General features: G+C 40.1%; 63 protein-coding genes and 1 pseudogene (2 of these 64 cut by a window edge). 51 read left to right on the top strand and 13 right to left on the bottom strand.

Annotated elements, in window-relative coordinates:
* The 4 genes in view from queC to queF are tightly spaced (at most 17 nt apart) and all read left to right on the top strand, a layout consistent with a single transcriptional unit that may run on beyond the window.
* Positions 1–385 carry the 3' portion of a 7-cyano-7-deazaguanine synthase QueC gene (queC, locus tag ACTJJQ_RS05005; protein WP_008348090.1) on the top strand. The gene continues 272 nt to the left of window position 1, outside the view, so the window shows 385 of its 657 coding nt (coding positions 273–657); its start codon lies off the left edge, out of view; its stop codon occupies positions 383–385.
* A complete protein-coding gene (gene queD / locus ACTJJQ_RS05000) occupies positions 386–826 on the top strand; it encodes a 6-carboxytetrahydropterin synthase QueD (protein WP_046527711.1) in 441 nt (146 codons plus the stop codon).
* Entirely contained in the window at positions 819–1,550 is a 732-nt protein-coding gene (gene queE / locus ACTJJQ_RS04995; RefSeq protein WP_024719652.1) for a 7-carboxy-7-deazaguanine synthase QueE, read from the top strand. Before queD ends, queE begins: the two co-directional genes overlap by 8 nt.
* 17 nt (positions 1,551–1,567) lie before the next feature.
* Entirely contained in the window at positions 1,568–2,065 is a 498-nt protein-coding gene (gene queF, locus ACTJJQ_RS04990; protein ID WP_024426839.1) for a preQ(1) synthase, read from the top strand.
* A 397-nt stretch (positions 2,066–2,462) separates the two neighbouring features.
* Here the strand turns inward: queF and ACTJJQ_RS04985 are convergent, their stop codons facing one another.
* Positions 2,463–2,825 carry a winged helix-turn-helix transcriptional regulator gene (locus tag ACTJJQ_RS04985; protein ID WP_048001621.1) on the bottom strand — a complete coding sequence of 121 codons (363 nt, stop codon included), beginning with the start codon at positions 2,823–2,825 and terminating at the stop codon, positions 2,463–2,465.
* Positions 2,826–2,993: 168 nt separating this feature from the next.
* Here ACTJJQ_RS04985 and ACTJJQ_RS04980 point away from each other — a divergent pair, with 168 nt between their 5' ends.
* Positions 2,994–3,740: an SDR family NAD(P)-dependent oxidoreductase gene (locus ACTJJQ_RS04980; RefSeq protein WP_048001620.1), complete on the top strand. Its 747-nt coding sequence runs from the start codon at positions 2,994–2,996 to the stop codon at positions 3,738–3,740.
* A 387-nt stretch (positions 3,741–4,127) separates the two neighbouring features.
* Positions 4,128–4,346 (top strand): hypothetical protein, encoded by a 219-nt coding sequence (locus tag ACTJJQ_RS04975; RefSeq protein WP_025207245.1) that lies wholly within the window; start codon positions 4,128–4,130, stop codon positions 4,344–4,346.
* Between the two features lie 124 nt (positions 4,347–4,470).
* On the opposite strand, the gene ACTJJQ_RS04970 is transcribed toward ACTJJQ_RS04975, so the two are convergent.
* Positions 4,471–4,659: a YkvS family protein gene (locus ACTJJQ_RS04970; protein ID WP_003211747.1), complete on the bottom strand. Its 189-nt coding sequence runs from the start codon at positions 4,657–4,659 to the stop codon at positions 4,471–4,473.
* 167 nt (positions 4,660–4,826) lie between these two features.
* Here ACTJJQ_RS04970 and ACTJJQ_RS04965 point away from each other — a divergent pair, with 167 nt between their 5' ends.
* From ACTJJQ_RS04965 to ACTJJQ_RS04940, 6 genes are all read left to right on the top strand, one after another.
* The gene (locus ACTJJQ_RS04965) at positions 4,827–5,021 is read left to right on the top strand and encodes a hypothetical protein (RefSeq protein WP_008348081.1); all 195 of its coding nucleotides are present in this window, start codon (positions 4,827–4,829) and stop codon (positions 5,019–5,021) included.
* Between the two features lie 306 nt (positions 5,022–5,327).
* Complete coding sequence (locus ACTJJQ_RS04960) at positions 5,328–5,981, top strand: cell wall hydrolase (RefSeq protein WP_045035134.1); 654 nt, start codon at positions 5,328–5,330, stop codon at positions 5,979–5,981.
* A 113-nt stretch (positions 5,982–6,094) separates the two neighbouring features.
* The gene (locus ACTJJQ_RS04955; protein WP_073414311.1) at positions 6,095–7,411 is read left to right on the top strand and encodes a polysaccharide biosynthesis protein; all 1,317 of its coding nucleotides are present in this window, start codon (positions 6,095–6,097) and stop codon (positions 7,409–7,411) included.
* A gap of 54 nt (positions 7,412–7,465) precedes the next feature.
* Positions 7,466–7,954, top strand: a complete 489-nt coding sequence (gene stoA / locus ACTJJQ_RS04950) for an endospore biogenesis thiol-disulfide oxidoreductase StoA (RefSeq protein WP_047946017.1) — start codon at positions 7,466–7,468, stop codon at positions 7,952–7,954.
* A 295-nt stretch (positions 7,955–8,249) separates the two neighbouring features.
* The gene (locus ACTJJQ_RS04945) at positions 8,250–10,169 is read left to right on the top strand and encodes a heavy metal translocating P-type ATPase (RefSeq protein ID WP_440599991.1); all 1,920 of its coding nucleotides are present in this window, start codon (positions 8,250–8,252) and stop codon (positions 10,167–10,169) included.
* A gap of 104 nt (positions 10,170–10,273) precedes the next feature.
* Positions 10,274–11,368 (top strand): M24 family metallopeptidase, encoded by a 1,095-nt coding sequence (locus ACTJJQ_RS04940; RefSeq protein ID WP_007498720.1) that lies wholly within the window; start codon positions 10,274–10,276, stop codon positions 11,366–11,368.
* 55 nt (positions 11,369–11,423) lie between these two features.
* Here the strand turns inward: ACTJJQ_RS04940 and ACTJJQ_RS04935 are convergent, their stop codons facing one another.
* A complete protein-coding gene (locus ACTJJQ_RS04935) occupies positions 11,424–11,567 on the bottom strand; it encodes a hypothetical protein (protein ID WP_008348070.1) in 144 nt (47 codons plus the stop codon).
* A gap of 93 nt (positions 11,568–11,660) precedes the next feature.
* Between ACTJJQ_RS04935 and ACTJJQ_RS04930 the strand changes: the two genes are divergently transcribed.
* From ACTJJQ_RS04930 to ACTJJQ_RS04880, 11 genes and pseudogenes are all read left to right on the top strand, one after another.
* A complete protein-coding gene (locus ACTJJQ_RS04930) occupies positions 11,661–12,650 on the top strand; it encodes a LacI family DNA-binding transcriptional regulator (protein WP_039956480.1) in 990 nt (329 codons plus the stop codon).
* 55 nt (positions 12,651–12,705) lie between these two features.
* Positions 12,706–13,560, top strand: a complete 855-nt coding sequence (gene glcT / locus ACTJJQ_RS04925) for a glucose PTS transporter transcription antiterminator GlcT (RefSeq protein WP_017359435.1) — start codon at positions 12,706–12,708, stop codon at positions 13,558–13,560.
* A 202-nt stretch (positions 13,561–13,762) separates the two neighbouring features.
* A complete protein-coding gene (gene ptsG / locus ACTJJQ_RS04920; RefSeq protein ID WP_073414319.1) occupies positions 13,763–15,862 on the top strand; it encodes a glucose-specific PTS transporter subunit IIBC in 2,100 nt (699 codons plus the stop codon).
* 93 nt (positions 15,863–15,955) lie between these two features.
* Positions 15,956–16,222, top strand: a complete 267-nt coding sequence (locus ACTJJQ_RS04915; protein WP_003211078.1) for a phosphocarrier protein HPr — start codon at positions 15,956–15,958, stop codon at positions 16,220–16,222.
* The gene (gene ptsP, locus ACTJJQ_RS04910; protein ID WP_017367135.1) at positions 16,222–17,940 is read left to right on the top strand and encodes a phosphoenolpyruvate--protein phosphotransferase; all 1,719 of its coding nucleotides are present in this window, start codon (positions 16,222–16,224) and stop codon (positions 17,938–17,940) included. Before ACTJJQ_RS04915 ends, ptsP begins: the two co-directional genes overlap by 1 nt.
* Positions 17,941–18,053: 113 nt before the next feature.
* A complete protein-coding gene (locus ACTJJQ_RS04905; protein WP_008361179.1) occupies positions 18,054–18,281 on the top strand; it encodes a transcriptional regulator SplA domain-containing protein in 228 nt (75 codons plus the stop codon).
* An 80-nt stretch (positions 18,282–18,361) separates the two neighbouring features.
* Positions 18,362–19,390 (top strand): spore photoproduct lyase, encoded by a 1,029-nt coding sequence (gene splB, locus ACTJJQ_RS04900; protein ID WP_007498710.1) that lies wholly within the window; start codon positions 18,362–18,364, stop codon positions 19,388–19,390.
* A gap of 115 nt (positions 19,391–19,505) precedes the next feature.
* Positions 19,506–20,528 (top strand): annotated as a pseudogene (locus ACTJJQ_RS04895) (cache domain-containing protein); the annotation flags it as partial.
* Positions 20,520–21,467 (top strand): methyl-accepting chemotaxis protein, encoded by a 948-nt coding sequence (locus ACTJJQ_RS04890; protein ID WP_370529227.1) that lies wholly within the window; start codon positions 20,520–20,522, stop codon positions 21,465–21,467. The pseudogene ACTJJQ_RS04895 and the gene ACTJJQ_RS04890, both read left to right, overlap by 9 nt.
* Positions 21,468–21,543: 76 nt before the next feature.
* Positions 21,544–22,329, top strand: coding sequence for an SDR family oxidoreductase (locus ACTJJQ_RS04885; protein ID WP_007498705.1), 786 nt, complete (start codon positions 21,544–21,546; stop codon positions 22,327–22,329).
* Positions 22,330–22,342: 13 nt separating this feature from the next.
* On the top strand, positions 22,343–23,215 hold the full coding sequence (locus ACTJJQ_RS04880) for an NAD(P)-dependent oxidoreductase (RefSeq protein WP_008348050.1): 873 nt from the start codon (positions 22,343–22,345) through the stop codon (positions 23,213–23,215).
* 114 nt (positions 23,216–23,329) lie between these two features.
* Here ACTJJQ_RS04880 and ACTJJQ_RS04875 read toward each other — a convergent pair whose 3' ends face one another.
* Complete coding sequence (locus ACTJJQ_RS04875; protein ID WP_017359431.1) at positions 23,330–24,127, bottom strand: CAP domain-containing protein; 798 nt, start codon at positions 24,125–24,127, stop codon at positions 23,330–23,332.
* Positions 24,128–24,463: 336 nt separating this feature from the next.
* On the opposite strand from ACTJJQ_RS04875, the gene ACTJJQ_RS04870 reads away from it, so the two are divergent.
* Together ACTJJQ_RS04870 and ACTJJQ_RS04865 are read left to right on the top strand one after the other, a co-directional pair.
* Entirely contained in the window at positions 24,464–26,590 is a 2,127-nt protein-coding gene (locus ACTJJQ_RS04870; protein WP_076821792.1) for a peptidoglycan D,D-transpeptidase FtsI family protein, read from the top strand.
* Positions 26,591–26,746: 156 nt separating this feature from the next.
* Positions 26,747–28,573, top strand: a complete 1,827-nt coding sequence (locus tag ACTJJQ_RS04865; RefSeq protein ID WP_440599990.1) for a PAS domain S-box protein — start codon at positions 26,747–26,749, stop codon at positions 28,571–28,573.
* Between the two features lie 25 nt (positions 28,574–28,598).
* Here ACTJJQ_RS04865 and ACTJJQ_RS04860 read toward each other — a convergent pair whose 3' ends face one another.
* The gene (locus ACTJJQ_RS04860; RefSeq protein WP_019743910.1) at positions 28,599–29,771 is read right to left on the bottom strand and encodes an aminotransferase A; all 1,173 of its coding nucleotides are present in this window, start codon (positions 29,769–29,771) and stop codon (positions 28,599–28,601) included.
* Positions 29,772–30,065: 294 nt separating this feature from the next.
* Here ACTJJQ_RS04860 and ACTJJQ_RS04855 point away from each other — a divergent pair, with 294 nt between their 5' ends.
* Positions 30,066–30,950: a cation diffusion facilitator family transporter gene (locus ACTJJQ_RS04855; RefSeq protein ID WP_017359428.1), complete on the top strand. Its 885-nt coding sequence runs from the start codon at positions 30,066–30,068 to the stop codon at positions 30,948–30,950.
* A 64-nt stretch (positions 30,951–31,014) separates the two neighbouring features.
* On the opposite strand, the gene ACTJJQ_RS04850 is transcribed toward ACTJJQ_RS04855, so the two are convergent.
* On the bottom strand, positions 31,015–31,167 hold the full coding sequence (locus ACTJJQ_RS04850) for a hypothetical protein (protein ID WP_017367142.1): 153 nt from the start codon (positions 31,165–31,167) through the stop codon (positions 31,015–31,017).
* Positions 31,168–31,467: 300 nt separating this feature from the next.
* On the opposite strand from ACTJJQ_RS04850, the gene ACTJJQ_RS04845 reads away from it, so the two are divergent.
* The 3 genes from ACTJJQ_RS04845 (at position 31,468) to ACTJJQ_RS04835 (ending at position 34,425) form a co-directional block, all read left to right on the top strand.
* Complete coding sequence (locus ACTJJQ_RS04845) at positions 31,468–32,007, top strand: RDD family protein (protein WP_007498690.1); 540 nt, start codon at positions 31,468–31,470, stop codon at positions 32,005–32,007.
* A 125-nt stretch (positions 32,008–32,132) separates the two neighbouring features.
* A complete protein-coding gene (locus tag ACTJJQ_RS04840; protein ID WP_242731923.1) occupies positions 32,133–33,443 on the top strand; it encodes an MFS transporter in 1,311 nt (436 codons plus the stop codon).
* A gap of 73 nt (positions 33,444–33,516) precedes the next feature.
* Positions 33,517–34,425 (top strand): chemotaxis protein, encoded by a 909-nt coding sequence (locus ACTJJQ_RS04835; protein WP_008348035.1) that lies wholly within the window; start codon positions 33,517–33,519, stop codon positions 34,423–34,425.
* Positions 34,426–34,461: 36 nt separating this feature from the next.
* Here ACTJJQ_RS04835 and ACTJJQ_RS04830 read toward each other — a convergent pair whose 3' ends face one another.
* Positions 34,462–34,923, bottom strand: coding sequence for a YkyB family protein (locus ACTJJQ_RS04830; RefSeq protein WP_007498684.1), 462 nt, complete (start codon positions 34,921–34,923; stop codon positions 34,462–34,464).
* Positions 34,924–35,400: 477 nt separating this feature from the next.
* The gene (locus ACTJJQ_RS04825) at positions 35,401–35,616 is read right to left on the bottom strand and encodes a hypothetical protein (protein WP_008348016.1); all 216 of its coding nucleotides are present in this window, start codon (positions 35,614–35,616) and stop codon (positions 35,401–35,403) included.
* A gap of 167 nt (positions 35,617–35,783) precedes the next feature.
* Here ACTJJQ_RS04825 and ACTJJQ_RS04820 point away from each other — a divergent pair, with 167 nt between their 5' ends.
* Positions 35,784–35,960, top strand: a complete 177-nt coding sequence (locus ACTJJQ_RS04820; protein ID WP_284565062.1) for a hypothetical protein — start codon at positions 35,784–35,786, stop codon at positions 35,958–35,960.
* A gap of 64 nt (positions 35,961–36,024) precedes the next feature.
* Here ACTJJQ_RS04820 and ACTJJQ_RS04815 read toward each other — a convergent pair whose 3' ends face one another.
* The 3 genes from ACTJJQ_RS04815 to ACTJJQ_RS04805 form a co-directional block, all read right to left on the bottom strand.
* Complete coding sequence (locus tag ACTJJQ_RS04815) at positions 36,025–37,302, bottom strand: MFS transporter (RefSeq protein ID WP_008348012.1); 1,278 nt, start codon at positions 37,300–37,302, stop codon at positions 36,025–36,027.
* Positions 37,303–37,375: 73 nt separating this feature from the next.
* Positions 37,376–37,873 (bottom strand): L,D-transpeptidase family protein, encoded by a 498-nt coding sequence (locus ACTJJQ_RS04810; RefSeq protein ID WP_008348009.1) that lies wholly within the window; start codon positions 37,871–37,873, stop codon positions 37,376–37,378.
* 156 nt (positions 37,874–38,029) lie between these two features.
* A complete protein-coding gene (locus ACTJJQ_RS04805; RefSeq protein ID WP_039168707.1) occupies positions 38,030–38,887 on the bottom strand; it encodes a metallophosphoesterase in 858 nt (285 codons plus the stop codon).
* A gap of 139 nt (positions 38,888–39,026) precedes the next feature.
* On the opposite strand from ACTJJQ_RS04805, the gene fadH reads away from it, so the two are divergent.
* The 15 genes from fadH (at position 39,027) to ACTJJQ_RS04730 (ending at position 50,095) form a co-directional block, all read left to right on the top strand.
* Complete coding sequence (fadH, locus tag ACTJJQ_RS04800) at positions 39,027–39,791, top strand: 2,4-dienoyl-CoA reductase (RefSeq protein WP_138278462.1); 765 nt, start codon at positions 39,027–39,029, stop codon at positions 39,789–39,791.
* Positions 39,792–39,855: 64 nt separating this feature from the next.
* Positions 39,856–41,076, top strand: coding sequence for an EAL domain-containing protein (locus ACTJJQ_RS04795; RefSeq protein ID WP_284565334.1), 1,221 nt, complete (start codon positions 39,856–39,858; stop codon positions 41,074–41,076).
* A 260-nt stretch (positions 41,077–41,336) separates the two neighbouring features.
* Positions 41,337–42,233: a manganese catalase family protein gene (locus tag ACTJJQ_RS04790; RefSeq protein ID WP_007498675.1), complete on the top strand. Its 897-nt coding sequence runs from the start codon at positions 41,337–41,339 to the stop codon at positions 42,231–42,233.
* A gap of 184 nt (positions 42,234–42,417) precedes the next feature.
* A complete protein-coding gene (locus tag ACTJJQ_RS04785; protein WP_003212254.1) occupies positions 42,418–42,660 on the top strand; it encodes a YkuJ family protein in 243 nt (80 codons plus the stop codon).
* Between the two features lie 139 nt (positions 42,661–42,799).
* Positions 42,800–43,315, top strand: coding sequence for a ribonuclease H-like YkuK family protein (locus tag ACTJJQ_RS04780; RefSeq protein WP_008348001.1), 516 nt, complete (start codon positions 42,800–42,802; stop codon positions 43,313–43,315).
* A gap of 149 nt (positions 43,316–43,464) precedes the next feature.
* On the top strand, positions 43,465–43,656 hold the full coding sequence (gene abbA / locus ACTJJQ_RS04775; protein WP_008347999.1) for an antirepressor AbbA: 192 nt from the start codon (positions 43,465–43,467) through the stop codon (positions 43,654–43,656).
* Between the two features lie 146 nt (positions 43,657–43,802).
* A complete protein-coding gene (gene cbpB / locus ACTJJQ_RS04770) occupies positions 43,803–44,246 on the top strand; it encodes a cyclic-di-AMP-binding protein CbpB (protein WP_007498671.1) in 444 nt (147 codons plus the stop codon).
* Positions 44,247–44,342: 96 nt separating this feature from the next.
* On the top strand, positions 44,343–45,224 hold the full coding sequence (locus ACTJJQ_RS04765) for a LysR family transcriptional regulator (RefSeq protein ID WP_007498669.1): 882 nt from the start codon (positions 44,343–44,345) through the stop codon (positions 45,222–45,224).
* Between the two features lie 103 nt (positions 45,225–45,327).
* Complete coding sequence (locus ACTJJQ_RS04760; protein ID WP_017367152.1) at positions 45,328–45,735, top strand: DUF4275 family protein; 408 nt, start codon at positions 45,328–45,330, stop codon at positions 45,733–45,735.
* Between the two features lie 199 nt (positions 45,736–45,934).
* Entirely contained in the window at positions 45,935–46,411 is a 477-nt protein-coding gene (locus ACTJJQ_RS04755; protein ID WP_017359419.1) for a flavodoxin, read from the top strand.
* Positions 46,401–47,294 carry a WD40/YVTN/BNR-like repeat-containing protein gene (locus tag ACTJJQ_RS04750; RefSeq protein WP_242731929.1) on the top strand — a complete coding sequence of 298 codons (894 nt, stop codon included), beginning with the start codon at positions 46,401–46,403 and terminating at the stop codon, positions 47,292–47,294. The genes ACTJJQ_RS04755 and ACTJJQ_RS04750 overlap by 11 nt, the downstream gene beginning before the upstream one ends.
* 16 nt (positions 47,295–47,310) lie before the next feature.
* On the top strand, positions 47,311–47,769 hold the full coding sequence (locus ACTJJQ_RS04745; RefSeq protein ID WP_008347989.1) for a flavodoxin: 459 nt from the start codon (positions 47,311–47,313) through the stop codon (positions 47,767–47,769).
* 109 nt (positions 47,770–47,878) lie between these two features.
* Positions 47,879–48,589: a 2,3,4,5-tetrahydropyridine-2,6-dicarboxylate N-acetyltransferase gene (dapD, locus tag ACTJJQ_RS04740; RefSeq protein ID WP_008347987.1), complete on the top strand. Its 711-nt coding sequence runs from the start codon at positions 47,879–47,881 to the stop codon at positions 48,587–48,589.
* A gap of 34 nt (positions 48,590–48,623) precedes the next feature.
* Positions 48,624–49,802, top strand: a complete 1,179-nt coding sequence (locus ACTJJQ_RS04735; RefSeq protein WP_242731931.1) for an N-acetyldiaminopimelate deacetylase — start codon at positions 48,624–48,626, stop codon at positions 49,800–49,802.
* Between the two features lie 50 nt (positions 49,803–49,852).
* Entirely contained in the window at positions 49,853–50,095 is a 243-nt protein-coding gene (locus ACTJJQ_RS04730; protein WP_024424725.1) for a YkuS family protein, read from the top strand.
* A gap of 22 nt (positions 50,096–50,117) precedes the next feature.
* On the opposite strand, the gene ACTJJQ_RS04725 is transcribed toward ACTJJQ_RS04730, so the two are convergent.
* On the bottom strand, positions 50,118–50,927 hold the full coding sequence (locus ACTJJQ_RS04725; protein ID WP_242731933.1) for a mechanosensitive ion channel family protein: 810 nt from the start codon (positions 50,925–50,927) through the stop codon (positions 50,118–50,120).
* 271 nt (positions 50,928–51,198) lie between these two features.
* On the opposite strand from ACTJJQ_RS04725, the gene ahpA reads away from it, so the two are divergent.
* The 3 genes from ahpA (at position 51,199) to ACTJJQ_RS04710 (ending at position 53,538) form a co-directional block, all read left to right on the top strand.
* On the top strand, positions 51,199–51,741 hold the full coding sequence (ahpA, locus tag ACTJJQ_RS04720; RefSeq protein WP_007498654.1) for a biofilm-specific peroxidase AhpA: 543 nt from the start codon (positions 51,199–51,201) through the stop codon (positions 51,739–51,741).
* Positions 51,742–52,017: 276 nt separating this feature from the next.
* On the top strand, positions 52,018–52,476 hold the full coding sequence (locus tag ACTJJQ_RS04715) for a TlpA disulfide reductase family protein (protein WP_008345174.1): 459 nt from the start codon (positions 52,018–52,020) through the stop codon (positions 52,474–52,476).
* Positions 52,477–52,956: 480 nt separating this feature from the next.
* Positions 52,957–53,538 carry a Rok-like winged helix domain-containing protein gene (locus ACTJJQ_RS04710; RefSeq protein ID WP_007498648.1) on the top strand — a complete coding sequence of 194 codons (582 nt, stop codon included), beginning with the start codon at positions 52,957–52,959 and terminating at the stop codon, positions 53,536–53,538.
* A 62-nt stretch (positions 53,539–53,600) separates the two neighbouring features.
* On the opposite strand, the gene ACTJJQ_RS04705 is transcribed toward ACTJJQ_RS04710, so the two are convergent.
* Positions 53,601–54,518, bottom strand: a complete 918-nt coding sequence (locus tag ACTJJQ_RS04705; protein WP_079920060.1) for a sigmaE regulated sporulation protein — start codon at positions 54,516–54,518, stop codon at positions 53,601–53,603.
* Between the two features lie 82 nt (positions 54,519–54,600).
* On the opposite strand from ACTJJQ_RS04705, the gene ACTJJQ_RS04700 reads away from it, so the two are divergent.
* The 3 genes in view from ACTJJQ_RS04700 to ACTJJQ_RS04690 are tightly spaced (at most 29 nt apart) and all read left to right on the top strand, a layout consistent with a single transcriptional unit that may run on beyond the window.
* Complete coding sequence (locus ACTJJQ_RS04700) at positions 54,601–55,182, top strand: molybdenum cofactor guanylyltransferase (RefSeq protein WP_284565335.1); 582 nt, start codon at positions 54,601–54,603, stop codon at positions 55,180–55,182.
* A gap of 29 nt (positions 55,183–55,211) precedes the next feature.
* Positions 55,212–56,228, top strand: coding sequence for a MoeB/ThiF family adenylyltransferase (locus ACTJJQ_RS04695; protein ID WP_284565063.1), 1,017 nt, complete (start codon positions 55,212–55,214; stop codon positions 56,226–56,228).
* A gap of 9 nt (positions 56,229–56,237) precedes the next feature.
* Positions 56,238–57,197 carry the 5' portion of a molybdopterin molybdotransferase MoeA gene (locus ACTJJQ_RS04690; protein WP_284565064.1) on the top strand. 315 nt of this gene lie beyond the right edge of the window, so only the first 960 of its 1,275 coding nucleotides appear in the window; it begins with the start codon at positions 56,238–56,240; its stop codon lies off the right edge, out of view.

Raw genomic sequence — 57,197 nt, 5'->3', positions numbered from 1 at the left:
CACATTTGTTCCGGGGAGAAACTTAGTTTTCTTATCCTTTGCATCCATTCTTGCGTATCAAATTGGAGCACGTCATATTATCACGGGTGTGTGCGAGACAGACTTTAGCGGCTACCCAGATTGCCGAGATGAGTTTGTGAAATCTTGTAACGTCACGGTGAATTTGGCAATGGAAAAACCATTTGTCATCCATACGCCGCTCATGTGGCTGAATAAAGCTGAAACGTGGAAGCTGGCTGATGAACTGAATGCGCTAGATTTTGTGAAAAATGAAACGCTCACTTGCTATAATGGCATCATTTCTGATGGCTGCGGGGAATGTCCTGCATGTAAGCTTCGGAAAAATGGCTATGACACTTATATGGACATGAAGGAGGCGAACTAAATGCTTTCTCAAATCTATCCACAGACGAATCATCCATTTTCGTTTGAATTAAATAAAGATATGCATGTATCGGCAGCCCATTTTATCCCGAGAGAAGATGCTGGCGCTTGTAGCCGCGTACATGGTCATACGTATACAATTAACATTACAATTGCAGGAGATCATCTAGATGATTCAGGTTTCCTTGTGAATTTTAGCACGCTAAAAAAACTCATTCATGGACAGTACGACCATACACTGCTCAATGACCATGAAGAATTCTCATCGAATGATCCATATGCGATGCCAACCACTGAGGTTGTCGCAAAGACTGTGTATGATAAAGTGGCCGCATATTTAACGACTTTAGCGAACAATCCAGTATGTGTTCAAGTTTTTGTCAGAGAGACACCAACAAGCTACTGCATTTACCGTCCGAAACGAGTTGAGCTCAATGACTAAAGCGATTCCTGTCTTAGAAATCTTTGGTCCAACCATTCAAGGAGAAGGAATGGTTATTGGCCAAAAAACCATGTTTGTCAGAACGGCTGGCTGTGACTACTCTTGCAGCTGGTGTGATTCATCTTTTACATGGGATGGATCAGCTAAGCATGATATTCAGTGGCTTCAGGCAGAGGACATTGTAAAAGAGCTGAAGAGAATAGGTGGAAAGGCTTTTTCTCATGTCACCATTTCAGGTGGGAATCCTGCGCTTTTAAAACAAATGGAATCACTTATTGATTTATTGCATGAAGAAGGAATTGATACGGCGCTTGAAACGCAGGGAACGATGTATCAAGATTGGTTTTTGAAGATAGATGATTTAACCATTTCTCCAAAACCACCAAGTTCAAATATGAAAACCGATTTTACGAAACTTACACGTATCATAGATGAATTGAAAAATGGAAACAGATTGCAACATGCAAGCCTGAAGGTCGTGATCTTTGATGATCTTGATCTAGCCTATGCAAAGGATGTTCATGCGAAATACCCAGAACTCCCCTTTTATTTGCAAGTTGGAAATGATGATACGACGACAGCTGATGATGCGTACTTATTAACGCACTTATTAAAGAAATACGAAATGCTTGTAGATCAAGTAGCGCAAGACCCTGATTTGAATCGTGTGAGAGTCTTACCACAACTGCACACGCTATTGTGGGGAAATAAACGAGGCGTATAGAAAGGAAGAGAGACAAAATGACGACAAGAAAACCAGAAGAATTAGAAGGTGTCACTTTACTAGGAAACCAGGGGACCAATTACTTGTTTGACTATGCACCACAAGTGCTTGAAACGTTCCCGAATAAACATACGAATAGAGATTATTTTGTGAAATTCAACTGCCCAGAATTCACATCACTTTGCCCGCAAACAGGGCAGCCAGATTTTGCGACCGTGTATATCAGCTACATCCCAAATGAAATCATGGTCGAAAGTAAATCATTAAAATTATATTTGTTCAGCTTCCGTAACCACGGTGACTTCCATGAGGATTGTATGAATATTATCATGAACGACCTCATTGAATTAATGGACCCAAGATATATCGAAGTATGGGGCAAATTTACACCAAGAGGCGGTATTTCAATTGATCCGTATACGAACTATGGAAAACCTGGCACGAAATATGAGGAAATGGCAGAATACCGTATGATGAACCATGATATGTATCCGGAGACGATTGATAATCGGTGATTATTCAGCTCTGTGAGACGGAGTGTGAAACGAATTGGTGTCACATTAAAGTGGAAAAAGTCACACCTGAAAATACTCATGGGAATTGTATTAAAAAGTGTGACCTGAGGTGCAACTTGAACTGTGACTTTTATGCAGTGAACAATTGATCTTACAGAGGCAGATTAAGGCGTACAATTTGTACGTCTTTTCTTTTTTATCCGAAAGAAAAAATGCCTATTTAGAGAACATAGGCATTAAATATTATTATCATATCTTCATTTATTGTTTGGTTAAGTTACTGAACCTTCTCTTTAACATTTGAAACAGCTCATTTTTGAATTTCACTAAAGTTCTCCTGAATGTAGTCCATGCCACTTCTGATTTGAACTTTTAGCATCTACTTCAGCAGCTACATCTATCCTAACTTTAGTTGTTCTGATTGTACAATTTCATATTCACCTTCCGCATACTCTTGCTCCGCATAGTGGCTCCCCCATTGACAGAGCTCCTGCAAGATAGGTTTAAGAGATTTTCCAAGTTCAGTGGATGAATATTCAACCTTCGGCGGTACTTGATTATACATTTTTCTGGTCACAAGTCCACTGGCTTCAAGCTCTCTAAGAGTTTGAATCAGCATTTTCTGAGTTATATTTGGGATAATACGCTTTAATTCACTCGTTCTCCTTGGTCCATTCATTAAAAAGTATAATACAAGTCCTTTCCATTTTCCGCCAATCACTTCCTTTGTCACTTCAAACCCACAACTAAATTTTTTCATGTCTAAAGCTCTCCATTCCATATTTATTACTTTTTAGTTACTATATCACAAAAAAGTGGGTACTTCCGATAATGTGCTTACTGAAGGATACTATAACTTGTAAGTTGTTCTTCAAGTACTTAATGGTACTAGATATAAAATCATTTCAATTCTAAAGGAGTGTTAAGTATGGGTAAATTTAAAGGTAAAATAGCGCTTGTAACGGGTGGTACAAGTGGGATTGGTCTTGCTACAGCACAAAAATTTGTAAATGAAGGTGCATATGTTTATATCACGGGGCGTAGACAAAACAAACTTGATAAAGCTGTTCGCCAAATTGGCAAGAACGTAACCGGTGTTCAAGGTGATATTTCTAAGCTTGAAGACTTAGACAAACTATATGACATGATAAAGCAGGAAAAAGGGAAGTTGGACATTCTTTTTGCTAATGCAGGCATCGGCAACTTCCTTCCATTAGGTGAAATTACTGAAGAGCAGGTTGATAGAACGTTCGACATTAACGTGAAAGGAACCATTTTTACTGTTCAAAAAGCGCTATCACTATTCCCAGACAAAGTAGGTTCTATTATTGTAACGGGCTCAACTGCTGGATCAATTGGCAACCCAGCATTTAGTGTATATGGAGCATCTAAAGCAGCATTAAGAGCACTAGTTCGCAACTGGGTTCTTGACCTAAAAGGTACTGAAATTCGTGTAAATGTGGTAAGTCCAGGAGTTATTCTTACACCTGCATACGATGAGCTTTTTAATGATTCACTTGAAGGAGCGATGGAAAATGCCAGAAATATGGTTCCGGCTGGAAAAGTTGGGACACCTGAAGAAGTAGCAAACGCTGTATCTTTCCTCGCATCAGACGAAAGCAGTTACTTGACGGGAGTTGAATTGTTCGTAGATGGCGGGCTTGCACAGGTATAATGTCACTGCGAAGGGATTACAAATCGTCCCAAAAAAAGTTAATGGGGATTTACTTGAGTCGTATAAAAAAGTCGTTTTGCTTATGTCCTGAGTAACCACAAATGCTGCAAACTAAGTTTGATGATGGATATGTAAAATTAGAAAAAAGGAAAAGACATGCCGGATGCATGTCTTTTTTGAGAATCAACCATAAAAAAAGAGAAGAGTCATGTCACTCTTCTCATACCAATAGGAATAGAACTTGCTAGGACGGCTGGGGGCTACCAGCTCGTATGTATAGTATACACGACAGAACGTATGTTTGTAAAGGTGTATCATACTTTTATTCTTCATATATTTACTTTAAGATAAAATTGAAACGAGCGAATGAAAATGGAGGCGTTTGTGTTGGCAAACAAAGAAGACAAAACAGAGAAGCTGCTAATGGAATTAAGGGAAGAGCTTCAGGTGCTTGAACATCAAAACAAAGAACGATATAAATGGAGTGCCTCCACATTACTTGGAGTGATCGCCCTTTTAATTGATAAAGGCGTGATAACACCTGAAGAAGTTGATATGTACAAAACAAAAGCGGAAATGCAAACCTTTCACGCGCAAAAAGACTGACGCCACTTTATATGGTTGTCAGCCTTTTTCATATGTGATGGTCAAAAGAGAACAGAGCTGTCACACGAGTCAGCTTTGCTGTGTATATCTTTATGTAACGGTAGTCTGAATTGAGGATTGCAAATTAATGTACGGAGTCTTTGATGATTTTATAGTTTTTATGATTAACGACTGTTAGTGAATCCAGTTCTAAATCTCTATAGTTGTCCATAATGGTGACATCCACAATAACAGAGTTTTCATTCACTTTTTCAACTACACCTGTTAAACCATTTCTAAATTCGATCACATTCCCAATTTTTGCAATCTTCAACCGATCCCTCTCCTTTAAAAACAGATTTCATTCCCTATTAAAAAGTATTTTGCAATATTTTCATACCAATGTAAAGGATAAAGACGTTTTTCTTTCGTTTTCGTTGTACGCTTTGAAAACGAATGGTATATTTAATATTTGATCAAGGCTGAAAAGGAGCGATTTTTTTGACTGAAGAACACATCAACACAATACTAGAATCATTACGGAATGGTACTGAAAAACAAGTGACCATTCAAAAGGATGATTTTTTAACATTTCGTTCTGTATTGGTCAATCAAGATGATTTTAAACATTTTCGCGGAATCGCCAAGCATGGTGGAGATGTTATTTTTGAATATCTTAAAGAAGCAAGAAGCTAAAGCTTTTTCTCATTCATGAGAAAAAGCTTTTTATTTTGGTTCTTTTGTCACACTTCAAACCAGCTTGATACATATGAAAAGAAAATGTAATAACCCATAATCAGGAGCATAAGGATGATTATAGGCTAAAAAGAGACTATATTAAACGCTTACATTACCAGTTCATGCGTATTTCAACTAGGACATGCCATTTAATGACGGAATTTGGACAGGCATGCAAATCTTTGTGCGTGAAAATAGAAGAAGCTCTTGTTAGAGTGGACAAGTATCTTACGGCCTACATTAATTAAGGGAGGAATGAGGCGAATGATCAAAATTCATACAGCTCTTTTTGCCATCCTTATGCTCATCTCAGCGATCAAGATGGACAATATACAAGAGCAAGAGGGCACATTAAGTCAGAAACTTGAACAAGCACCTGAAAAGCATCAGCTTTCATATATAGATCAAGATAATAAGCATACCGTGATTCCTGCGTTTTCAGAGGAGAAACATCAGCCGAAAGTGAAAATGCTAAGCACGTCAACAGAGGAGAAGGCATCTAAACCGAAGCCGAAGAAAAAGGAAACGGCAAAGCCAGCAAGCTCAAGAAATCAATCACACTATTCTAATGAAGAAATGGACTTGCTTTCTCGGTTGGTACATGCCGAAGCAAAAGGTGAATCTTACGCCGGGAAAAAAGCTGTAGCAAGCGTCGTCTTAAACCGCGTGGAACACCGCTCTTTTCCTGACAGTGTCAGAGGCGTGATTTATCAGCGAAATGCCTTCCAGCCCGTATCAAATGGAAGTATCAATGATAAGGCAGACCAGGATTCCGTAAAAGCTGTGAAGCAGGTTGTCAAAGAAGATGACAGAACAACAAAGGCGATTTATTTTTATAATCCAAAAACGGCGACAGATAACTGGATTCGTTCTCGTAAAATTGTAGAACGCATTGGCCGTCACGTGTTTGCAGTGTAAAGAAAAGCAGCGATCAATCAGTCGCTGTTTTTTTGTCTTCAATTATTAAAATATTTTCAGGACTTGTCTCATAGAATGTGAAAAGAATTTGCTTTTAGACAAGGGGAGGCTACATGAATCGATTTGTAAAAGGGGTCATTCTGCTATCTGTCGCAGCTTTCATTGCTGAGTGTATCGAGTTTTTAGTCAATATGATTTTAGCGAGAGAGCTTGGAGAACATGGAATGGGTTTATATATGAGCATCCTTCCCATCATCATGCTTGTGCTTGTGATCGCCAGCTTAGAGCTGCCAGTCTCCATTTCTAAATTCATTGCAGAATCGCATGAGCGGCTTCATAAAAGTATGCTTCGCCATGCATTTAAAATGACGCTTGTGGTGACATGCACAACAACGACAATAGCAGCCATTGTACTGCCTTTCATTCCTGTATTTCAATCGTATCATCCGCTGATGAAGGGCTTGGTTCTGTCACTCATTCCAATCATCGCATTTACGTCCATTGCACGCGGCTATTTTATGGGCAAGCAGCAAATGGGCAGAATTGCTCTAGCCAATATGCTGAAAAAAACGATCCAGCTTATCTGTTTGTTTTTGTTTTTTCATTGGTATTCGTTTGATATTGAAACAGCGGTGCTTATCGCGATTGGTGTGATTGTTGCAAGTGATCTCGTCGTCTTTATCTATTTATATTCCCAATACGTCATGGCGAAAAATGCTGTGAATGTCAGATCGGTTGAGTTAAGAGGAATTGACGTCAGAAAACGTTTGTTAGCAGTCTCCATTCCGACAACAGGTATGCGTATCTTTCATGCCATTGCCAATGCGATTGAACCGTTTTTAATCAAAGGAGCCCTCGTTGCAGCGGGCATTTCTGGTACGCTTGCTGTTGATCATTACGGAATGCTTGCTGGCGTAGCGATGTCGATTGGTTTTTTTCCGGCGTTTATCGCTCATTCCATTATGATTGTGATGATTCCGAATGTATCAGAAGCCTATGCCTTGGGGCAGTATGATCTCGTAAAAAAACGTGTCAGACAAGCGATTCTCATTACGTTTGGATATGGGGTGCCAGCCGTGATGATCATGTATTATTTCGCTTATCCGCTCACGCAGCTCTTTTTTGACTCACCTCAAGCAGCCGTCTACTTGCAGCTCCTCTGGCCTTATTTCTTATGCCACCTGTTCGTGATGCCGTTTCAAGCGTGCTTAATTGGTATGGGTCTCATTAAAGATGTGTTCCTACATAATATATGGGTGCACGTGGTGTCGTTCTCTATGGTGTATTTCCTAGGGTCCATTGAATCCTTAAATATGATGGGCGTTATCTTAGGAATGAACACGGGGATGCTGCTATTAACGGCTTTGCATTATGCGACGATTTGCAAGGAACTCGGCGTCTCCATGTTTCTTACATTGAAAAAAGCTTGAATGTCATGTGCAGCTAGCGGGCAAGCTATAGGAAAATCAGGAAGGAAGATGCTGATGAATCGTAAATATCTACCCGCCAGTCTTCTCATGATGACCCTTCTTTTATTTCTGATGAGCATAGAGGCTGAAGCAAAAGAGCCTGTAATGGCGCCGAGGATAGAAGCTCCTACATTAACAGGTGAAACGCAGGTGATCCCGGTGAAAGGGAAGCGGACTATTCTGCATTTTTGGACAACGTGGTGCCCGTCCTGCAAAATGGAGCTGCCAGCCTTTGAACAGATCGTGAAAGAAAATCAAAGTGATGTAGACATACTGACTGTGAATTTACTTGGTGCTGAGCAAAGCAAGCATGCAGTTGCCCAATTTGTGAAAGACAGAAAGTTCACATTTCCGATCGTTCTCGATGAACACGGAGAAATGATGAAGAAATACCAAATCATTACGATCCCGACGACCTTTTTCATCAATGAAAAGGGTGAAGTGGTCAAAAACCATGTAGGTCCGCTGACGAAAAAACAAATCAAAGAGTGGACAAATTCGTAGAACACAAGCTTTCTGTAAAGAACCAATGGTCGATCCGTTGGTTCTTTTTTGTGTTCAATTACCTTTTAGATGAATAAAATGTGCTCAGAAAGAGGAAGAAATGTTGGATACTAATAATGATAATTATTATCAAAAAGAAATTATAATAATTATTAATTGAAAATTGATCAGAACCTGTTATAATGAGTTACAGACCTATAAAAAGCTTGAAATAGCAGAAAATATAGATGATAAACGGAACGGGCAACGATTGATAATGTGAAAATCATTATCAATTAGAGAGGAGAAAGTAATCATGAATGAGAATACAGTACTTTATCAAACGACAGATCAAAAGGGATCCAACTCGCTCTTTCAAAAATGGGCACAGCACGGAGAATTAATCGCAGCAGGCATTTCGGGGATTCTCATCTTGATTGGATGGTTTCTAAAGGATGAAACGATGTGGAGTATTCCTCTTTTCATTCTTGCTTTTGTTATTGGTGGTTTTGCAAAGGCAAAGGAAGGAATTGAAGAAACCATTTCATCCAAGACATTAAATGTAGAACTTTTAATGATATTTGCTGCGATAGGCTCAGCGATCATTGGCTACTGGGCAGAGGGAGCCATTTTAATTTTTATTTTTTCGCTTAGCGGTGCGCTAGAAACGTATACGTCAAATAAAAGTAAAAAAGACTTAACGGCCTTAATGAGTATCGCTCCAGATGAAGCCACTTTAATTGAAGAAGATGGCACCACCATCCAAATCGCTGCTTCTTCACTTACGCCAGGCGACCGTATTTTAATCAAAGCGGGCGAACGAATTGCAGCAGATGGTGTGATCATGAGCGGAAGAACAAGTGTAGACGAATCTGCCTTAACGGGTGAATCGGTGCCTCAGGAAAAAGGGCAAGGGGAAGATGTGTTTGCAGGAACAGTGAATTTAAATGGTTCATTAACAGTAGAAGTAACAAAACATAATGAAGAAACACTTTTTCATAAAATCATTAAGCTGGTGGAATCTGCACAAGAAAGTGTATCGCCAAGCCAAGCATTTATTGAAAAATTTGAAGGTGCATATGTAAAAGGTGTGCTCATCACTGTAGCGATTTTAATGTTTCTGCCTCATTTTGTACTTGGCTGGAGCATGAGTGAAACGTTCTACCGTGCGATGGTGTTTATGGTAGTTGCCTCGCCTTGTGCACTTGTTGCCTCAATTATGCCAGCAGCTCTTTCACTCATCTCAAACGGTGCAAGAAACGGTATGCTTGTAAAAGGAAGTGTCTTTTTAGAAAAACTGGGCACAAGTACGATGATTGCATTTGATAAAACGGGTACGATTACAAGTGGAAAACCAGCTGTTGAAAAAGTGGTCTTGGCAAAAGGGCAAGATGAATCGACCTTTTATCAAGCGCTCTATCAAATTGAAAGTCAGTCAAACCATCCATTAGCTAAAGCCATTTCTGATATGGCAAAAGAGCATCATACAGAGCGGGCAGCCCACGTAACCATTGAAGAAACATCAGGTTTTGGTGTGGAAGCACAATTAAATGAGGACACATGGCGGATTGGGAAGAAAGATTTTGCCGGAAAAGCTTCAATGGATCGTGTCATTGAAGAGAATGGTGATGTTCTTTCATCCAAAGGATATACAGTTGTCTATGTTCAAAAAAATCAAGAAGTCGTCGGATGTCTCGGTTTGAAGGATCAAATCAGACCTGAAGCCAAAAAAATGATTCAGGAGCTGAATGATTTAGGCATCCAAACCGTTATGCTCACAGGGGATCAGCAAAAAACAGCTGAAGCGATTGCAGAGGAAGCAGGCATCCAAACCGTTGTCGCTGAATGTCTTCCAGATGAAAAGGTACACGAAGTCAATCAACTGAAAAAACAAGGTGATTCGATCATTATGGTCGGAGATGGAATCAATGATGCACCTGCACTCGCCACAGCGGATGTTGGCGTCGCAATGGGCGGAGGCACAGATGTTGCTTTAGAAACAGCAGATCTCATTTTAATGAAAAATAACTTAAACAATCTAACAAAGATGATCCGTCTTTCAAGAAAGATGAACCGAATCATTAAACAAAACATCATCTTTTCATTAACAGTTATTTGTCTCTTAATCTGTGCGAATTTCTTACAAGTTCTTGATTTACCTTTTGGTGTCATTGGGCATGAAGGCAGTACGATTTTGGTTATTTTAAACGGACTTCGTTTGCTTCGTGCTTCTTAAGCAAATCACAAAAGCGCACTGGCTTTAGGTCAGTGTGCTTTTGTGCGAAATACAGTGAAAACTGATACAATAGATCAGTAGTCAAACGTGTGAGGAGGATCACGATGAATCGAATGAAAAACTTGTCTTCTTGGCTTAAGAAAAAAGACATTCAAGGTGCATTTATACATACAAAGGAGAATGTATTCTATCTATCTGGATACTTCACAGAGCCGCATGAAAGAGTGATGGGGCTGTTTGTTTTTCAGGAAGCAGATCCATTTTTCATTTTGCCTAAGATGGAAGTTGAGCAAGCAAAAAATGCGGGATGGGCTGGAGATCTCATTGGATATGAAGACCATGAAAACCCCTTTGATTTCATACAAAAGGCACTAGAAAAACGAGGAGTAAAAGCGACTCGCCTAGCGATTGAAAAAGAATCCATTCCTTTGCAAAGAGCAGAGCAGCTTCAAGCTGTCACTGGGGCAGAAACATTCGTCCGGGCAGAAGATGTGCTCAATCAGCTAAGACTAATTAAAGACGAAGCTGAAATTGAAACATTGAAAAAAGCTGCTCAATTGGCAGACGAAGGCGTCAAAATTGGGGTTCATGCCCTAAAAGAAGGGGTGACGGAAACCGAAGTTCTTGCTGTCATCGAATATGAACTGAAGAAAAAAGGCATTCAGGGCATGTCCTTTTCAACCATGGTACTATTCGGAGAAAAATCAGGAGAACCTCATGGAAATCCGGGGCAGGCAGCCTTGAAAAAAGGTGATTTTGTTTTATTTGACCTTGGCGTGATTGTGGATGGCTATTGTTCAGATATTACAAGAACCTTCATCTATCAAGAAGCGTCTGAACAACAAAAGGATATTTACAACACCGTCTTGAAAGCCGAATTGGCAGCACTTGATATGAGCCAGCCGGGTGTGAGAATTGGTGACCTTGACTTAAAAGCAAGAGGGCTGATCGCAGAAGCAGGATATGGCGAATATTTCCCGCACCGTCTAGGGCATGGACTTGGGGTTTCTGTTCATGAGTTCCCTTCTATGAGTCAAGCAAATGATGACCTTCTAAAAGAAGGGATGGTCTATACGATCGAGCCGGGTATTTATGTACCAGGAGTCGGCGGGGTTAGAATTGAAGACGATGTTCTCATTACAAAAGATGGCCCAGTCACCTTAACCAATTATCCAAAAGAGTTGACGATCATCAAGTAATGAAAAAAATCACGATGAACGTCCAAGTATTGGGAGCGTCATCGTGATTTTTTTGTCACTCTTTGCGATCCTTATCAACAAAGAAATCATCAATTGATTGAAACGGCTTGATTTTATGTTCTTTTCCTAAAGGATGTAGTGCGAATCGAGCAGAAAACAAAATAGTCAAACATAATATGATCCATATGATAATACCCATCTTGAATTCCCCTTTCCACCCAGTGATTTGTTCAGCTCACATACATCTTAAAGTATGAAACGCTTACCATATCAAGAGAAAGTAGGAGAAAAAATGCCTAACATAAGGGATATTGCGAAAAGAGCGGGTGTATCGGTTACCACCGTTTCACGAGTGATGAATGATCATCCTTATGTCAAAGAAGAAAAGCGAGAGCGCGTACTTAGTGCGATGAAAGAGCTCAAATATACACGGAATATTCAGGCAGTGCATTTAGCAAAGGGCTATTCCAATATGCTTGGAATTGTGCTTCCGACAATTGATCACTCCTATTTCAGCGGAATTGTCACAGGGATTGCAGAGAAAGCACAGGAGCGCGGAATGCATTTTGCCTTGTTTCAAACAGGATATGACCCATTAAAGGAAAAAGAAGCATTAATGAGCTTAAAAGAGCAGCGTGTGGATGGTTTAATCTTTTGCTCAAATGCGTTAAGTGATCGAGACATTTTAAAGTGGCAGGAATCTGGTCCTATTATTTTTTGTCATCCTACTCCGCATGATACATGTTCATCGGTATCGATTGCGCATGATCAGGCTTTTAAGGAAGGGCTTGAACACTTAGCGGCATGCGGTCATGAGCGAATCGCAATCGTTCTTGCTAGAACAGAAGGGGAGAATAGCCAAGTTCGCATTCAGACTTATCAAGAAATGATGCGGTCGCTTGGGCAGGACATTGATGAGGAATGGATCATTGAAGGAAAACTGACCATTTTTGATGGCAAGCAATTATTTACAGAATGGAAAGAGATGAAAAATCGTCCGACAGCCTTACTGATTACAAACGATGATGTATCAGCAGGTTTTTTACTAGAAGCACAGCGTCACCAAATAAACGTTGGAGAATCACCAGCCATACTTGGCTTTCAAAACGATCAATTGAGTGAAGCATTGGGGATTTCTAGTATAGACATTCCTCTCAAACAAATGGGGCAGGAAGCATTTGATTTGTTCAATCGAGCGTTACAAGGAGAGGCACCAGAAAAAAGGGTGCTGTCATATCGACTCGTTGAGCGCACAACGACTATTTTAAAAAACAATCGTTGACGCACGTTTCATCTGTTTTGTACGATAAGAAGGATTGAATAAGAAGGAGGTGGGGATGTTCATGGAATCCTTCACCGTTGATAAAGCGTTAAATAATAATGTCATCATCGCAAAACACCCTTCTTTAGGCGAAGTGGTCCTGATTGATAAAGGGATCGGCTTTGGGAAAAAATCGGGTGACGTTCTCGATCAAGCGGCATTTGAGAAAATGTTTGTGTTAAAGAACACAAAAGAGCAAACAGAATACAAACAATTGCTGCACCACATTAATGAGGACATGATTGAGCTTGCCAATGACGTCATTTATCATATACGAGAAAAAATGGGGCATCGCTTAAATGAGCATATTCACATTGCTCTGACAGATCATATTGCCTTTAGTTTTAAGCGAGTTAAGCAAGGCTATGATATCACCAATCCTTTTATGCTTGAAACGAAATCCTTATACCCGAAAGAATACGAGGTCGCAAAGGAAGTCGTGGAACTGATAAATGCGCGGCCAGATGTTGAAACAAAGCTGCCCGAAGGAGAAATTGGGTTTATTGCGCTCCACATTCACTCTGCTTTAACGAACCGGCCTTTATCCGAGGTCAACCGTCATTCGCAGCTTATGACACAAATGGTCCAAGTCATAGAAGATGCATTTCATATGAAAGTAGATAGAGAAAGTATTCATTATTTACGCTTACTGCGCCATATTACGTTTTCGATTGAGCGTATTAAACGGGAAGAATCATTAGAGGAGCCAGAAAAGTTGCTTCATCTATTGAAAAATGAATATCCTTTATGCTACAATACTGCTTGGAAAATGATCAAAATTTTGCAACATGCATTGAAAAAGCCTGTACAAGATGCTGAAGCTGTCTATTTGACACTTCACCTGTACAGATTGACGAATAAAATTTCATAGTTTCCTTGAAACGTGTAACTGATTCGATCAGGCATGAGTGACTTAAGGTAAATACAGGATAAGATCCTGTTATTTGCGCAACCTTATATCACCATGCCTTTTTTGTGTTCTGAAAGTGAAATGTAAACGGTTAATTATGAAATGTACGTCAATATGTGATTGAAATGTATGTTGTAAGCGAAAACAAAAGGAGGTTCAACCAGTGTTTAAATCACTTTTTGGTGTGTTGCAAAAAATTGGACGAGCACTTATGCTTCCAGTTGCGATCCTTCCTGCTGCTGGTATTTTACTAGCACTTGGAAATGCGATGCAAAATCCGCAGCTGATTGATGTCGCTCAATTTTTAAGCAATGATACAATTCAGCTTGTTGCTAGTGTTATGGAGAATGCGGGGAATATTGTCTTCTCGAATCTTCCACTCCTATTTGCTGTAGGGGTTGCCATCGGTCTTGCCAATGGAGACGGTGTGGCAGGGATTGCCGCGATCATCGGTTACCTTGTCATGAACGTGACGATGAGTGCCGTATTAATGGCCAATGGTTCTATTCCATCCGATTCAGTCAAATTGGCTAAGTTCTTTAAGGAAAGTCATCCAGCATATGTGAATATGCTCGGCATACCGACCTTGTCTACCGGCGTTTTTGGCGGGATTATTGTCGGGGTATTAGCGGCTTATATGTTTAATAAATTTTACAAAATTGAGCTCCCGCAATATCTTGGCTTCTTTGCTGGTAAGCGTTTTGTTCCAATCGTTACGTCGATTTCAGCACTTATTTTAGGGCTTTTGATGCTCGTCATTTGGCCGCCAATCCAAGGTGCATTGAACTCATTTTCAACAGGACTGCTTGCAGCGAATGAGCCGCTGGCTGCTTTTGTATTCGGTGTCATTGAACGCTCATTAATTCCGTTTGGTCTGCACCACATATTCTACGCACCATTCTGGTATGAATTTTTTAGCTATAAGAGCTTATCAGGAGATATTATCCGTGGTGACCAGCGTATTTTCATGGCGCAAATCAAAGATGGTGTTCAGCTGACAGCTGGGACATTCATGACAGGGAAATATCCGTTCATGATGTTTGGACTTCCAGCAGCAGCACTTGCGATTTACCATGAAGCCAAACCTAAGAATAAAAAGCTTGTAGCAGGAATTATGGGATCAGCGGCCCTTACTTCTTTCCTAACAGGGATCACTGAACCGCTTGAATTCTCATTCTTGTTTGTTGCACCGATATTATTTGCGATTCACTGTGTATTTGCTGGATTGTCCTTTATGATAATGGATATTCTAAACGTGAAAATCGGGATGACCTTCTCAGGAGGGTTAATCGACTTCTTCCTATTTGGTATCCTGCCGAATAGAACCGCTTGGTGGCTTGTCATTCCAGTCGGTCTCGTACTGGCTGTCATTTACTACTTCGGATTCAGATTTGCGATTCGCAAGTTTAATCTGAAAACACCAGGACGCGAAGATGAAGCAGCTGACGGTGCAAGCAGCGCTCAATCTGGAAAAGGCGATGACTTACCTTATGAAATTCTTGAAGCAATGGGTGACCAAGAAAACATTAAACACCTAGATGCTTGTATTACGCGTTTACGTGTCACTGTAAATGATCAGAAAAAAGTGGATAAAGACCGCTTGAAAAAGCTTGGCGCTTCAGGTGTCCTTGAAGTAGGGAATAACATCCAGGCCATCTTTGGTCCACGCTCTGATAATTTAAAAACACAAATGCAGGACATTATTGCAGGGCGCACACCTCGACCAGCGAAAGACCCTTCTGCAAAAGAAGAAGTTAGCCAGCAGGTTGAAGAAGTCATTGCAAAACCGCTTCAAAACGAACAAGGGGAAGAAACGTTTGCTTCACCAATTACAGGGGAGCTGCATCCAATTACAGATGTGCCAGATCAAGTATTCTCAGGGAAAATGATGGGTGACGGTTTTGCTATCTTGCCAAAAGAGGGAACAGTGGTTTCACCAGTAAGAGGAAAAATCTTAAATGTGTTCCCAACAAAACACGCCATCGGCCTCCAGTCTGATGGTGGACTTGAAATCTTGATTCACTTCGGGATTGATACAGTCAGCCTCAAAGGAGAAGGATTTGAAGCATTTGTACAAGAGGGAGATCAAGTAGAAATCGGTCAAAAACTTTTAGAGGTTGATATTGATAAAATTAAGTCAGAAGTACCATCTTTAATGACACCAATTGTATTTACAAACTTAAGTGAAGGACAATTTATTGACCTTCAAGAATCCGGTGAAATCAAAGCTGGCCAAGAAAACATCATGAAAATTTCAAAATAATTTTCATAACTGCCGTTCTTGTTAGATGACAAGCTCGGCAGTATGATATAATATTGTGGATGTATGAAATGTATAAAAAGGAGATTGATAAAAATGGCTCAACAAACATTCAAAGTAACTGCAGATTCTGGAATTCACGCACGTCCTGCAACAGTTCTTGTACAAACTGCTAGTAAATATGATGCTGATATCAACTTAGAATATAATGGTAAAACAGTGAACCTGAAATCTATTATGGGTGTAATGTCTCTAGGAATTGCGAAAGGTGCTACAATCACAATCTCTGCTTCTGGTTCTGATGAAAATGATGCACTTGCTGCGCTAAAAGACACAATGAAAAGTGAAGGCCTAGGCGAGTAATGCAACAACTGAAAGGAATCGGTGCTTCAGCAGGCGTTGCGATTGCAAAAGCATATCGTCTAGAAGAACCAGATTTAACAGTTCACCAAAAAGACATCAATGATCCAGAGACAGAAGTGAAACGCTTTGAAGAAGCAATTCATGTTTCAAAGCAAGAACTTGAAGCAATTAAAGAGCATGCGCTAAAAGAACTTGGCCAAGATAAAGCGGATATTTTTTCTGCACACCTTCTTGTGTTAAGTGATCCAGAGCTGCTCAACCCAGTGAAGGATAAAATCACATCGGATAAAGTAAATGCTGAATTTGCTTTAAAAGAAACAGCAACAATGTTTGTTACAATGTTTGAAGCAATGGACAATGAATACATGAAGGAGCGTGCAGCGGATATTCGCGACGTTACAAAACGTGTCACTGGTCATTTGCTAGGCGTTGACATTCCAAACCCAAGTATGATTTCTGAAGAAGTCATTATCATTGCTGAAGATTTAACACCTTCTGATACAGCTCAGCTGAACAGACAATTCGTCAAAGGTTTTGCGACAGATATCGGTGGTCGTACTTCTCACTCAGCGATTATGGCAAGATCAATGGAAATTCCAGCAGTTGTTGGGACAAAAGAAGCAACAAAAACGGTGAAAAACAATGATCTGATTATTGTTGATGGTATTAGCGGAGACGTCATCATTCAGCCTTCTGAAGATGAAGTGAAAGCGTATCAAAAAAAGCATGAAGACTACTTAGCTCAAAAAGCGGAATGGGCGAAACTTGTTGACCAACCAACGGTCACAAAAGACGGCGTTCACGTAGAGTTAGCTGCGAATATTGGAACACCTGAAGATGTGAAAGGTGTACTTGAAAATGGCGGCGAAGCAGTTGGATTGTACCGTACAGAATTTTTATACATGGGCAGAGATCAGCTCCCAACAGAAGAAGAGCAGTTCGATGCGTATAAAACCGTTTTAGAGAAGATGGAAGGCAAAGCTGTGGTTGTCCGCACACTAGATATTGGTGGCGATAAAGAACTTCCTTACTTGCAGCTTCCAAAAGAAATGAATCCGTTCCTTGGCTATAGAGCGATCCGCCTTTGCCTTGAAGAGCAGGAGATTTTCAGAACACAGTTACGCGCGTTACTTCGTGCAAGTACATACGGAAACTTGAAAATCATGTTCCCTATGATCGCGACGTTATCAGAATTTAGAGAAGCAAAAGCTATTTTACTTGAAGAAAAAGAAGCATTGGTTGCTGCTGGTACAGAAGTATCTGATTCCATTGAAATCGGAATGATGGTAGAAATTCCATCAACAGCTGTTATCGCAGATCAATTTGCAAAAGAAGTAGATTTCTTCAGTATTGGAACAAATGATTTGATTCAATACACAATGGCTGCTGATCGAATGAACGAACGAGTGTCTTATCTTTACCAGCCATACAATCCAGCTATTTTACGCCTCATAACGCTTGTGATTGAAGCAGCGCATAAAGAAGGTAAATGGGTTGGCATGTGCGGTGAGATGGCAGGAGATGAAATCGCAATCCCGCTCCTACTTGGATTAGGATTAGATGAATTTTCAATGAGCGCAACATCAATTCTTCCAGCAAGAACGCAGTTAAGCAAGCTTTCTAAGGAAGAAGCTGCATCATTTAAAGAGCATATCTTATCACTGAGCACAACTGAAGAAGTGGTTGATTTCGTGAAAAATACGTTTCAACATAACTAGGTGATGTAAACCAGACAGGTCAAACTGTCTGGTTTTTTTGTCGAATTTTATCATAATCAGTCATATCGCTTGCAGAGAAGGGCATCCTAAAATAAAAAATGGAGGTGACCAGTTTGTCTTTCTCTAACTATAAGCCAGGTGATCAAGTATATGTCATTTATCGAAATCCACATGCAGCCAATGTCGCACAAATTAAAGAAGCGGAAATCGTTTCACATCCTTACAATGAGCAAGAGCTTGCGCTATTTCTACTTGAAACATATCACCCATTAGCCCCTGATGATGCCGTATTTCCAACATACGAAGAAGCAGAAGCCCTTTATCAAGATCTGTTTGAATAAGGGAGATTTTAGAAAGGATAGAAGCCATCCTGAGAGGTTAAAGTAACGGTATGAACCTATAAGGTAAGGATGTGCTAAATATGATCAAACCGTTCGTTCCTCAGCTTGTGTATATTGAACCTCGGGCGCTAGAGTACCCATTAGGACAAGAGCTGAAAGAAAAGTTTGAAGGTATGGGAATTGAAATTAGAGAAACAACGTCACACAACCAAGTGAGAAATATTCCGGGGAAAAATGATTTGCAAAAGTACCGTAATGCAAAATCGACGCTCGTTATCGGCGTGAGAAAAACCTTAAAATTTGATACATCTAAACCATCTGCAGAGTATGCCATTCCGTTTGCGACAGGATGCATGGGGCATTGCCATTATTGCTACCTGCAAACGACGATGGGGAGTAAGCCGTACATTCGCACATATGTCAATGTAGAAGAGATATTAGATCAGGCTGAACAGTACATGAACGAGCGTGCACCTGATATCACGCGATTTGAAGCTTCATGTACATCCGATATCGTAGGAATTGACCATTTGACTCACACACTCAAACGAGCGATTGAATACTTTGGTCAAACCGATCTTGGCAAACTGCGCTTTGTTACGAAATTTCATCATGTAGACCATTTGTTAGATGCAAAACACAATGGGCGAACAAGATTCCGCTTTAGTATCAATGCCGATTATGTCATTAAATATTTCGAACCTGGAACATCACCACTCGATCAGCGGATTGAAGCGGCTGTAAAGGTAGCAAAAGCAGGCTATCCACTTGGCTTTATTATTGCCCCTATTTACATTCATGAAGGGTGGCAAGAGGGCTATAAAGTCCTATTTGAAAAACTCGATGCAGCTCTCCCTGAAGAAGTGAGACAAGATATCACCTTTGAAATGATTCAGCACCGTTTTACAAAACCGGCGAAGCGTGTCATCCAAAAAAACTATCCGAAAACAAAACTAGAACTAGATGAAGAAAAGAGAAGATATAAGTGGGGTAGATATGGAATTGGAAAATATATCTATCAAAAAGATGAAGAACAAGAACTTAGACAGACATTAGAATCATATATCGAACAGTACTTTCCGTCTGCAAAAATTGAATATTTTACTTAAAACAAGTCATTATGGCTTGTTTTTTCTATTTAAATTTTCTTACAACTATTGAATGCGGTACCAATTTTGCCGATATACACATTAAGATGCGAAAGTAGGATGTAGGGGTGATGAGATGTTTAAGAAACTTCAAGTGAGAATAGCTGTTTTCATCTCAGTTATTTTAATTTTAACCGTTGTCGCAGTTCAAGTGGGTTCCAATTTAGTATTAAGACCATTGATTGAACGAGATGCGAAAACAACGACAGCAGCAACGGCAGAAAGCATGAGAGACATCATAGCACTAAAGCTTGAGAATTACGGTGATACGATTAACAAATTGGCAACAAGTACACTTACTGAAGATTTTGCACAGAAACAAACAAAGCAGACATTGGCATTTGAAAACGATGAATTAAAAGGATTGCAGGAGCAGGATGAACTCATCTCGCTTGCCTATATAGGAACAAGTGATGGTAAAATGTTCGCTTTCCCGGAGTCCGATTTTGGTGAAGGGTATGATCCGTCTAAACGAGACTGGTATATTCAAGCAGCTGAAAAGCCTGACGAAGTCCTATGGACAGATCCGTACATTGATAAAGCAACAAATGAAATGGTCGTTTCAGCCACGAAGGCGATCGTACGAAACGGGAAAGTAGTCGGTGTCGCTGGACTTGACTTGAAACTGGCTTCCATTCAGTCTTATATAAAAGAACAAAAGATTCCTTATATGGGAACGGCTTTCTTAGTTGACGGCACAGGGACCATTTTGGCACACCCAACAGAGCAAGGAAAAAATATCTCAAAAGTCGCTTCTGTGAAAAAAGCGATCGACAACTCGGGTATTGATGATGACAAACAACTGACCGTCATCTCAAAAATTAAAGAGGCAAACTGGACGATCGGTGTGAGCTTCGAGAAAAAGAAACTTCTTTGGATCACTGAACAAATGAATCAGACAAGTATCATTATTTCTGTCATTGCCATTATACTTGCCATGATTCTAAGCTACTTATTGGCTAGAAGCATTACAACACCAATTAAACGCCTCATCGAGCATGTTCGTAAAGTGTCTGAAGGCGATTTAACCAGCTCGCTTGAGTCGAAGTCTCAGGATGAGATAGGTTTCCTCACGAAAAGCTTTAATCAAATGACTGAAGGCATCAGGGATTTAATTGAAAAAGTGAAAGAGTCTTCAGATCAGGTTGTGAAATCAACGGATGAAGTGACACAAATTTCAAACGAGACCTTGCTATCTAGTGAACAGATTGCAACGGCTATTCAAGAGGTTGCTGTAGGAGCGACGAAACAAGCATCAGAAGCGGAAACCATTAATGAAAAATCAGAGCATTTGTATGAAAAAGTTCGTCATATGGGTGAGCTTGCCACGCAAATGCAAACCAACTCAAAATCATCGGAAGATGCAAGCTATAGAGGACTTGATGCTCTTGGTCTGCTCGTCCAAAAATCAACACAAGCGAATGAAGAATCGAAGAAGGTAGAGCAAATGCTGCTTGACCTTGAGCATAAAACGAAAAATATTGAAAACGTCGTAACAGCGATCTCTGAAATCTCAGATCAAACGAATTTACTCGCACTGAATGCAAGTATTGAAGCAGCGAGAGCAGGAGAAAGCGGAAGAGGATTTGCTGTTGTTGCAGAAGAAGTCAGAAAGCTGGCTGAACAATCTGCAGAATCAACGAAACATATTAGTGAAACCGTAAAACTCATTCAAGATGAATCGAAAAAGGCAGCTGAAGCGATGACAGCAGCAAGCAAAATGAATGAAGAACAAGGTGATGCCATCAATTCAACAGGAGAGGCACTCAGCAGTATCACAATGGAAATGCAGGCACTTGTCGGCTCCATTGACAGCATTCATACACAAATCAATGAAATGACTGAAGAACAACAGAAAATGAATGATTCCATTCAAAGTATAGCGGCCATTTCACAAGAATCCGCCGCTTCAGCTGAGGAAGTACATGCTTCGACAGACGAACAAGTACAAGCTTTAGAAAGAACGAAAACATCAACAGAAATGTTGAACGAATCAAGTCAGGCACTGCGTCAGGCAGTCAATCGGTTTAAACTATAATCTTGTAGAAAAGAACCTTGCCATGTGAGCAAGGTTCTTTTTGTATGATAAAATATGAACAGAGGAGGGTGCCAACATGCATGTTAATCTATCTGGAAAAAAAGCATTGGTCGCTGCAAGCAGTCAAGGTATCGGTAAAGCCATTGCCTTTCATCTTGCAAAAGAGGGAGCAGATGTGATGCTCTCGGGAAGACATGAGCAAACGCTGCAAGAAGCGGTCAAAGAATTATCCCCGCTTGTAAAAGGGAAGCTGACGTATCAAGTATGTGATGTATCTGACGCCGAGCAAATTAAAGCGCTTGTCGTCGCAGCAGCAGGTGATGAAAAACGTCTTGATATACTCGTGAACAATACAGGCGGTCCTCAAACAGGAACACTTGAAACCTTAACAGATGAAGATTGGATGGAATCATTTCAGCTTCATTTACTCAGCTATATTCGGTTATTAAAAGAAGCCTTGCCGTATTTAAAAAAACAAGGTGCACGCGTGTTAAATATTGCATCTATGTCGGTCAAAGAACCGATCCCAGGCTTGATGCTGTCGAATACATTTAGACCGGCCATTACCGGCTGGACAAAAACAGCTGCTCAGGAGCTTGCCAAAGATGGCATTTTGATCAATACCTTAGCCCCTGGGAAAATTGAAACAGAGCGCGTGAAACAGTTAGACAAACACCGTGCACAAGAGGAGCAACAATCGGTTGAAGAGATCAAAGCACAAGCTGAACGTATGATTCCGCTGGGCCGTTACGGGCAGCCAGAGGAATTTGCAGCATATGCGGCTTTTCTTTTATCTGAAGCCAATACATATATGACAGGTCAAACCCTCATCATTGATGGTGGATTGACAAAGTCTCTATAAGGAGGAATTCTTGATGGCACAAATCAAAACAGTTGGTTTTATTGGAATCGGTGTAATGGGGCGTAGTATGGCAGGGCATTTAATGAATGCTGGCTACGAAGTTCTCGTTTATACAAGAACAAAAGCAAAGGCAGACACATTGATTCAAAAAGGTGCTCTTTGGAAATCGACCGTAAAGGAGATCGCAAAGGAGGCAGATGCCGTCATCACAATGGTCGGGTATCCATCAGATGTAGAAGAAGTCTATTTAGGAGAAGATGGACTCGTGGCACATGCTGCGCCTGGTACACACCTCATTGATATGACCACATCGAAACCTCAGCTGGCAAAAGAAATTGAAGCGAAAGCGAAGGAAAAAGGACTATTTGCATTAGATGCGCCGGTCTCTGGCGGAGACGTTGGAGCCCAAAATGGCACGCTGGCCATTATGATTGGTGGAGAAAAAGCAGCCTATGAAGCGTGCCTGCCGCTATTTCAGCAAATGGGAGAAAATATACAATATCAAGGACCTGCAGGAAGTGGTCAGCATACAAAAATGTGTAACCAAATCGCTATCGCAGCAGGGATGGTAGGTGTGGCAGAGGCAATGGCTTATGCGGAAAAATCAGGACTTGATCCAGAGCAGGTACTTAAAAGCATCACAACAGGAGCAGCTGGCAGTTGGTCTTTGTCAAACCTTGCACCAAGAATGCTGAAAGGTGATTTCGAGCCAGGATTTTATGTGAAGCATTTTATTAAGGATATGGGCATTGCACTTGAAGAAGCAGAGCTGATGGGAGAAGAGATGCCAGGCCTTTCACTAGCGAAGTCATTATATGAAAAGCTCAGCGAACAGGGCGAAGAAAACAGCGGAACACAAAGCATCTATAAATTATGGGTGAAATAAAAAAACTGCCCCGCCTAGGTGGAACAGTTTGTAGCGTGTAAACAAGCCCTCACATGGCTGAAAAAAGAAAACAAACTAAAAACCTGTCCCGAAAAGAGACAGGTTTTTTTGATCTTATTTTCCGATGAATTGCTGCGTCCAGTAGTTACCAGATTTTACATAACCTACACCGATATGTGTATAGTTTTTGTTTAAAATGTTCGCTCTGTGACCTTCACTGTTCATCCAAGCTGTTACTACTTCTTGAGGTGATCTTTGACCTTGCGCAATGTTTTCACCTGCTGTTTTGTACGTGATACCAAATTGCTTCATTTGATCAAATGGAGATCCGTAAGTTGGGCTTGTATGAGAGAAATAGTTTTTATCTTTCATATCTTGTGATTTAGCGCGAGCAGATTTGCTTAATTTAGAATCAACAGAAAGAGCTTTTAAGCCTTGTTTTGCACGCTCTTTATTTGTCAGCTCAACCACTTCTTGTTCAAATGCATTTAAGCTGCTGTCTGCTTTTGTTGCAGTTGTGTCTTTTTGATCAGATTTTGAGCTGTTGTTCGTTGTGTTTTCTTTTGCTGGTGTGCTTGGTTTAGAAGTAGCTGGTTTTTTCACTGATTCTTGTTTTTGCTCATTTTTTGCTTTGTTTACTTCTTTCACCACTTTTGTACCAGTAACAGGTTGACCACTTTTGATCAGCTTGTTTAATAGAGCTTCGATCTCTTTTTGATTTGAAGTGCTTAGCTTGTTTACATCTGAAGAGATATGTAATTTTGCAGCTAATGTATGAAGATCAATGGCTTGATGCTGTACGTTTATGACTTGTTTCAGGTTAAGCTCTTTCGCATCAGCTGAATGCCCTCCAGTGAACGTGATCAATGCAGCAGCTGTCAGCGCTGAAAAAATGAATGATTTCTTTTTCATTTTGTAACTCCTCCTAAAATCTTTGTTTTGTTTTCTCACAGAAAATCATAACATGGACTTTTTGTTATAAACGTACCAGCATCCTCCATTGACAACGCCCATTTGTCATTTTTGTTAAAGTCATAGAAAGAATCTCCTCATATCAATGAATGGAGAATCTTTCTATTTAAAGAAAACGACATAAACATACCAATATTTTAAAGTGTTAGTATATTTTTTTGCAGAATAGGGATTGACAGCTTTTTTTCACTTGTTTCGCTGTAACAACTATTACAAAAGTGTTACAATAAAGAGTGGTAATTGTAAAAGATTGAAAGGATGAGAGGAGCTACATAAGTGGGAGAGAAACAGCATCAAGGTGCTGCCGAGCAGAAAAAAATGAAGCGCCGGAACGCCTGGAGAATTAATCTCTTTTTCTTCGCTGTATTTAGTTTATTTGCTGGACTTGTCATCAAGCTCGGTGTGCTGCAAATCGTCAATGGTGAGGATTATAAAAAGCAAGCCAACCGAACTGAGGTCAAAACAGCATCATACCCGTCTCCAAGAGGAAAAATGTATGACGCGAGAGGAAGAGTCGTTGTTGATAACGAAAGTGTTCCTGCCATCGTTTATACATCAGAAAGCGGTGTGAAAGCGGAGGATAAGATTAAAGTAGCAAGAAAACTTGCGACTTATATAAAAATGGATACAGATTTTTTGAGAGAGCGTGACATTCGAGATTTTTGGCTGGCCAGCCATCCGAAAGAAGCGGATAAGCTCATTTCAAAAGCAGAGCAAAAGAATCTTAAATCAAAAGATGTCTATCCTCTTCAAGTAGAGCGTGTGCCTAAGAAAGAAATCAAGGCGATCGAAAAAGATGCAGAGGAAAAAGCAGTTGCAGCGATCTATCGCAGGTTTACAGGCGGATATGCCTTTGAACCTCAAATCGTGAAAGCGATGGACCCGAACGAAGAGAAAAAAGGGGACGAAAAAGTTGCGCTGCTTGATGAAACTAAAGAATCAAAACAGACATCATCCGTAAGTTTGACATACGAAGAGATCTCACTTGTATCAGAGCATCTTGATGAACTGCCTGGTGTAAATGTCATCAATGACTGGACAAGGAAATATCCGTATGAAAAAACCCTCTATAATGTCCTTGGCGGTGTCACCACCCCAGAGCAAGGCATTATAAAAGAGCGTGAAGATTACTATATGGCAAGAGGTTACTCGCGAAATGACCGAGTAGGAAAAAGTTATTTAGAATATCAATATGAGGATTTTCTCAATCCAGAAAAAGCAACTGTTCAATATACACAGGTCGGCGGAAAACTGCTTGATGAAATCAAGCGGACAGAAGGACGAAGAGGACTTGACCTTGCACTCACATTTGATATGGAGCTGCAAAAGGAAGTCGACAAAATCGTTGAATCAGAGCTAAGATCCGCTAGTGCAAGAAACTATATGATGGACCGTGCCTTTGTTGTGATGATGGACCCTAACACAGGTGATGTTCTCGCAATGTCAGGGAAGAAAATGGACGGAAGAGACGTCACAGATTATGCGATCGGAACATTTACGACACAGTATGAAATGGGCTCTGTTGTCAAAGGAGCTACTGTCCTCTCTGGTTATCAAGATGGCATGTCACACAACCAATCCTATTTGGATACTGGGCTCTATTTTGCAGGAACTGGAGGGAAACCGAAAAAGTCTTACAAAGACCTTGGATGGGTCAACGACCTTCAGGCTCTTCAAAAGAGTTCCAACGTATACATGTTCCAAGTAGCGATGAGAATGGCAGGAATCACCTACCAAAAGAATGGCCCGTTACCGGCAAGACCTGAACACTTACAAAAAATGAGAAACTACTATGCGCAATTCGGTCTTGGCGTGAAAACAGGCATCGATTTGCCGCAGGAATCAAGCGGAATGCAGACGCATCCTAAGACAGTCGGCGGACTCTTGCTTGATGAAGCGATTGGTCAGTATGACACGTATACACCACTTCAAGTCGCACAATACATGTCGACCATCGCAAATGGAGGTAACCGTATTCAGCCAAGAGTGGTGAAAAGTGTTCACTTTCCAACGAATAAGGAAGAAGTAGGCCCTGTTGTGAAGAAATATGAGCCGAAGGTGCTGAACACCATTAACAACTCGAAAGCAGATATCGACCGTGTCAAAATGGGACTAAAAATGGTCACATCAACAGGCGGGACTGCCGCTGGCCGGTTCGGTCAGCATGATGTTGCAGGGAAAACGGGTACAGCCCAAACCTTCTACTATGGTGCCAACCGGAGCTGGTGGGGGAATGCCACGTACAATTTAACCTTTGGAGGATATTATCCTTCTTCCAATCCGAAAGTGGCATTTAGTGTCGTCACACCGTATGTATCAGATAAAGATCCTGTCATTAAAACCATTCCAAGTAAAATTGTTGATAAGTACGTTGAATTACAAAAGAAATATGAAAAGCAATAAACAGCAGGGAGCACAGCAAGAGAAAGTGCTCCCTTTTTGCTGAAAATATGGACGTTTCACACGAGATTGGGAGGAAAATACGGTTTTTCTAGCGAATCCTTTTTATACATCAAACTAAGGACAACCCTAAAAAAATTAAAGGAGGGTCGGACGACGATGGAACAAAAAATGAAAGATTCGAATCAGCTGTACTCGAATATTGATTTACATGCCGTTCTTTCTTCTAATGGCCGCTTTCTCTACATTTCTTCCAATTGTAAGCAGCTTTTGCTCTATGAACAAAAGGATTTACTAGGGTGTTTTTTGAAAGACTTTGTTCATACCGAAGATCAATTTCTCGTCGAAAGTTATTTCTATAATCAGCACATGCTAGAGATTTGCCACTTTAGACTGCTTAGAAGTGATCTTACAGCTGTATGGGTAGAAGCAAGCATTGATTTTGTAGCTTGTGATGGGTTAGACAACGATTTAAGTAGAGAAATGATCCTGAAAATGAGGGTAATGAATACAGAGCCTCAAAAAGCAGCATTTCAACCAACAGAAATGTCAGAACAGTCGTTAGGCAGTCTACCGGCTTTCCAAGATGTCAGTGAAGCTGAAAATCTGATTGCCATGCTGCCAAATCCGTTATGTATTACGGCGCTTGGGAAAATTGTGTATGCCAACGATGCGATGCTGCAATTAATGGGTGTATGTACAAAAGATGAAATGATCGGCAAGTCTGCGTTTGATTTTATTGCCGAGGAGTATCATGACATTGTGAGAAGCCGAATCAAAAGACTGCAGCAAGGCCTTCCAGTCGGAATGATTGAACAAATATGGAAAAGGAAAGACGGGAGCATGATTCATATTGAAGTGAAGTCATCTCCGGCAATTTATCAAAATCAACGGGCAGAACTTTTACTATTAGTGGACATCTCTTCCCGTAAGAAATTTCAAACCGTTCTTCAGAAAAGCAGAGAGCGGTATCAGCTGCTTATCCAAAATTCTATTGATACCATTGCCGTCATCCACGATCATAAATGGGTATTTATGAATGAATCAGGTATTAAATTATTTGAAGCCGAACATTACGATAAATTAATCGGAAAAGATATCTTTCATCAAATCCATTCATGTGATCAGCAAAAAGTCAAAAAGAGCATATCACGTATTATCGAAAGAGCATCAGATTCTGAGATTGTGACGATGAGCTGCCATACGTTTAAACACCGGTTGATTTATACAGAAATGGTTTGTATCCCTACCACATTTTTTGGTGAAACAGCCGTTCAAATTATTTTAAGAGATATATCTGAACGAAAACAGACAGAAGAACTCATGCTGCGCTCTGAAAAATTATCAATCGCAGGTCAATTGGCAGCAGGCATTGCACATGAAATAAGGAATCCACTGACGGCGATTAAGGGCTTTTTACAGCTCATTAAACCAAAAACAAAAGACCGTGATCAATATTTTGAAATTGTCTTCTCTGAGCTGAGCCGGATTGAAATCATCTTAAGTGAGCTACTAATGCTTGCAAAGCCGCAGCAAACGGCATCCATGCAGACGCTTGATTTGAAAAAAATCATTAGCGAAGTCACCGCTCTGCTAGAAACACAGGCCAACTTAAATGGAATTTTGATGAACACAAGTGATATTGAGGAGGATCTCCTGATGAATGGGGATCAAAACCAGCTGAAGCAGGTGTTTATCAATTTAATCAAAAATGCCGTCGAATCCATGCCAGACGGAGGGAAGGTAGACATTACCGCCAAAGCCGAAAAAGAAGGGATACTTGTCACGATTAGAGATGAAGGAATTGGTATTCCTGAATCGGTCATGAAGCGGATCGGTGAACCTTTTTTAACGACAAAAGAAAAGGGAACAGGGCTTGGGCTCATGGTGACATTTAATATTTTAGAAAATCACAACGGAACCATCCGGGTAGATAGCCACCCAGAGAAAGGGACTGTGTTTCACATCATGTTTCCCGCAAAATAAAAACAACGGCAAGAGAGCCGTTGTTTCATCCGTCTGTTGATTGTATGGAACGCTTTTCAAGAACAAATTGTTCGAGACGGTCAAGTCCTTCTTTTAACGTTTCAAGTGAATATGCATAGGAAAGGCGCACATATCCTTCTCCGAGTGAAGAGAAAGCAGAACCAGGTACGACCGCAAGTTTTGTACTTTCTAACAACTCCATGCAAAAATCAAATGAACTCATCCCAAACGATTCAATGGAAGGGAAAATATAAAAAGCGCCGGAAGGCTTAATGACCGGAAGCCCCATAGAAATGAGGCGATCATATACATAGTCGAGTCTTTTCTTATATTGCTCTCTCATGATCAGTGCATCATCCACACCATTTGTCACTGCTTCAAGTGCCGCCTTTTGTGAGATAGCCGAGGCACAAGACACGTTATATTGATGTACTTTTAATACATGTTTAGCAATAGGAGCGGAAGCAAATAAAAAGCCGATTCTCCATCCGGTCATGCTATGAGATTTTGACAGTCCATTGATGACAATCGTCTGTTCCTTTAAGAAAGAAGCAATGGAATGATGTGGACGATCAAATGTCAGCTCACTATAAATTTCATCAGATAGAATAAAAATATCCTTTCCTTCAAGAAGCTGTGCAATTTCTTTCAATTCTTCTTCTAATAGCGTGACCCCAGTTGGATTTGAAGGGTATGGAAGGACAACACACTTTGTCTTTTCCGTTAATGCATCTTCAATCAGCTTGGCATTTAATTTAAAACCGGCATTTGTTGTGTCAATATGCACGGGCACCGCACCGCACATCCGAATGATCGGTTCATAGCCAGGGTACACAGGGCCGGGCAGGATGACCTCATCGCCTTCAGTCAAAATGGTTCGAAACGCAGCATCAATTGCTTGACTCGCACCTGTTGTCACAATGATTTCTGTCTCTGCATCATAATCAAGATGGACTTTCTTTTTGATGTATTGCTGGATCGCTTGTCTTAGCTCTAAAAACCCAGCGTTATGAGTATACGAGGTGAAATTCTCGTCAATGGCTGTTTTGGCAGCTGTTTTGACATGATGCGGCGTATAAAAATCGGGCTGACCTATGGTCAATGAAACGACATCCTCATATGAAGATACGAGATTTGAAAATGTTCGAATGCCTGAAATTTCAATATCCTTTACTCTTGGATTCAGCAAATGCTCCATTTCTCATCACCTTAAAAATTTATGTTTTTATCCTATTTTACCATTCACTGCATAAATGTCACCTGCGGAAAGGCTTCGGATATCGTTATATGTAGTCTATTCTCCTATCCATCACAGCATGAGTGATATATGAAGAAAGAGCAACATTTATTATAGCGTAACCTGCTCGGAAAATACAGCTCTGCTTAAGATGATTAGAATAAGGCAAAACGGTATAAACTGAAAGAACGAGAGAATCAAGTCATGGGAATTGCTTTCACAGGCATACGATCTCCTGAAGGAGGACGATAATAGATGGATCAATCAGCAAAGACATCGAAAATAGCCTTTTTATCAGTCATGAGTAATACGTTTGTTGTGGTCCTTAAAATCATTGTAGGGGTGTTAACTGGATCTGTTGCGGTTTTATCAGAAGCCATTCACTCTTTTCTCGATTTAATGGCCTCTTTTATTGCATTTATCTCTGTTCGTATTTCAAGAAAGCCGGCAGATTCAAAACATCCTTATGGACATGGGAAAGTTGAGAATATTTCTGGAACGATTGAAACTTTGTTGATTTTTGTTGCTGGGATTTGGATCATTTATGAATGTGTTCATAAATTAATGCATCCTGAGCCTGTTAAACTGCCGGTACTTGGTATTGTGGTCATGCTGATCGGCGCACTTATCAATTTTGTTGTGTCAAGAGTTGTGAACAAAGAGGCAGAGCGAGTACATTCTGTTGCCATGAAATCGAATGCACTGCATCTTTTAACAGATGTGTTTACGTCACTAGGGGTTGCCATTAGTTTATTGCTTGTTGCATTAACGGACTGGTATTTCCTCGATCCGATTATTGGAATGGTGCTAGCGCTCTATATTATGCGTGAAGCATTTAAACTCATGAAGGAAGCCTTCCCGCCGCTTGTCGACGCCCGGTTAACCCCGGAAGAAGAACAAGCGATAGAGGCCATCATTCAAACATTCAGCCAAGAATTCATTGAATATCATGACTTTCGAACAAGACGATCCGGTGCTGAAGAATATATTGATTTTCATTTGATTGTTCATGGAAAAACAACCATTGAAGATGTTCACCAATTATGTGATCGAATTGAAGAGAACATTCAGCAGGCGTTTCCGCATGCACAAATCTTTATTCATGTAGAACCTGAAAGTGAAAGAAGCACACAAACGTAAAAAGGCGATACCACCTCTTTGAAGGTTGTATCGCCTTTTTTTACGCTTCATCTATGAAATGAAATCAATATCCATAAGCAGTATCGTAATCTTCATACCAAGAGATATAAGCAGCATCTTCATTAGATAAACCATGTTTCATATCTAAAAAATCAGCTTCGCAAATATCTTCAATCACAGTCATTTCGTTGTTCTTTAATAGTACGACAGTTCCCATCATGAACACCTTTCTTTAAAAAATCCTTGACTATTGTACCATGTGAAACGTGATTGTCAACAGAAGAATCGAAATGAGAGGAAAATATCACAAAATGTTAAAAAATCAGGCGTTGAAAGAACTAGATGTGCCATAATTTTCGTGAATTTTCAGTATTTATTCACATAAATCATCATTTAAAAATGATCTAAAATTCATGTAAAAATGTAAAGCTCCATTGATCTTGCGATATTCATAAGATATAATAACGAATGATTATAAGAAATTTATAGAAAACATACATAATAAAGGAGAAATAGGATGGAAACAAACATGTCAGAAGCACCTATTCAAGAAGAAAAACATCCTGAACTAGCTGGAGTAGGTTATCGTTTTCTTGCTCATCTTTTAGACGGTGTCATTATTAGTGTACCATTTTCAATCATTGTATTTATTCTCGCAACACTCTTTTTTGTCTCAAGCCCTGAGGCGGCATTTTTAATGTATGATGATAGCTATTACTATTCTTCAACGGTGATCACGGATGAAGAATGGGCAGTCATTGTGGGCCTTCTCTTTTTCTATGGCGTAACGACCTTAATCGGTATCGCGGTGACTTGGCTTTATTATGCGATCATGGAATCATCAAAGTTGCAAGGAACTCTTGGCAAGATGGCTCTTGGCATCAAAGTGACAAAAGTAACGGGTGGAAAAATAACATTCGGGCGCGCGACAGGCCGCTTTTTTGCAAAAGGCTTTTTGTCTCCAATCTTATTCATTGGCTACATCATTGCGTTTTTCACAGAAAAAAAACAAGCACTTCACGACTTGATTGCAAGTACCATTGTCGTAAAGAAATAATGAAGAGAAGCACCTCTGCTAAATAGTAAGGGGTGCTTTTTGTATAGATTGCTTGTATGGAAGAGGGAAACGTCACATAAAGTAGAATGATAGTGAAAATAAAAGCAGAGAAGGGAGTCAATCTATTGAAAAGAGGGAAAATGACTGTTCAGAAAAAAGGGGCAAGCTTCGGGCTCTTTTTCACAGCACCTGTTTTGGCCTGGGCATTGTATGATTTTGCAAATACGATATTTTCATCGAATATGATCACCATTTTCTTCCCATTTTATTTGCAGGAGACGATAGGCGACAGTGCGAGGATGGATCAAATCGCCAGTACATTTATTTCTTATGCGAACGCACTTGCAAGCTTTTTCCTCGTTATTTTTACGCCTTTATATGGTGTGCTGATTGATCGTACAGGGAAAAAGAAGCGGTATATCACGGTGTTTACCTTGATTTGTATTGCCTGTACCTTTATGATGGGGATCTTTGCTGGGGTTGATTTCTCAAGCGAATGGTTTGGTCTTCCTGTCTCCTTATTGGTGGTGGTTACCTTGTTCGTCATCGCCAAATTTTTCTATCACTCTAGTCTTGTTTTTTATGACACCATTTTGCCCGATCTTGGGACAAAGGATGAAATCCCCCTCATTTCTGGATTCGGTATTGCTGTCGGCTATTTAGGTACACTTGTCGGCCTTTCTGTTTATTTACTTGTAGGAAATGACCAGTTTCATGAAGCATTTATTCCGACAGCCTTTTTATTCTTTCTCTTTTTTCTTCCCTTTCTCTTTATTATAAAAGATCCTCAACCTCTCCCGCAGCAAGAGAAAAAGTCGTCTTTTTTCAGCGGGTATAAAGAGATTATTCGTACGTTTAAAGAGATGAAGCAGTACAAACCGGCCTTTATTTTTATGATCGCTTTCTTTTTTATGAATGATGCGTTGCAGACAGCGATTGCGATGATGGCGGTTTATGCAAAAATTATCATTGGCTTTACGGCAGGTCAATTTATTTTGCTGTATCTTGTGTCCACGATTTCAAGTATCATTGGCTCGTTTCTATTCGGATATGTCACAAAGGCCATCGGGGCAAAGCGCTCGATTACAGTCGTGTATGTCATTTTAATTGTGGCGCTCATTCTAGCTGTGACAGCGACAACTGAATGGGTCTTCTGGGTAGCAGGCAGTCTATTCGGCATTTCACTTGGCGCAAGCTGGGGATCATCACGAATCCTCATTATTGAGCTGACGCCTAAAGAAAAACGAGGGCAATTTTTTGGTCTCTTTGCGTTTTCGGGAAAGGTGTCTTCAATTGTTGGTCCCATCATTTATGGCTCCGTCACACTGCTATTTGCAGCACATGGGAATCTCGCAAGCCGTCTTGCATTAGGGTCTTTGCTCATCCTTGCAGCCATAGGACTTGTGATTCATCAATTCGTGCGAGAGAAAGCGTAAAGAAACGTCAACTTTTTACCCATGCTGTCGATATAAAAAGTACAATCTTATATTGAAGAATAGAGGGATTTCCGTGGCTTTAAACAAACAAGAAATTTTACTTGACTCTGGTACTAATGAATTGGAAATTGTGAAGTTTGAAATTGGTTCAAATCAATTCGGCATTAACGTCATGAAAGTAAGAGAAATTATTCAGCCAGTTGAGGTGACAGTTGTACCGCACTCTCACCAAGATGTAGAAGGGATGATTAGTTTACGAGGCGAGATTTTACCAGTCATCAATCTATTTTCCTTTTTTAATGTCGAGTCAGATCAGTCAGAACAAGAGAAATACATTGTGACTGAATTCAACCAACGGAAATTTGTGTTCCATACAGGAACGGTATCACAAATTCACCGCGTCAGTTGGGAAGAGATTGAAAAACCAACTGCACTCAATCAAGGAATGGATCGTCATTTAACAGGGATCATCAAGCTTGACGAGAAAATGATTTTCCTTCCAGATTACGAAAAAATCATCTATGATATTGAATCCGCATCTGGCGTAGACACATATCATATGTTTGACGGTGAGAAAGACGAGAGAAGAACAGGGAAGAAGCTGTATGTTGTTGAAGATTCTCCGCTTCTCATGCGCTTATTAACAAATGAATTAACCGAGGCAGGCTATAAAAACATTGTAACCTTTGAAGATGGGAAACAAGCATATGACCATGTCATGGATCTTGTCAGTAAAGGCATTAGTGTGACAGAAGAAATTGATATGATTATTACAGATATAGAAATGCCAAAAATGGATGGACATCGATTAACAAAACTGCTGAAGGACAACCCTTTAACACAGTCCATTCCAATTCTCATTTTCTCTTCATTAATTACGGACGATCTGCGTCATAAAGGGGAAACCATCGGTGCAGATGATCAAATTAGTAAACCAGAAATTCATCAGCTGATTGAAAAAGTAGATCATTTTATTATCTAAAGAAAAAAACCACTCGCTTTGAGTGGTTTTTTCTGTTTAAAAATAACTTTCCCCGAGCCGTTTGAAGACGGGTTTTGTATAATGTGATTTTTGTTTTGTGGCGGCAGGTTTTTCTTTTAAACCGACATACGTTTGAAGTATTTGTTTTGCTCGATTTAATGACATATTCGCTTTCGGATTGCGATATGATTGATTTAAATTTCCTAAGTGTGGCAAAAATTCGAAGTCTTCTTTAGTTGGTGGCAGATGAAAATAATAATCTCCGATTTCAATCAGCACGTCGGACTGTTGTTGACTATATCTGGGATTGTTAGAGAAATGTAGGCCCACTTTTCTTCCTTTACCTTCTTGCAATAGTTTTTGCAGCGCACGTTTTTTCAAAAGATAAAGAAACTTGGGATTTGGTGCGGTTTTAGCATGGCGGTTAACAGTATAAATGGCTTTTGCGATGTTTTCTGCTGTAGGTTCTATGTCTTTAGTATGAGCATAATCGTCCATTTTTTCTCTCCTTTGTCTTTCGTCTTCCTGTGCTTAGTATAAATTATACGTTTTTATTAGTAAATTGCAAATAGACTTATTGTAAAAAGCAATAAGATTACATGGTTATTATTTAAAATAGCCAAAAATCATGATGTTGAAACTTTGCTGAAATTTGAAGGGGTCGACACATCTTTCTATCACTTTTATGATGAATGTCTCGCTGTTTTAGATGAAAAGCATACCATTATGTTAAATATTCAAGTGGTATGAATTGGCTGAGCATTGGTAGAAGATGCAGTAGGGGTGCATAAGTTAAAAGATCGTTTGTTTTCGATCATTAGAGGATGTAGTGAAATGTATACGAAGTGAACTATCATAACAAGATAACTACCTATTTGAATCAATGGGTAGTTTATCAATGTATAGATGGTTCATCGTGTAAAATCTACCATATGCAAGACAATCAAAGTCAAACATATGGCTTAAAAACATGGACTATTTCGTATGGCTAGAATAAGCACAGTAAAAACAGCCGTTAAAATCAGTTTCACTCGTCATTTTTTTGGCTTCATCCATGGCGCTTTCACTGTTCATGTGTAGACCAATCAACGTACGGCTTGCTGCATCACCTAAAAATGCGCAGTCTTCTGTATGTACAACGTATTGTCCTTGATCATTTTTTGTATGAATAAAATAATAGCTTTTTAGCATACCCCTCACCTCCAACCTGACTATCCTACTATAAAACTTCCAATAATGTAAAGGTTTTTTATTAAAATTGTTGCAATTTTATGCACATTCCTTTTATTTCATAAAAAGGGAAATGTGTTATAAAATATGAAGATCAAAGTCAATGAGAACAGAAAGGACGGTTTAGATTGAAAGATATTTTAACGCCTTTATTGGTCGCTTTTGTCGTTGGAGGCATTGTGTACGTGATAGATGATCGACCGATTCATCCTCTTCTTCTTTTTCTCATCTTATTTATTAGCATTTATACAGTCGATAGAATCGTTCATTTTGCTTCAATTCATTTCGATGAGCAGAAAAAATAAGCGTCGTTTGTGTTACTGCCATGAAAAAAGGACTTTCTATAGAAGAAAGTCCTTTTAGCCTCATCTATTGTACTCCCTGACCTTTTAATTCACGCTGTACATCTAAGTCAGCAGCTTCTCTGCTGAACTTTGGCAGTGTAATGAAGTAAAAAAGAAAGACGAGTAAAATAATAATACCCATTCCGTAATAAATGTAAGAAACATTGGTGATGAGCTTTGGAAATAACACGGCAATTAAACCTAGCGTCATTGATTGTGCAAACATGGTGAGCGGATCAACCCACCCTGATACGCGTCCCATCAGACGAGGGTGAACAATTCTTGGGAGCCAGCCTCCAATGACAATGTTGACTGGACCAATACATGTACCAATGACAAATGATGTGACATAAAATAACCATAATGTATGGGTAGAACCAAGGACAAAAATTAAAATACCTGCAACTAGAATTGGAATCGACATGAGATATTGCATCTTTACCTTTTTCGCAAGAATAGAGCCAAGTAAGCTTCCAACTAGAAGTCCGGCACCGATCGCGATCGTAAAAAAGGATGTATGCAGTTCAAAATGGTCCGGTGAAAGACCGTATTTCATTGTAAACATCGGAAGAACGGCAAATGCGCCATTCACAAGACCAAAAACAAAAAAGCCAAAAATTAAAGAAGCCAATAATTTATTTTTTAAAATATAGAGAATGCCTTCTTTAAAATCTTTTAGAGATGTTTTAACGGTCATGCCTTTCCAGCCTGCTTGTCCATTTGGCTGACGTGCTTCAATTGGAATATTGCATGATCGAATGAGAATACCGGAAATAATAAAACTGACCAAATCAATGGTAATGGCACCGTGAAGTCCAATCGTTTTATACATAATGGCACCAATTCCAACACCAAATACCATAAACAAACTAAACAGCATCTGATTTAAACCAGCAGCTTTTGCATATTGATCTTTATTTAAAATGGCCTGAACGAGAGAGGCTTCAGCTGGATAGAAGAACTTCGTAATGGCACTTCGTATAAACAAGATCAAGAAAATAAGCGGCAGTGAATTAAAATAAATGACGATAAATAAAACGATCGTCAGCCCAGCTCGTATCCAATCACAATTCTCTGCGACTTTTTTACGATCAAAACGGTCTGCGACCACACCGACCATAAAAAAGACAAAGATCGTAGGCAGTGAATACATTAGCTCTGCTAAAGTGGCGTAAGCGGGCTGATGACTAAAATGATCGAGCAAATAAAAGGCAAACGCCATATTGCCTACTGTTGTCCCCATTTGCGAGGCAAGTGCTGCAAAAAAGAGACGAACAAAATTTCTGTTTTTAAAAATATCCATAAATACGCTCCTTAACCTGAAGATCCCACTTTCTATCATATAAAATTTTAACCATTCGTACAATTGATTTCTCCTACTGGCTAATGGTCACAGGTGTTCCATTTGGAACAATTGAAGCAAGTTCGATGACATTCTGATTGTACATGCGAATGCACCCTCTAGACACAGCTTTACCAATTGAAGACGGGTTATTCGTTCCATGGATGCCGTAATGAACTTTTGAAAGGCTCAGCCAATAGGCGCCAAAGGGACCTCCTGGGTTTGGCTGTCTGTTGACAATATAATAAGAACCTGTTGGTGTCATGTTTAATATTCTGCCGGTTGCAATCGGGTATGAGCGCAAGAGCTGTGATCCAGAAAACAGCACGAGACGTTTCGCTGAAATTGACACAGATATGCGGTAAGGGATCGTGTTAGGATCCGGTAACCCAGGGATGATGATGACTTCATTTTGTTCTGGCTCGCGGGCTTGAAGTGACGGATTTGCAGCCTTTAAAGCATCTGTCGTTGTTCGAAAATCAAGTGCTATAGAAGCAAGTGTTTCTCCACTTTTTACCGTGTATCGCAGCACGAAAGCACACTCCTTTTACTCAAATAAAAGAAGCCATGATCCCCGCCTCACATATACTATATGGACGGGATCAGGCCCAGTAAGGTTTCTCCTAACATTTGTCATGAGAATGATCTTTGTTTATACATATGCAGGAAAAGGTGATTTGGCTTCTCTTTACACGTGAGATGTTAAGGTGAAAAAAGTGATTTCAGGTTTGGCTAAAAACCGAAGCGGCAGTCTAGTTGTCCCAAGCCCGCGGTTGACATAGATACGGTGCTGATAGCTACCGTATAAGCCTTCGACATATGTACGCCCAAAAGGTGCTGTGAGAATCGGTCCATAGAAAGGAAGCTGTATTTGACCGCCGTGCGTATGCCCAGAAAGCTGCAAGTTAATAGGTGTTGTTTCAAGCTCTAGTGCGGCATCAGGCTCATGCACAAGCAATAACGTAAAGAGATCAGAAGAGACTTCTCGTTTGATGAAATGGTAATCAGGCATACTCATCATGAGATCATCCAGTGTAGCGATCTGTATGCGTCCGCCTTCTTTTTCTAAGTGAAACACTTCATTTTTACATAATGTAAAACCGCAAGCTTTCATCGTTTCTTCATATACATCAATGCCAAAGGGTCCGTAGTCATGATTTCCGCATATGGCAAACTTTCCAAACGGAGCATCAAGCTTAGACAAAGAGGTTTTGGCTTTTTCATGTTCTTCAATCGATGCTTCAAAATCAACAAGGTCACCTGTAAACACAATGAGATCTGGAGATGCAGCGTTGATCTTTTGGACAACAGTCTCTAAATCTTTTGCCGAAAATGTATCACTTAAATGAACATCACTAAATTGCGCAATTTTAAATTGGTCAAAAGAAGCCGGTAGCTGAGCATCATGAATGGTGAGTGATACGGTGTCGATCATGCGCGGCTCAATGTACCGAGCATAGCCATAACCGGATGTGGTCGCCAAAAGTCCGAGAATACTCGCACCAGCTGCTCCTTTTAAAAACTGCCTACGGGAAAGTTGCTTCATATAAGACTCCTTTAAAAATAAAATTAAGTATAGCATGATTTTTGATGAATCTCCTATATGGTGCATGGAGGGGGAATCATGATATGATAGACGAATAATGAATGAATAGTCATTCAAAACACACAAAGGGGGAGAACAAATGACGAAGCAAACAGTGATTGTCACAGGAGGATCAAGCGGAATGGGAAAGGCGATGGCGACTCATTTGGCACTCGGGGGCTGGAATGTTGTGATTACTGGAAGAACAGAAGAGACCCTTGAAACAACGGCAAATGAAATCAAACAGAAAGGTGGTTCGATCGCTTATTTTCAAATGGACGTGCGACATCCAGAAGATGCTGATCAAATGGTGAAGTTTGCGGTAGATACATTTGGTGATGTGGATGCACTTATTAATAACGCAGCAGGGAACTTTTTAGTTCCAGCAGAAAAACTGTCTCCTAACGGCTGGAAAGCGGTCATTGATATTGTGCTAAATGGCACCTTTTTTTGCAGCCATGCAGTGGGCAACTATTGGATTCGTCAAAAGAAAAGTGGAAGTATGATCAACATGGTCGCCACATATGCATGGGGGGCTGGTGTTGGTGTAGCGCATTCAGCAGCCGCAAAAGCAGGCGTACTGTCGCTTACCCGAACGCTTGCAGTCGAATGGGGAAAGCAATATCGAATTCGCGTAAATGCCATTGCGCCGGGGCCCATTGAAAGAACAGGTGGTGCAGATAAACTGTGGGAATCAGAAGAGGCTGCCCAAAGAACATTAGATAGTGTTCCGCTCGGTAGACTTGGCACACCAGAAGAAATTGCAGAACTTGCGAGTTTCTTATTATCTGAGCATGCATCTTATATTAATGGAGATTGTATCACGATGGATGGGGGGCAATGGCTCAACCAATCACCATTTTGAATGACCGTGTAAGACCTGCTTTTGATATGGTATAATCACACAAAGAGAGAAGCAGGTGATGAAAATGGTCGATCCATTGGATATTTTAACGAATATTGAAGATGTTTTCCCGCACTATCAAGCGATCTTCAGTGCGGAGGAACAAAAAGTGATAGGCTATGAGATTCTTGGAAGAATGAAGCTTGAGTCGGGAACAGTTAGTCTAGGCTCCTTCTTTACGGATTCATCTATTCCTGACGAATATAAATTGGAAGTAGATCACAAAGTATTAAGTCAAGCGCTTGATCTCTTCACAACCGCAGATGAAGATTTGCTCATCTTTATTAATCATGATGCGAACGTCCTCATGCTTGATCATGGCGAAAGTTTTTTAGAACTTTTAAAAGAATATGAAGCAAAGGGTATTCGGCTTAGCCGGTTTGTCATTGAAATTACTGAACATACGTTTAGCGGCGACATTGAACAGCTTTACCATACGTTAACGTATTATCGTACATATGGGATCAAAATCGCCGTATCTAATATAGGAAAAGAAAGCAGCAATCTTGACCGGATTGCTCTGCTTTCACCTGATCTATTAAAAATAGATCTACAGGCTTTAAGAGCTTCGTCTCCATCTCCTTCCTATGAATATGTGTTATACAGCATTTCACTTCTTGCAAGAAAAATAGGAGCGGCTTTAATCTATGAAGATATTGAAGCGAATTTTCAGCTGCAATATGCATGGAGAAATGGCGGAAGATATTTTCAAGGCTTCTACCTTCACGAGCCTGCGGCACAATTAATTGACCGGAACAAACGAAAAGAACAGCTTAAAGAAGAATTTCAGCAATTCATTGCCCATGAGAAAAAGAAACTCCAAGCTGTCTATGAACATTCTGAAACCTTTTATAAGCGAATACATCAAGCCGTCAGTACGTTAAAAAAATCATGCAGCACAAATGATGAACTTATACAAAAACTGGCACATGAACTAACCGATTGCAGCTTTCGCATTTATATGTGTAATGAAGAAGGGTTTCAAATCACTGGGAATGTGTTTAAGAAAGAGAAAGAATGGCTGTTTCAGCCAGAGTATATAGAGAAAAACTGGAGCTGGCGCCCTTATTTTCTAGCGAATATTCTTCAAATGAGAATTAGCGGAAAAGGATTTTTCAGCGATATCTACAGTGATTTAGAAACTGGAGAACGAATACGTACGTTTTCTTATCCGTTAGAGGGAGACGTGTATTTGTTTGTAGATCTTCCGTATGCTTATCTATATGAGCAGGAAGGATTAATTTAAAAGCAGCCGTCATGGCTGTTTTTTTATTAGAAAAAAGATAGAAAAAATGGTTGACAATGAAACTGATAATCATTATCATTTAGTTATAGAGAGAAGCTACTCTCTGTTCCCCAACCCCTCTATCAGATCAAGATCCAAAAAACTTGGCGCTACCCCCGCCAAGTTTTTTTTGTGCGCCAATCATTCCCTTCATGCATAGGACATCCCAATTCATCCATACACCTTAAATGATGATAGTTAGACAGTAGGAGGGAAAAGTCATGATCAAACGTGACAAGCGGCTGCTGATTGATTTACCAATGCCTGATCACCCAGATGCAAATGGTGCAGCGGCTGTGCAAGAATTACTCGGCGGAAAATTTGGTGAAATGTCCACATTAAACAACTACATGTTTCAATCGTTTAACTTTAGAGGGAAACGAAAGCTCAAACCATTTTATGATCTTGTATCAAGTATTACAGCTGAAGAATTCGGTCATGTAGAGCTTGTGACAACTGCAGTCAATCTCATGATTACGGGAACCACTCATGGAGGCGATCCAGATACGACCCCGATGAAAGCGGCTGTTGATAAACGAAATACGCAGCATTTTATCCAAACGGCACAAACAGGCTATCCGTTTGACTCCATGGCAAAGCCGTGGACAGGTGAGAATGTGTTCTCAAGTGGTAATTTGATTCTGGATCTTCTTCATAACTTCTTCCTAGAGTGCGGAGCTCGTACGCATAAAATGCGCGTATATGAAATGACGGATCACCCTACGGCAAGAGAAATGATCGGTTATTTACTTGTCAGAGGCGGCGTACATGTTGTGGCGTATGCAAAAGCCCTTGAGGTAGCGACAGGGGTAGATGTTGGGAAGATGCTGCCGATTCCAAATCTCGACAATAAATACTTTGATTCTGCAAGAAAGTTTGAAGATCAAAATGTTCATACAAAACTGTATACATTTAGTGACACGGATTATAAGGATATCAATCAAATTTGGAAAGGAAACCATCCGATTGATGGAAAGCCGCTGACAGTTATTGAGGGTACGCCAAAAGGTGCACCCGTGCCAGATTATAGAGATTTGCCGGAAGAGTTTGCTCCAGGTATTTCAAAAGAAGATTTTGACGAAATTGCAAAACGCCTGATGAGATCGGCCGGTTTATAAAAAACAAGATGCATGAGATAAGAAAAAAGACTCAAAATAAAAAAACAGATTCTTTTTCTTTTTTTGAATTCAAGAGGAAAAATATCATCTGAGAACACTTTATGGTATGATGCTTTGTAGGACTTGTGTATAATCAATACGGGTTCATCTTGAGTTGTTTTTTTGAAAGGAGTCTTTTTTTAGAATGTCACAATTAATGGGTATCATTACAAGGCTGCAAAGTCTTCAAGAGACAGCAGAAGCTGCAAACGAGCCGGCACAGCGTTATTTCGAAGTGAACGGTGAGAAAATCTGTAGTGTTAAGTATTTCGAAAAGAATCAAACGTTTGAATTGACTGTTTTTCAACAAGGGGATAAGCCAAACACTTTCCCATTTGACAACATTGATATGATTTCGATTGAGATTTTTGAGCTTCTACAATCCTAAGCTGAATCGTATGAAATGTTTTTTCTAAGAATTCCTTCGTTGATTGCGGAAGCATACACTTCATAAGTGATGAACAAATGGAAGATGATCATTCAGTGCAATATTCGGATAAGAGACCATTAAAAAGGAGTTCCTTTCTGTGAGTGATTCTTTTTTCTTTAATCTTTCTGAAGAGCATTTAGCGTTTTCTGATGTTGTCATGAGAATGAAAGACTTTATTCAAAAAGACCCGAGATCTGTTTATGTACTATCAATTGGTACGGACTCTCAGGTCAATCAGAATGTCACAACATTTATGACTGCAATTCATCTTCACCGGATCGGCAAAGGAGCTTGGGGCTGTCTCACGCAGCAAGTGTTGAATCGGCCTGTACAAAGTCTTAGAGAAAAAATTTCATTAGAGACAGCGTTTAGCCAAAAGGTATGTGCAGACATCCTTGAGGGACCTTTAACAGAACTGATGGATTTGCTTCTTCCGTTTGCTGAGGAAGGGGCAGACCTTCGTTTTGAAGTCCATCTAGATATTGGCAAAAAGGGAAGTACAAAAGAGCTGATCCAGGAAATGACCGGAATGATCACAGCCATGGGAATTGAAGCAAAAATAAAACCTGACTCATACGCAGCATTTTGCTACGCCAATCGATACACAAAATAAATTCCGTCATTTTTCTCCAAACGTTGTCGAAACGTGCGGTTGACGATTCGATTCTAGTTCCTTATTCTAGCTGTATAGAGAGGAAGCAGACATTCAAACGCCTGCTAATCAATATAAAAGCATATATGAAACAGGGGGCCTGATGTTGAATGAGCGTCATCGAAAATCGTTTTAATGAAGAAGAGAAAAAGCTATTATTAAACGTATTACTGAATCAGGAATATGCTGTCGAATTACTAAGCAGTGAGATCAATGATATAGAATGTGGAACAAAAAATGTCGACGACAATACGTATAAGAAATTGATCACATTGTATGACAGAGTAAGGTTTGAGAATTAATATCGATTGAACATTCTATTAGATACTCTACGCTGAGTATCTTTTTTATGCAGAAAAAAATCTTTCGACAAAATTCGTTTTAGTTTATGCTTAATGTTAAAGGGGAATGTATGATTGATGATTGAGAGAAAAGGGGTCGAAGAAACATGATAGAGATAGAACCGGCTCAATTACTTGAGTCAACAGTAGCTGAGCATATGATTGATGCAGATAAAGTGGCACACGTTCAAATTGGAAATAATCTTGAGCACGCCCTATTGGTCCTGACAAAAACAGGATATACAGCCATACCTGTTCTGGATGCTTCTTATCACCTTCATGGGTTAATTGGAACAAATATGATCATGGATAAAATCTTTGGCTTAGAACGAATTGAATTTGAAAAGCTCGACCAATTGAAGGTAGAAGAGGTCATGCTATCAGATATTCCAAGACTGAAAACGACGGATCCTGTTTTAAAAGGTGTTCACGCTGTAACGAATAATGGATTTGTTTGTGTGGAAAATGAAGAGCAAGTATTCGAAGGAATTTTCACTCGGCGTGTTGTATTAAAGCGCTTAAATGAGGTCATTCATTCCGCAAAAAAATGAGCTGCAGCCCAGCTTATTTTTTTTGCCTTCATAAGCTATTATTTATATAATGACTATATAAAATAAGAAAAACTTATCAAGAGAAGGAGGGCGTTCATGCAGCTTCAAGAGTTACATATGCTTGTTGTACTTAGTGAGGAATTGAATATGAGAAAGGCTTCAGAGCGGCTCTTTGTCTCTCAGCCTGCCTTATCTCAAAGACTGCAAACGATTGAAAAAGAGTGGGGAACCAAAATCTTTTTTCGTTCACAAAAAGGCTTGACAGTCACTTCAGCTGGCGAACAGATTATTCAATTCGCCAAAGAGGTCACGACTGAGCAGGATCGAGTGCGAGAGAGAATTGACGAGCTTGAAGGAGACATTCACGGTACACTCAAGCTTGCAGTTGCGTCCATTATTGGTCAGCACTGGCTGCCAAAGGTGCTGAAGCGGTATGTCGAGAAATACCCAAATGCCAAAGTATCTCTTGTGACAGGCTGGAGCAGTGAGATGCTTAAAAGTCTGTATGAAGACCATGTCCACATCGGCATCATTCGCGGGAATCCTGATTGGAAGGGCACTAAGGAATACTTAATGACCGATCATTTATATTTAGTCGATTCTGTCATCAAGGACGTGGATGAGTTAATTGAGACAGAACGCCCGTTTATTCAATTTAAAAGTGATAGCACCTATTATCAAGAAATTCAGCACTGGTGGCATCAAAAGTTTAAAGTGTCGCCAAAACAGACGATTCTTGTGGACCAGATTGAGACATGTAAACAAATGGCCTATCACGGTATCGGCTACGCCATTTTGCCTTCGGTCACCTTATATGATCATGAGAAAAGTGTACACAAAACTCCGCTCGTAGACGCAAATGGAGAGCAAATCGGACGTGACACTTGGCTGTTAGGATATGAAGCCTCTTTTCAGTTAAAACAGGTTCAAGCATTTGTTGGTGTGGTAAAAGAAATGCTTGAAAGTGAGGCAGTGTAAGTACTTCTGGAAGAGGAGGTGCTTTTTTAGGATAAGTGGTTTGATTAGGTTTCTAATAGATTTACCTGTTTCATACTGAAAAAACAGAAAGCTGGAAGAAATGATGAGAAATCAACGAAAAAAGAAGACGGATATACCGAAGTGGGGAACTTATTTACGCGAGAGATGGCGTGGACGTTTTGCAAGTCATCTTTCTTTAGAAGAACAAAAAGAGATTGGGATGGATGGTTTCCTATGGCACTTATGTAGCTGGGGAAAAGTTGAATGCCTTGAAAAAGAGGCAGCGATAAACGCCTTTCATCAGCAATCAAAGCATACATGTACTCTTTTTTATCAATTTACTCAAGAAGCGTATCTGTTTGAAAACGCCGCTGACCTGTCAGTGAAGGAATTGCCATATACAGACGGACACATGGACTATAGCGATCTGTATGTCATGGATTGGGAAGAAAATTGGACATTTGTGATGACGCACGAAACCGATTGCGGTCCATATTTTATTCAGAAATAAAAAAAGAGTACATCACAAAGAGATAGAGTGATGATCAATTAAAGCCGCCTTCCAATTGGAATGAGCGGTTTTTTGATGTACGTCATGTGTATTTTGAACAGCACCTTTTCATAAAACATTTGACAATGAAAATCATTATCATTTAAAGTGTACATATAATAATTGAAAATGATTATCATTTAGATGAGGTGACCAATAGATGAAAGCACTAATTGCATTTGCGAGTATGTCTGGCAATACGGAAGATATGGCAGCGATCTTAAAACAAACGCTTGAAGGAAAAGGGATAGAGACAGAGATGATGGAATTTGACGACACAAGTGCAGAAGATCTTTCTTCATACGATTATGTCATGATCGGCTCTTATACATGGGGTGACGGTGATTTACCTTATGAAGCTGAAGATTTTTATGACGAGGTCTCAGCACTTGAACTTAGTCACATCAAAGCGGCGGTATTTGGATCAGGCGATTACAGTTATCCGAAGTTTTGCGAGGCTGTTCATACCTTTCATGACATGCTGAAATCGACAGGTGCATCCGTATTTCCTGAAACATTGAAAATGGAACTTGCGCCAGATACAGATGAAGATGTGGCGTGCTGTGAGGAGTTTGCAACGAGCTTTTTAACGTGGGCATCATTGTCTGAGAAAAGAGTTGAAAATCATGTTTCATAAAGGTGCGACAGCTGTTGCTGCGTCTAAAAGTGGCGGCTACTTTGTTGCTGTCAAACGAGAAGGTATTTTTCATTACAGTGTGGAGGGCGGATGGCAGCAGCTTTTTAAGCTTAAGCATAAAATCCACGCTATCAGTTATATTGGTCCGTATTTGTTCGGTGTTGGTGAAAATGGAACTGTCATACGATCAGGAGATGAGGGCCACACATGGGCGCTATCATCTTTTCCGACAAATGCAGTTGTTTGGTCTATTACAGGACGCAAAGATGGGTTTGTATGCGCACATGGAAAGCATAGTATTTATGTGTCAACCGATTTCGGAATTTCCTGGGAAATTATGAAGCCATTTGCTCATGTAAATCAGCCCCCTGTGATTCGCTCATTATGTGTAGCCGGTGATTATCTTTATATTGGAACACAGATTCATGAGGTGCATGGAGGAATATGGGTGTATGACTTGCAAAGTGAACAGATTTTTCTCCTAAACAGAGAAGAGCACCGAATGACTGCTTCTATGTTGCTTTGCGGGGAACACCTCCTTGTCTGTGCGTTGGGCTCTAAAAAAGGGAAAAGAGGATCTGTTCAAATTTTAGACTTACATACAAATATGCTGCATGATATTCAATCACAAGCTTTTGCGCGAGAGGAATCATTTTTGGATGTGTCAGAGGATAACGGCATTGTGTACGTGACCACCTCACAGGACGAGCATGGATTTTCTAAGGTGTATCAGCTTGATATAGAGCAAAAAGAGCTCAAGTGGTTTGATACGATCAAAGGGCACGGTTTTCGTGTCGCCAATCAAAAGGAGAATTTTTTCTGTGCGGGTTTATATGAAAGTAAGTTTGTCAGGCCTTATGAGGAACCTGCACTGATTCATTAATAAGGAGGAAGAAAAAGTGACGAAAAAAGTTTTATTGGTGTATGCCACAATGTCAGGAAATACAGAAGCAATGGCTGATTTAATCGAAAAAGGATTAAAGGAAGCTGGGGCTAGCGTGGACCGGCATGAAGCGATGGATATTGATGCTGAACTTCTTCATGATTACTCGCACATTCTGTTAGGTGCATATACTTGGGGAGATGGTGATCTTCCAGATGATTTTATTGATCTATATGAAGAAATGGAAGAGCTTGATTTGACGGGTAAAGCATTTGCTGTATTCGGTTCTGGAGATACATCTTATGAACATTTTTGTGGAGCTGTGGATTTAATTGAAGAAAAAGTGAAGGAGCTGGGCGGTGATATCGTTCTACCATCCATCAAAATAGAGCTGAATCCAGAAGGAAACGAGGAAGAGGAATTGATTTCTTTTGGGAGACAATTTGTTCATCTTCACCAGCAAGAAGCGGGATAAAGAGGCCCGCTTGTTTTATTTGCCAAGGCGCAGACAATTCTTTCACTTGTCATTAAAACTCTCCTTTGGTACAGTAATGAAGTATAAATTAAGAGGAGGACATACATACATGAAACAAATGGACGCTAATGAAATTATTTCATTTATTCAAAATAGTACAAAATCAACACCTGTGAAAGTCTACATTAAAGGGGACTTAGAAGGTATTGAATTTGGTGAACATGCAAAAACATTTATCACAGGTAACACTGGTGTTGTCTTCGGTGAGTGGAGCGAAATTCAAGAAGCTCTAGCATCAAACAAAGACAAAATTGAAGATGTTGTCGTGGAAAATGACCGTCGTAACTCTGCGATTCCTATGTTGGATTTGAAAAACATTAAAGCACGTATTGAGCCAGGTGCAATCATTCGTGATCAAGTGGAAATTGGCGATAATGCAGTCATCATGATGGGTGCTTCTATTAATATCGGTTCAGTCATCGGTGAAGGTACGATGATTGATATGAACGTTGTTCTTGGCGGCCGTGCGACAGTAGGTAAGAACTGTCATATCGGTGCGGGATCTGTTCTTGCAGGTGTTATTGAGCCGCCTTCTGCTAAGCCAGTTGTAGTAGAAGATGATGTTGTCATCGGTGCAAACGCTGTTGTTTTAGAAGGTGTGACAATTGGAAAAGGTGCAGTTGTAGCAGCTGGAGCGATCGTTGTGAACGATGTCGAGCCTTACACGGTTGTAGCAGGTACACCTGCAAAGAAAATCAAAGACATTGATGAAAAAACAAAAGGTAAAACTGAAATCAAACAAGAACTGCGTCAGCTTTAATTGACACAATTCGCAGCTGAAGACATAGACGTGGATGATATATCCACGTCTTATTCGTATAGAGGAAAGGAAGCGAGTTCACTTGTTAAATCGTGAGCAATTAATATCCATTCGAAGAGATTTGCACCAAATTCCTGAGCTTGGTTTTAAGGAATTTAAAACACAAGCTTACCTCATCAAGCATCTCGAATCGTACCCAACAGATCGAATCGAGATGGAAACATGGCGGACTGGACTTTTTGTGAAAGTAAAAGGGACAAATCCTGCGCGCGTCTTTGCGTATCGTGCAGATATGGACGGATTATCTATCCCTGAAGAAACGGGCTACCCATTTCAATCGGTACATGAGGGCAACATGCATGCATGTGGACATGATCTTCATATGACCATTGCTCTTGGTATCATTGATCATTTCGTGCATCAGCCAATCAAAGAAGATCTGCTATTTATTTTCCAACCGGCAGAAGAAGGGCCAGGCGGAGCTGAACCAATGCTTACAAGTGATGTTCTAAAAAAGTGGACGCCAGACTTTATTACAGCGCTGCATATTGCACCTGAATATCCAGTCGGCACGATTGCAACAAAGCCGGGCCTATTATTTGCTAATACGAGTGAGCTTGTGATCGATCTTGAAGGAAAAGGCGGGCATGCCGCATACCCTCATTTAGCAAATGATATGGTGGTGGCTGCAAGTGCACTAGTAGGGCAGCTGCAATCGGTGATTTCACGAAATGTGGACCCTCTTGATAGTGCCGTCATTACAGTTGGCACGATTACAGGTGGCACTGCTCAAAATATCATTGCGCAGCACGCAAAGCTGGATGGAACCATTCGCACGCTCTCGCCAGAGTCTATGGAAAAGGTGAGAAAACGAATTGAAGCACTGGCAAAGGGAATTGAAATTGGCTACGAATGCAAGGCGACAGTTCGATACCCTTCAGCTTATTACGAAGTGGACAATTCAAAGGATTTGACAGAGGAATTTATGTCATATGTAGCCGAAGAAGGGCTTGCGAATGTCATTGAATGCAGAGAAGCGATGACAGGAGAAGATTTCGGCTACATGCTGAAAAAATACCCTGGGTTCATGTTTTGGCTAGGGGTAGATTCAGAATATGGTCTGCACCATGCAAAACTCACGCCTGACGAAAATGCGATTGAAACAGCTGTGAACGTCATGACGGCTTATTTTAAAAAGCAAGCAGGTGAATGAATAATCAAATGACCTCCTGTACACCTTATGTACAGGAGGTGTTCTTGATTATGACAAGAATTGGTGTAGAACAATCTTTATCCGATGTAGAAGAGCTTTTGAAGCAAAAAGGGTATGATGTCGTACGTATTCAAAATGAACAGCAAATGGATCAGTGTGACTGCTATGTGGTCACAGGACTAGATTCAAATGTTCTTGGCATTTCAGACACAACGACAAAGGCATCTGTCATTACAGCGTCAGGTATGACGGCTGATGAAATTTGTCAAGAAGTAGAACAGCGTGTTCAATAAAACAAACAAAAGAACCAGGATTTTATGATCCTGGTTCTTTTTGCTCTTTTTCTAGATCAAGTGCTTCTTTCATTTTTTTGCGCAGAATTCGTTCGACACGCCACTGCTCCATCGTTTCAGTTTTTGCAATGATCCGAAGGACGAGGGATGAGGAGCCAAATGATTCCACCCCAACGACTTGAGGACCTTCGATGATTTGCGGCATGCTCTCACGAACTTCATCACAGGCTGCTTGCAAAGTGGTGATCATCTGATCCACATTTTCATCTGGGGATAATTTGATATCAACGAGTGCCTGCATCGTCCCTCGTGAATGATTGCTTACATTAAGTATACTTCGGTTCGGAATGAAATGAAGAGTGCCGTCAAAGCTTCTAAGCTGTGTTGTTCTCAGTCCAATTTGTTCAACGATCCCATCGAAACCAGCAACCGTTATATACTCGCCGACATCAAATTGTTTTTCCAGCAGTATGAAGAAGCCTGTCACAATATCACTCACTAATCCCTGAGCGCCAAATCCAATGGCAAGTCCTACAACACCTGCCCCAGCCAGCAAGGCGGTTGGGTTATAATGAAATAAGTCGAGGATCATCACAACTAGAATAAAAATCAGCAAGTAGGCGAAAATATTTAAGGTAAGACTTTGCAGCGTCTGAGCTCGTGATAAAGAGACATCATGCTTTTCAGAGAATGCTGAATAAGCACGCTTAATCATCTTATTTCCAATCGCTCTGATGATAAAATAAATCACAAAAATAGCAATAAGTTTTAGCAAAATCATACTGATATTCATGATGATGGAAACCCAATCTACTTGTTCAAGTGCTTTCATGATCTTCAAAACCTTTCTATGTATGTGCGAAATGAGAAGCTAATCATTTGTTCCCTTATGCAAGTCATGTTAAACTTTTAATAGTTGGAGCGAGAGATTGTGACAAATCGTTAATTAAATTTATTATTAATTAATATTGACTAAAAATCGCTTAAGTATTATAATTATATTTGTGAAGTTATTAACTAAATGAGAATTTAACCTATTGATTCTCATTTTATATACAGCTAAGAAGTCTGTATAAAGATATTATTTTTGGAGGGATTTACATATGGCAGAGCGTTTTGTAGGAAAACAAGCTCCACGTTTTGAAATGGAAGCAGTACTTGCTAATAAGGAATTTGGTAAAGTGAGTTTAGAGGAAAACATCAAGAATGACAAATGGACAGTTCTTTTCTTCTATCCAATGGATTTCACTTTTGTTTGTCCAACTGAAATTACAGCAATGAGCGATCGTTATGATGAGTTTGAAGATTTAGATGCTGAAATCATTGGTGTATCTACTGATACAATCCATACGCATCTTGCTTGGATCAACACAGATCGTAAAGACAATGGTCTTGGAGAATTAAAATATCCACTAGCTGCTGACACAAACCACACAGTATCTAGAGAATACGGTGTTTTAATTGAAGAAGAAGGAATTGCACTTCGTGGTCTATTCATCATTAACCCAGAAGGCGAACTTCAATATCAAACAGTATTCCACAACAATATCGGTCGTGATGTAGATGAGACACTACGTGTTCTTCAAGCATTACAAACTGGTGGACTTTGCCCAGCGAACTGGAAGCCTGGTCAAAAAACACTTTAATTGATAGTTGAAGAAGCAGTCTAACGGATGTTAGACCTTCAGATTGTTGACAAAGGGCTAAAATGTTGTTTATTTTAGCCCTTTGTCTTCTTTTCAGCGTGATAGAAAACCTTTGCAGCCCTAGGAAGGACGAGTACTGGCGCGAAGCGAATGTGACATTCGTGAGCACCAGCACGCAGGACTGACAAAGAATGCGAGGGTTTGTCTACATGCTGGGGTCTAACTGATGTTAGACCTTTTTGTTTCGAGACATACAATGGATGGAGGCGCTTCAAAATGAAATTACGTCAACCAATGCCAGAACTAACTGGTGCAAAAGAATGGTTAAATGGAGAAGTAACAAGAGAAGAATTAATTGGTGATAAACCAACATTGATCCACTTCTGGTCAGTTAGCTGTCACCTTTGTAAAGAGGCGATGCCGCAAGTGAACCAATTCCGTGATGAATACAAGGATCAACTAAACGTGATCGCAGTTCACATGCCACGTTCAGAGGATGACCTAGATCTAGAAAAAATCAAAGAGGTTGCAAATGAGCATGAAATCACACAGCCAATCTTTGTAGACAGCGACCATAAATTAACAGAAGCATTTGAGAACGAATATGTACCAGCTTACTATGTATTCGATAAAACAGGTGCTTTACGCCACTTCCAAGCTGGCGGAAGCGGTATGAAAATGCTTGAAAAACGTGTCAATCGTGTTCTTTCTGAGTCTGAAAAGGCTGCAGAATAGGCTTTCCCCCATGAATGGGGGTTTTTTCATGGGGAAAAATAGGAGACATATTGCACTGGATGAATATGATTGTAGGTGGAATGCCTAAGAAAAGAGAAAATGAGGGATTTCATTAAAAAAATTTCCTGAAACAAAAAGGTATTATGGCCTATTTACATTTTTATTTTGAAATGAAAATGTAAAGATTTTAACTTTTTACTATTCAGAACGTTTTTGCACAAAAGAAATTTCAGTTTGGTAAATAACTATATAAATCAAGTAGTATAAGCATTTATTCAAAATTTTTACAATATTTTAAAGGTGGTCAAAAGCCTATAGTGGCAATGAAATGGGTGCCGATTTTTCTTCTTTGGCAAAATTTTAGTTGGAAATACCTATCTGATAGCAAACTGTAAAATGATAAAAAAATAGTTGATAAAATTAGTTTTCTAATCTAATATTTACTATAGAATATTTTTTATATGATGAGGGGGAAATCCATTGTTTAATGAGAGGGAAGCGTTACGTTTACGATTGGAACAATTAAATGAAGCAGAAGTAAAGGTCATCCGTGAATATCAAATTGAACGAGATGCGATTTACGCAAAACTAAGAGAATTAGACCGTCAAGGTACAGGTCTCGTCACAGATACAAAAAAAGAAGTACGTACAGAGAGAAAAACAGATTCACTGCCTGTATTAGCTGAGCTGGCTGCACAAGAAATGAGAAGCTACAATCAGCCTGCGCAAACGCAGTCAAACGTTACATCATCTTTAGGAACAGGTCAGCTAAATGGTGCACCTGTAGGTATTCCTGAAGGATCTACAAGACGCAGAAGAGGCACAGCTAGACCTGGATCAAAGGCAGCTAAGCTTCGTGAAGCTGCAATCAAAACATTAAAGCGTCATAATGCGGCGATTAAAAGCTCTGAACTTCAAAAAGAGATTGAAAAAGAGAGCGGTCTTGAAATTCCAAATATGACAACGTTTATGCAAAGCTTAATTAAAATGTACCCAGAAGTGAAGAAACCTTATCGCGGACAGTATATTTTAGAAGGCGACATTCAAACAGAAGACGAATAAATAAAAAAGAAACTGCTGGGCGTAAATGCCAGCAGTTTTTTCTTGCGTACGTGATGAACTGATCACTTTTTTTGATCAACTGTATAGACAATCTTTCGTTCTTTGGGCATGTTGTCGCGCTGTTTTTTAAATCCATCGATCTTCACTGTCATGACCTCTCCACTCCGCTGCACCGCATCAACTTTTGCCTGGAGCGTTTCTACTTGTTCGTTTAGTTTCTTCAAAATCGGTCCTATTTCTTCGGTCGTTTGCAAAATAGGGTCTTGTGAGAACGGCTCGGCATTTGTTTGGGCTGACTGGTCGATATCAGCAAAATGAGAAGCGATCCATTCCTCGCTTTCGGCTAACTGTTTTTGGTAGCTCGTGAGCGTTTCATAAAAAATGGCTTCTTTTGCTTTTTCGATTTGCAGTAATTTTTCTTGTGTTTCATAAAAACGCTCCTGTAGATGCCGCACGCCTTCTTGTAATAAATGAAGCTCTGCGTTTTTATCGCTTAGAGTTTGTTGCAGTTTTTCAATCACAGCGGATAAAGTATTTCCTTTTTTCTCCTCTTTTGCAAGCTGTTTATCTTGGTCTAGTAATCGCTCCTGTAGTTGCTGAGACATTTCCTTATATTTTACAACCTTCAAATGCAATCGGTGCTTTTCCTCTGTTTCTTTTCGTCTATGATAGGTTTCCTTTTGCAGCATTTCATGAAGAAGGACGATTTTATGTAATAATTCGGATTTGCTATAAGAGAGATCCTGTATTTTAGATGATGCTTCGTCTTGGTCAATGGTCATTTCATCCAATTGTTGTTTTAATTGAGTGAAATCCTTTTTCATCTCATGATATTCTTGAGATAGCTTCTTGTTTTTAGCATAGGTATACGTGGACTGTAAATCTGAAATCATCTGTTGATATTTGGCCGTTTCAGCTTTTAAAAATAGATTTTCTTGAGACAGATCATGGAATAGGGGAGAAGCATGGCGCCGGTTCATAGGTAGACCTCCTTATTCATGTTATCAATAAAGTATGCGAAATGAGTGTGATTAGAACAACCATATCAAAGGGGATGAGATGATGAGAATAGTGAATGTGATACTAGCCGGAGGTGCTTCTAGGCGTTTTGGAGGGCCAAAGGCAAGTCATGTCTATCAGGGGAAACCACTATATGAACATGTGAAAGAGAAACTTTTGAAAGGGGAAACCGTCATCATCAGTCACCCGAAGCTTCTGCCTTTTTTCAAAGCAAGAGGGGAACAAGCTGTTTGGTTAGATGATGAACAGGTGCGTGGGTATGGCCCGCTTGCAGGCATATATACCGCTATGCAAAAGCAAGAAGCAGAGTGGTACTTAGTGACGGCATGTGATATGCCATTCATACGAAAAGAGACAGCCGTCGCTTTATCTTCTTATTGCCATGAGCATGTAGATGCTGTGGTCCCGATGGTGCAGGAAAGATTACAGCCGTTATTTGCGCTTTATCACCGCCGCAGTCTTCCGTTTATTTCTGCGTGCTTAAAAGAGAATCAATTAGCTATCAAAGACTTATTACAAAAACTTCACGTCCAGGTTGTTCCAGCCGACGAACTGAACGTGGCACCAAATGAATTTCACAATATCAATAAAAGAAGCGATTTACCTGAAAACGGTATGATATGATACATAAAAACGAGAAGGAGAGAACAATATTGAACGAGCGATATTCAAGGCAAATCTTGTTCCCTCCGGTAGGTGAAAAAGGGCAGTCTGAGCTTGCCGAAAGTCATGTCCTGATTGTTGGAGCTGGTGCACTTGGAACAGCGTCTGCTGAAGGGCTTGTCCGTTCAGGAATTGGTACTTTGACGATTGTAGATCGTGATTATGTGGAATTCTCAAATTTACAGCGGCAGCAGCTGTACACTGAACACGATGCAAAGATGCATGTGCCAAAAGCGGCAGCAGCTAAAAAACGTCTCCAAGAGATCAACCATGAAGTGACCATACACGCTCTTATTGAAGATGCAGGAGTAGAGCTGTTAAGACCTTTATTCCGAAAAGCAAATATCGTCATTGATGCGACTGATAATTTTGAGACAAGAATGGTGATGAATGACTTATCATTAGAAACAAATACGCCTTGGATTTACGGTGCCTGTGTGAGCAGTCAGGGAATGTATATGACCATTTTGCCAGGCAAAACACCTTGCTTATCATGTGTATTTACCTCAGTGCCTGTTGGGGGTTTGACATGTGATACAGCTGGTATTATTTCTCCGGCTGTCCAAATGGTGTCGGCTTATCAGCAAACAGAGGCATTAAAATATTTAACAGGGCATGAAGAGCAAATGGAGCGAAAGTTTGTCACGTTTGATTTGTGGCAGTCGTCTTCGTTTAAAATGGATGTATCTCGTACGAAGCAGGAGAGCTGTCCATCTTGCGGCATAAATAGAACGTATCCATATTTAGATGAACAGCGAAAAAAAACAGCGATTCTTTGCGGGCGTGACACCATTCAGATCATATCGAAGGATTTAGAAAACCTTTCATTTCAGCATGTAAAAGAGCGTCTGTCCTCTATTTGTGAGGTGGAAGTGAACGATTTTTTAATTCATATACGCTATGAAAGACACCGTATCGTTTGTTTTAAAGGAGGACGTGTATTAATCCATGGGACAAATGATGAAAGAGTAGCCAATTCATTACTAGCAAGACTGCTAGGCATATAGGAGTGAGAAGTGATGGAAAGACGACAGCCAATTCCAGTAGAAGAGGCAGTAAAGAAAGTCCACCAATTTCAAAAACATGGACAAGTCGAATGGGTTCCTTTAAAGAACAGCCTTGGAAGATGGATTGCAGAGGATATTTTAGCAGATCACGATGTTCCTGCCTTTGATCGTTCTCCGTATGATGGTTTTGCACTTCGAGCAGAAGATACAAAGGAAGCATCGAGCGAGCATCCGATTGAATTTGAGGTCATTGATCATATAGGGGCAGGTATTGTTTCTGCAAAAACGATCGGTCCTTTTCAAGCGATTCGCATCATGACAGGAGCGAAGATTCCAAAAGGAGCAAATGTTGTGATCATGCTCGAATTGACGAAAACGTTTGAAAAAGATGGTAAATCAATGATGTCACTTAAAAGACCTCTGAAAAAGGGTAACAATATTTCTCGGCAAGGAGAAGAGACCCTCAAAGGGAACGTCATGATCAAAAAAGGCTCAAAAGTTACCCCAGGCGTGACGGCGATATTGGCAACGTTCGGATATGCGGTTGTGCCAGTCGTCAAAAAACCGGTGATCGGTATCATCTCAACAGGTACCGAGCTCCTACAAGTAAGTGATGCCATGGTGGACGGTAAAATTAGAAATAGTAACCTAAGTATGGTGTACGCTCAGGTTCTTGAAGCTGGAGGAGAACCGCTTGATTTAGGCGGTGTATCCGATGATTTTGATCAAAGCTATGAAGCCGTAAAAGCAGCCTTAAGCAAAGTTGATATGCTCATCACAACAGGTGGTGTATCGGTAGGTGATTTTGACTTTTTACCTGCTATTTATGAAAAACTAGGTGCAGAGGTGTTGTTTAATAAAGTGGCGATGAGACCTGGAAGTGTGACGACCGTTGCTGCGTTGCCAAATGGTCAATTGCTTTATGGACTGTCAGGAAATCCGGCTGCCTGTTTTGTTGGCTTTGAACTA

It is taken from the genome of Bacillus sp. 22483, assembly GCF_052044605.1.
GTDB classification, from domain to species: domain Bacteria; phylum Bacillota; class Bacilli; order Bacillales; family Bacillaceae; genus Bacillus; species Bacillus altitudinis.
The sequence above is the reverse complement of the archived record's forward strand: the minus strand, read 5'-3'. Positions and strand labels throughout refer to the sequence as shown.

Coding starts and splice junctions, on each gene's coding strand:
- queD (WP_046527711.1), top strand. CDS start 386: ATGCTTTCTCAAATCTATCCACAGACGAATCATCCATTTTCGTTTGAA.
- queE (WP_024719652.1), top strand. CDS start 819: ATGACTAAAGCGATTCCTGTCTTAGAAATCTTTGGTCCAACCATTCAA.
- queF (WP_024426839.1), top strand. CDS start 1,568: ATGACGACAAGAAAACCAGAAGAATTAGAAGGTGTCACTTTACTAGGA.
- ACTJJQ_RS04985 (WP_048001621.1), bottom strand. CDS start 2,825: ATGAAAAAATTTAGTTGTGGGTTTGAAGTGACAAAGGAAGTGATTGGC.
- ACTJJQ_RS04980 (WP_048001620.1), top strand. CDS start 2,994: ATGGGTAAATTTAAAGGTAAAATAGCGCTTGTAACGGGTGGTACAAGT.
- ACTJJQ_RS04960 (WP_045035134.1), top strand. CDS start 5,328: ATGATCAAAATTCATACAGCTCTTTTTGCCATCCTTATGCTCATCTCA.
- ACTJJQ_RS04955 (WP_073414311.1), top strand. CDS start 6,095: ATGAATCGATTTGTAAAAGGGGTCATTCTGCTATCTGTCGCAGCTTTC.
- stoA (WP_047946017.1), top strand. CDS start 7,466: ATGAATCGTAAATATCTACCCGCCAGTCTTCTCATGATGACCCTTCTT.
- ACTJJQ_RS04945 (WP_440599991.1), top strand. CDS start 8,250: ATGAATGAGAATACAGTACTTTATCAAACGACAGATCAAAAGGGATCC.
- ACTJJQ_RS04940 (WP_007498720.1), top strand. CDS start 10,274: ATGAATCGAATGAAAAACTTGTCTTCTTGGCTTAAGAAAAAAGACATT.
- ACTJJQ_RS04935 (WP_008348070.1), bottom strand. CDS start 11,567: ATGGGTATTATCATATGGATCATATTATGTTTGACTATTTTGTTTTCT.
- ACTJJQ_RS04930 (WP_039956480.1), top strand. CDS start 11,661: ATGCCTAACATAAGGGATATTGCGAAAAGAGCGGGTGTATCGGTTACC.
- glcT (WP_017359435.1), top strand. CDS start 12,706: ATGTTCATGGAATCCTTCACCGTTGATAAAGCGTTAAATAATAATGTC.
- ACTJJQ_RS04915 (WP_003211078.1), top strand. CDS start 15,956: ATGGCTCAACAAACATTCAAAGTAACTGCAGATTCTGGAATTCACGCA.
- ptsP (WP_017367135.1), top strand. CDS start 16,222: ATGCAACAACTGAAAGGAATCGGTGCTTCAGCAGGCGTTGCGATTGCA.
- splB (WP_007498710.1), top strand. CDS start 18,362: ATGATCAAACCGTTCGTTCCTCAGCTTGTGTATATTGAACCTCGGGCG.
- ACTJJQ_RS04890 (WP_370529227.1), top strand. CDS start 20,520: ATGACTGAAGGCATCAGGGATTTAATTGAAAAAGTGAAAGAGTCTTCA.
- ACTJJQ_RS04885 (WP_007498705.1), top strand. CDS start 21,544: ATGCATGTTAATCTATCTGGAAAAAAAGCATTGGTCGCTGCAAGCAGT.
- ACTJJQ_RS04880 (WP_008348050.1), top strand. CDS start 22,343: ATGGCACAAATCAAAACAGTTGGTTTTATTGGAATCGGTGTAATGGGG.
- ACTJJQ_RS04875 (WP_017359431.1), bottom strand. CDS start 24,127: ATGAAAAAGAAATCATTCATTTTTTCAGCGCTGACAGCTGCTGCATTG.
- ACTJJQ_RS04865 (WP_440599990.1), top strand. CDS start 26,747: ATGGAACAAAAAATGAAAGATTCGAATCAGCTGTACTCGAATATTGAT.
- ACTJJQ_RS04860 (WP_019743910.1), bottom strand. CDS start 29,771: ATGGAGCATTTGCTGAATCCAAGAGTAAAGGATATTGAAATTTCAGGC.
- ACTJJQ_RS04855 (WP_017359428.1), top strand. CDS start 30,066: ATGGATCAATCAGCAAAGACATCGAAAATAGCCTTTTTATCAGTCATG.
- ACTJJQ_RS04850 (WP_017367142.1), bottom strand. CDS start 31,167: ATGGGAACTGTCGTACTATTAAAGAACAACGAAATGACTGTGATTGAA.
- ACTJJQ_RS04845 (WP_007498690.1), top strand. CDS start 31,468: ATGGAAACAAACATGTCAGAAGCACCTATTCAAGAAGAAAAACATCCT.
- ACTJJQ_RS04830 (WP_007498684.1), bottom strand. CDS start 34,923: ATGGACGATTATGCTCATACTAAAGACATAGAACCTACAGCAGAAAAC.
- ACTJJQ_RS04825 (WP_008348016.1), bottom strand. CDS start 35,616: ATGCTAAAAAGCTATTATTTTATTCATACAAAAAATGATCAAGGACAA.
- ACTJJQ_RS04815 (WP_008348012.1), bottom strand. CDS start 37,302: ATGGATATTTTTAAAAACAGAAATTTTGTTCGTCTCTTTTTTGCAGCA.
- ACTJJQ_RS04805 (WP_039168707.1), bottom strand. CDS start 38,887: ATGAAGCAACTTTCCCGTAGGCAGTTTTTAAAAGGAGCAGCTGGTGCG.
- fadH (WP_138278462.1), top strand. CDS start 39,027: ATGACGAAGCAAACAGTGATTGTCACAGGAGGATCAAGCGGAATGGGA.
- ACTJJQ_RS04795 (WP_284565334.1), top strand. CDS start 39,856: ATGGTCGATCCATTGGATATTTTAACGAATATTGAAGATGTTTTCCCG.
- ACTJJQ_RS04790 (WP_007498675.1), top strand. CDS start 41,337: ATGATCAAACGTGACAAGCGGCTGCTGATTGATTTACCAATGCCTGAT.
- ACTJJQ_RS04785 (WP_003212254.1), top strand. CDS start 42,418: ATGTCACAATTAATGGGTATCATTACAAGGCTGCAAAGTCTTCAAGAG.
- abbA (WP_008347999.1), top strand. CDS start 43,465: ATGAGCGTCATCGAAAATCGTTTTAATGAAGAAGAGAAAAAGCTATTA.
- cbpB (WP_007498671.1), top strand. CDS start 43,803: ATGATAGAGATAGAACCGGCTCAATTACTTGAGTCAACAGTAGCTGAG.
- ACTJJQ_RS04765 (WP_007498669.1), top strand. CDS start 44,343: ATGCAGCTTCAAGAGTTACATATGCTTGTTGTACTTAGTGAGGAATTG.
- ACTJJQ_RS04760 (WP_017367152.1), top strand. CDS start 45,328: ATGAGAAATCAACGAAAAAAGAAGACGGATATACCGAAGTGGGGAACT.
- ACTJJQ_RS04755 (WP_017359419.1), top strand. CDS start 45,935: ATGAAAGCACTAATTGCATTTGCGAGTATGTCTGGCAATACGGAAGAT.
- ACTJJQ_RS04750 (WP_242731929.1), top strand. CDS start 46,401: ATGTTTCATAAAGGTGCGACAGCTGTTGCTGCGTCTAAAAGTGGCGGC.
- dapD (WP_008347987.1), top strand. CDS start 47,879: ATGAAACAAATGGACGCTAATGAAATTATTTCATTTATTCAAAATAGT.
- ACTJJQ_RS04735 (WP_242731931.1), top strand. CDS start 48,624: ATGATATATCCACGTCTTATTCGTATAGAGGAAAGGAAGCGAGTTCAC.
- ACTJJQ_RS04730 (WP_024424725.1), top strand. CDS start 49,853: ATGACAAGAATTGGTGTAGAACAATCTTTATCCGATGTAGAAGAGCTT.
- ACTJJQ_RS04725 (WP_242731933.1), bottom strand. CDS start 50,927: ATGAAAGCACTTGAACAAGTAGATTGGGTTTCCATCATCATGAATATC.
- ahpA (WP_007498654.1), top strand. CDS start 51,199: ATGGCAGAGCGTTTTGTAGGAAAACAAGCTCCACGTTTTGAAATGGAA.
- ACTJJQ_RS04715 (WP_008345174.1), top strand. CDS start 52,018: ATGAAATTACGTCAACCAATGCCAGAACTAACTGGTGCAAAAGAATGG.
- ACTJJQ_RS04705 (WP_079920060.1), bottom strand. CDS start 54,518: ATGAACCGGCGCCATGCTTCTCCCCTATTCCATGATCTGTCTCAAGAA.
- ACTJJQ_RS04700 (WP_284565335.1), top strand. CDS start 54,601: ATGAGAATAGTGAATGTGATACTAGCCGGAGGTGCTTCTAGGCGTTTT.